Origin of the sequence: Caballeronia sp. INML3B, from assembly GCF_023631305.1 — a bacterium.
Lineage (GTDB): Bacteria > Pseudomonadota > Gammaproteobacteria > Burkholderiales > Burkholderiaceae > Caballeronia > Caballeronia turbans.
The window spans coordinates 1-57,671 of the sequence record NZ_JALQDI010000039.1; the positions used below are offsets into that span (position 1 = coordinate 1).

Sequence of the window (57,671 nt, forward strand, 5' to 3'; positions counted from 1 at the left end):
ACGTGTGCCCCAAGGGGCTCAATCCGACCAAGGCGATCGGCAAGATCAAGGAATTGATGGTGCGCCGCGCTGTCTGAGATGGGCTATGTGATGGTCGACAATCAAGACAACTCGCATCAGTCCGATCCCCTTCGCCGGGCGCGCCTTCGCTGGCGCGCACGGCGCGGCCTGCTGGAAAACGATCTGATCTTCGATCGCTTCTTCAGCCGATATGAGCATGACCTCAGTGACGCCGACGTGGCCGCATTGACCCGCCTGCTGGAGCTGAGCGACAACGAACTGATGGACTTGCTGCTGGCGCGCACGGAGCCTGAAGGCGACCTCGCGACGCCGGACGTAATCCGCCTGCTGGACATGCTGCGCACCGTGTGATTTCAGCAGGAATTCGCGGAGTTTTGCAAAATAGGCCTGTTGCAGTGCACACAGGCCGATCGAACAGTTTTGCCGCGCAGCTTCCGTCGTGCAAATTATCGAAAACCTGTATCCATACTTCGATTGAGGATGTGCTATGACCCCGTCAGATGTTAAAGCCACGCTATCGTTCAGCGACAACTCGCCGAGCGTCGAAATGCCGATCTACAAGGGCACGATGGGCCCGGACGTGATCGACATCCGCAAGCTGTACGGTCAGACCGGCAAGTTCACGTATGACCCGGGCTTCATGTCGACGGCGGCGTGCAATTCCGCGATCACGTACATCGACGGCGACAAGGGCGAGCTGCTGTACCGCGGCTACCCGATCGAGCAGCTGGCCGTGAATGCCGACTTTCTCGAGACCTGCTATCTGCTGCTGAAGGGCGAACTGCCGAACGTGGCGCAGAACAAGGAATTCGTGGACACGGTCACGCGTCACACGATGGTGCACGAGCAGATGCACTTCTTCTTCCGCGGCTTCCGTCGCGACGCGCACCCGATGGCGGTATTGACGGCGGCGGTGGGCGCGCTTTCGGCGTTCTATCACGACTCGCTGAACATCAACGATCCGCGCCACCGTGAAGTGTCGGCCATTCGCATGATCGCGAAGCTGCCGACGCTCGTTGCGATGGCATACAAGTTCAGCATCGGCCAGCCGTTTGTCTATCCGAAGAACGAACTGTCGTACAGCGCGAACTTCATGCACATGATGTTCTCGAACCCGTGCGAAGAGTACAAGGTCAACGACGTGCTCGTGCGCGCGCTCGACCGCATCCTGATCCTGCACGCGGACCACGAGCAGAACGCGTCGACCTCGACGGTGCGTCTCGCGGGTTCGTCGGGCGCCAACCCGTTCGCGTGCATCGCGGCCGGTATCGCGTGTCTGTGGGGCCCGGCGCATGGCGGCGCGAACGAAGCCGCACTGAACATGCTCGAAGAGATCGGCTCGGTCGACCACATCCCCGAGTTCATCAAGCAGGTGAAGGACAAGAATTCGGGCGTGAAGCTGATGGGCTTCGGTCACCGCGTGTACAAGAACTACGACCCGCGTGCGAAGCTGATGCGCGAAACGTGCCACGAAGTGCTGAACGAACTCGGCCTGCACGACGATCCGCTCTTCAAGCTCGCGATGGAACTGGAAAAGATCGCACTGGAAGATGAATACTTCGTGTCGCGCAAGCTGTACCCGAACGTCGACTTCTACTCGGGCATCGTGCAGCGCGCGCTGGGGATCCCGACGTCGATGTTCACGTGCATCTTCGCGATGGCGCGTACGGTCGGCTGGATCGCGCAGTGGAACGAAATGATCGCGGATCCGGAGCAGAAGATTGGCCGTCCGCGTCAGTTGTTCATCGGTCAGACGCCGCGTGAAGTGAAGCCGTTGGCGAAGCGGTAAGCCGAATCGGATTTGAGATTGATGTGAAGGCCCCGGCGGGTGACTGCCGGGGCTTTCTGCTTTTGAGCGGTTGATCTTAGTCTCGCAATGTAAGAGGCGCGTTCGATGCGCCTTGTCTGCGACGGCTTTCTTTCCCGACGAGACGACGTGCCTTTCGAAGTCATCGGCGCCACGATGACCGTCCGCAAATGGTCGTGCATTTCCGAGGCGAAACCACGACGCAAGTACCCAGACCGTCGCGTAGCCAAGCGCATACTGTGCGTACGGCACGATGCCGCGCTGGACAGCCGACCGAACGGCGTAGCCGGGTAGTTCCCATCCGGGTACTGGTACCACCACAATAACCCTATGTTTTTAATAAGTTTTTCCGGGTAGCGTAGTACCCGCGGCGTACCAGGAAGTGGCATAATCGCCGGACAAGCTGCCGGCCCTGCCGCCAGCAAAACTTTCCCCGCAGTCACATACGAAAGCGCTCACCATGGCACAGACTCTCTACGACAAACTGTGGAACACGCATGTGATCCACACGGAAGAGGACGGCACCTCGATCCTCTACATCGACCGTCACCTGCTGCATGAAGTGACGAGCCCGCAGGCCTTCGAGGGCCTGAAGCTGGCCGAGCGCCCGGTGTGGCGAATCAGCGCGAATCTGGCAGTGTCCGATCACAACGTCCCGACCACCGACCGCTCGCACGGCATCGCCGATCCCGTTTCGAAGCTCCAAGTCGATACGCTCGACGCGAACTGCGATAGCTTCGGCATCACGCAGTTCAAGATGAACGATCTGCGCCAGGGGATCGTGCACATCATCGGGCCGGAGCAGGGCGCGACGCTGCCCGGCATGACCATCGTCTGCGGCGACTCGCACACGTCCACGCACGGCGCGTTCGGCGCGCTCGCGCACGGCATCGGCACGTCGGAAGTGGAACACGTGCTCGCCACGCAAACGCTCTTGCAGAAGAAGAGCAAGAACATGCTCGTGAAGGTCGAAGGCACGTTGCCGCGCGGCTGCACGGCGAAGGACATCGTGCTCGCGATCATCGGCAAGATCGGCACGGCGGGCGGCACGGGTTACGCGATCGAGTTCGGCGGCTCGACCATCCGCGCCTTGTCGATGGAAGGCCGCATGACCGTCTGCAACATGGCGATCGAAGCGGGCGCGCGCGCCGGCATGGTCGCGGTCGACGATACGACCATCAATTACCTGAAGGACCGTCCGTACTCGCCGCAGGGCGTGGAATGGAATCAGGCGGTCGAATACTGGCGCCAGTTCAAGTCGGATCCGGACGCGCAGTTCGATCGCGTCGTCGAATTGAACGCGGCCGAGATCGTGCCGCAAGTGACGTGGGGCACGTCGCCCGAAATGGTCACGTCTATCGACGGCCGTGTGCCCGATCCCGAGAAGGAAAAGGACCCGGTCAAGCGCGACGCGATGGAGCGGGCGCTGACCTATATGGCGTTGCAGCCGAACACGCCGATCGAATCGATCAAGCCGGACAAGATTTTCATCGGCTCGTGCACGAACGCCCGTATCGAAGACCTGCGCGCGGCCGCTTATGTCGTGAAGTCGCTGGGCAAGCGCGTCGCGTCGAACATTCGTCTCGCGATGGTGGTGCCGGGCTCGGGTCTCGTGAAGGCGCAGGCCGAGCGCGAAGGCCTGGACAAGATTTTCACGAACGCCGGCTTCGAATGGCGCGAGCCGGGCTGCTCGATGTGTCTCGCAATGAACGCCGACAGGCTGGAGGCGGGCGAGCGCTGCGCATCGACGTCGAACCGCAACTTCGAGGGCCGTCAGGGCGCGGGCGGTCGCACGCACCTCGTGAGCCCCGCGATGGCCGCCGCCGCCGCGATCGAAGGCCACTTCGTCGACGTGCGCAAGCTTGCGTGATCAAACGGGATACAGAGAAAGATCATGGAAAAATTCATTGTGCATAGCGGCCTCGTTGCGCCGCTCGATCGCGAGAACGTGGACACGGACGCGATCATCCCGAAGCAGTTCCTGAAGTCGATCAAGCGGACCGGTTTCGGCCCGAACGCGTTCGACGAATGGCGTTATCTCGATGTCGGCGAGCCCGGCCAGGACAACAGCAAGCGTCCGCTCAATCCGGACTTCGTGCTGAATCAGCCGCGTTATCAGGGCGCATCGATTCTGCTCACGCGCAAGAACTTCGGCTGCGGGAGCTCGCGTGAGCACGCGCCGTGGGCGCTGGATCAATACGGCTTTCGCGCGATCATCGCGCCGAGCTTCGCGGACATCTTCTACAACAACTGCTTCAAGAACGGCCTGCTGCCGGTCGTGTTGACGGAGCAGCAAGTCGACAAGCTGTTCAACGAAACGTACGCGTTCGTCGGTTTCCAGTTGACGATCGATCTCGAAGCGCAAGTCGTGCGCACGGGCGACGGCACCGAGTACGCATTCGACGTGCCGGGCTTTCGCAAGTACTGCCTGCTGAACGGCTTCGACGATATCGGCCTCACGCTGCGTCATGCCGACAAGATTCGCCAATACGAGGCGGAACGCCTGGCGAAGCAGCCGTGGCTGAATAACCGGCTCGTCGGATAAATCGAATAACGATCACGGAAGGAAGAGACGATGAAGATTGCAGTATTGCCCGGCGACGGGATCGGTCCGGAAATCACCGCCGAAGCAGTCAAGGTGCTGAACGCGCTCGGCGAGAAGTTCGAGCTGGAAGAAGCGCCGGTCGGCGGCGCAGGTTATGAGGCGAAGGGCCATCCGCTGCCCGACTCGACGCTGGCGCTCGCGAAGGAAGCCGACGCGATCCTGTTCGGCGCGGTCGGCGACTGGAAATACGACAAGCTGGAGCGCGCGCTACGTCCCGAGCAGGCGATCCTCGGCCTGCGCAAGCATCTGCAACTCTTCGCGAACTTCCGTCCGGCGATCTGCTATGCGCAACTGACGGGCGCGTCGTCGCTCAAAGCCGAAATCGTGTCCGGCCTCGACATCCTGATCGTGCGCGAGCTCAATGGCGATATCTATTTCGGCGCGCCGCGCGGCTTGCGCGAAGCGCCGGACGGCCCGTTTGCCGGCGCAAAGGAAGGCTTCGACACGATGCGCTATTCCGAGCCCGAAGTGCGCCGCATCGCGCACGTCGCGTTTCAGGCGGCGCAGAAGCGCCAGAAGAAGCTGACGAGCGTCGACAAGGCCAACGTGCTGGAAACGTCGCAATTGTGGCGCGACACGATGATCGACGTCGCCAGGGAGTATCCGGACGTCGAGCTGTCGCACATGTACGTCGACAACGCCGCGATGCAGCTCGTGAAAGCGCCGAAGGCGTTCGATGTCGTCGTGACCGGCAACATGTTCGGCGACATCCTGTCCGACGAAGCCGCGATGCTCACGGGTTCCATCGGCATGTTGCCGTCGGCGTCGCTCGACAAGGACAACAAGGGCCTGTACGAGCCGTCGCACGGCTCCGCGCCGGATATTGCGGGCAAGGGCGTGGCCAACCCGCTCGCGACCATTCTGTCCGCCGCGATGATGCTGCGCTACTCGCTCGGCAAGACCGAGCAGGCGGACCGCATCGAAAGCGCGGTGAAGAAGGTGCTGGAGCAGGGCTATCGCACCGGCGATATCGCGACGGCGGACGGCCGGATCGTCGGCACGAAGGAAATGGGCGATGCAGTGCTGAAGGCGCTGTAATCGCCGGAAAGACGATCGGCGGTTGCAGGCAAAAGAGCGGCCGATCGTCTCTTTTTACCGATGTTCAAGCACGATCCGTACGATTTTAAGAGCCGCACCGCAAGCGCGTGACGAAAACATCGGGTTATCGTGTATATTCTTTGGTCATGGCGAAGAACACTCAATTCTCTCTGGATTCCATCGGACGCGGCTCATCTGTCGTCGCGACGGAACTCGCCATCGGCACGCGCATCGTGGCTATCAACGCCACGGCTAAAACGCGCATTACGAAAATCTCCATCAAATCGATCACGATTCGCTGATCGTCCCTCGTGTCCGAGCGTCTTCCCCGCGCGGCCACGCCGGGTAAAGATGCGGGGAAGCGTCCACAGTCAAAGGTTAGTCATGAACGTAGGTCTCGTTGGTTGGCGCGGTATGGTCGGCAGCGTCCTGATGCAACGCATGCAGCAGGAAGGCGATTTCGACCTGATCGAACCGGTGTTCTTCAGCACCAGCAATGCGGGCGGCAACGCGCCGTCGTTCGCCAAAAACGAGACGAAGCTCAAGGACGCGACGAGCATCGACGATCTGAAAAAGTGCGACGCCATCATCACGTGCCAGGGCGGCGACTACACCAACGAGGTGTATCCGAAGCTGCGCGCGGCGGGCTGGAAAGGCTACTGGATCGACGCGGCCTCGGCGCTGCGCATGAAGGACGACGCGGTCATCATCCTCGATCCGGTCAACCTGAACGTCATCAAGGATTCGCTCGTGAAGCGCGGCCGTGACTTCATCGGCGGCAATTGCACGGTCAGCCTGATGCTGATGGCGCTCGGCGGCCTGTTCCGCGAGAACCTCGTCGAGTGGACGACCGCAATGACATACCAGGCCGCCTCGGGCGCGGGCGCGCAGAACATGCGCGAGCTGCTCCAGCAGATGGGCGTGCTCTACGGTTCCGCGAAGGAAGATCTGGCCGATCCTTCATCCGCGATTCTCGACATCGACCGCCGCGTGCTCGCCGCGATGAACGGCGAGCGCATGCCCGTCGACAACTTCGGCGTGCCGCTCGCGGGCTCGCTGATTCCGTGGATCGACAAGGATCTCGGCAACGGCATGTCGAAGGAAGAGTGGAAGGGCGGCGCCGAAACCAACAAGATTCTCGGCAAGCCGGCAATGGGCACGCCGGGCTCGATCCCAGTCGATGGCCTTTGTGTGCGGATCGGCGCGATGCGCTGCCACTCGCAGGCGCTCACCATCAAGCTCACGAAGGACGTGCCGCTGGACGAAGTGCACGGCATCCTTGCTTCGGCGAACGACTGGGTGAAGGTGGTGCCGAACGAGCGCGAAGCATCGGTTCGCGATCTGTCGCCCGCGGTCGTCACGGGCACGCTGACGGTGCCCGTCGGCCGTCTGCGCAAGCTGGCGATGGGCGGCGAGTATCTGTCGGCATTTACTGTCGGCGATCAACTGTTGTGGGGCGCGGCCGAACCGCTGCGCCGCATGCTGCGCATTCTGCTCGACAAGTAAAGTAAACTACGCGCCTGGAAGCGCGTGCCAAACCCAAAAGCGTCGCGTTCTCGCGGCGCTTTTTGTTTTTGCGCAGTTTTTATTGCAAAGCCGGTTTTTCGTTGGTTTTGCGCCGTATGTTTCAATTTTTGCCGTACCCGGAGCCTCAATGATCCAACGACCACGCCGGTCTCTCCTTTTGTCATCGCGTGCGGCGTGCGCCGCGGCAACTTTCGCGGTATGCGCGATGTTTTGGGCGAATCCTGGCGATGCGCTCGCTCAGGCAAGCGACGCCGCCGCTCCCGCCGCAACGGGGCAGACATACGAGGTCAAGCCCGGACAATCGCTTAGCGACGTTGCTGGCCAACTCACCGGATCGAAGGATCGTGACGTTCGCGCGAAGGCGGCGCGTGCGCTGTTCGACGCCAATCCGAACGCGTTCTCAAATCACGATATCAACAAGCTGAAGCTCGGAGCGGTACTGAACGTGCCTGCCGATCTGAGCGGTGCGGTGGCTTCGAGCGTCGCGTCGGCGCCGGAAGCGCAGCAGAATCAGCCTGCAGAAGCCCCGGCGCCAGTGTCGGAGAGCGCGGGCGCGATAGCGTCGGATGCGGCGCCGGCATCGGCCGTCGAGCCGCAAGCGAGCGCAACGGCGGCGCAGGAATCGACCACGCCCGAGCCGGCATCGGCAAGCACCACGCCCGCAAGCGCACCCGCTGCGGCGGCGCCCGCGCCGGCCAGCGACAACCGCACCGGCAGCGGCGCGACCGCGGCGACCATCGGACTATCGCCGCTCGTCGTCGCCATCGTGATCGCCGTGGGTGCTTTCCTGCTATTCAGAATGCGACGCGGGAAGAAACGGCAGGCCGCTGCAAGTAACGAGGACGTCGATCGCGCGCCGAGGACGTTTGCAAGTCTGGAAGAAGCACAGGCCGACGCCGCCGCGCGCAATGAAGCGATGCGCCGAGCGCGCGAGGCATCGACGGCAGGATCGGCTGCCAGCGCTGCGGGGAAACCATCCGAGCCTGACCGGTCCGGACTGGCGGCCGCCGCCACGAGCGTCGAGCACGCCGAAGCGGCTCAGCCGCCCGCCGCCCCTTCCGAGGATCAACCTCCGCCGGCGACCGGGGCGAAGCCGGCCACCGAGTCCGCTGCAGCGCCCGGCCACGCGAACCGACCTGTACGCGAAGAGCCGTTCGCGCCGCTAGCGCCGGCGGCCCGTCATCCTGATTTCTTGCCGCCGATCGGCGCAGCGGAAACGCAAGAGCAGCCCGAACACCTCGCCCAGCACGAGCGTGAGAGCGCGGCGCGCGAAGCGGCGCGTCGTGAAGCCGAGAAATGGGAAATCGAGGAGCGCGAAGCCGCGGCGCGCCAGGCCGCCTTACAGGAAGCCGAAGAGCGTGAGATTCACGCGCGCGAAGCCGCCGCGCGGGAAGCGCTCGCACGCGATCTGGCCGACCGCGAGGCCGGGCAGCGCGAGGCCGAGTTGCGCCAGGTCACCGAGCGCGAAGATCAGGCGCGCGAGGCTGCGGCCCGCGAGATCATCGCGCGCGAGGCCGAACTGCGCGAACTGCAGGCGCGTGCGGCCGAAGAGCAAGCGGCCGAGCATCGCGCCGCAGAGCAGCGCGACATCGAGGAACAGGCGGCGCGCGAAGCGGAAAAATCGGGTATTGCGCCGGATGAAGAGCCGGCGGTTGCGCACCGTTTTCCGATGCCGAAGTTCCCGCAGGATGCGATTCACGCGCTTGGCTCGCTCGAAATGGAACTGCCGCCGCGCATGGAACTGTCGATCAAGCCGCCTGGCGCGAGGGAGCAGGAGCCGGCGACGTCGTCGCTGCCCGCCGATGCGCCGTCGCCCGAATCACGCCTCGGAGCGCTGCAGCCGCCCCCGACTGGCCCGCAGCCGATCGAGCAGGTGCCCTTCGTTCCGCAGCCGGTAGCACAGACGGACGCGGCGCGGCATACGCAAACGCAGCGGCAGTCCGCGGCCGCGCAGATCGAAGCGGGCACGGCTGGCGCGGCTTCGGTCGCCGGCCTCGGCGCGACGAGATTCGGGCCGCTCAGCCTGGACTTCGATCTCGGGCGCGCGTCGAGCGCCACCGAGCCGCTGCCCGCGCTGACGCCCGCGCAACTCGCGACGATCGCGCGCAACAAGCTCGAATTGGCGGCGGAATACATCGAGTTGGGCGATCTTTCGGGCGCGCGCACGCTGTTGCAGGAAGTGATCGAATCGAACGATCCCGCGACGCGCCAGCAGGCGGCCACGCTCCTCTCGACGCTCGCCCCGCATTCCTGAAGATGCGCATCGCTTTAGGCATTCAGTACGATGGCTCGGCGTTTTGCGGCTGGCAGTCTCAACCGCACGGCAAGACGGTGCAGAACGAACTGGAGCGCGCGCTCGCGGAATTCGCGCAGACGCCGCTTTCTACCGTCGTCGCCGGACGCACGGATACGGGTGTGCACGGTCTCGGCCAGGTCGTCCATTTCGACACCGAACTCGATCGCACCGAATTCTCGTGGGTCCGCGGCACGAACGCGTTTTTGCCCGATACCGTCGCCGTGCAATGGGCAAAGCCGATGCCCGATGACTTCCACGCCCGCTTCGCCGCGTTCGAGCGCACGTATTTTTACGTTCTCTATGTCAATCCGGTGCGCTCGCCGATGCTGGCGAAACGCGCGGGCTGGGTACACACGCCGCTGGACGTCGACGCGATGCGCGATTCGGTCGCCTGCCTGATTGGCGAGCACGATTTTTCGTCGTTCCGCGCGGCCGATTGTCAATCGAAGACGCCCGTGAAGCACCTCTATCAGATCGACGTGCGCGAGCAGGGTGATTTCATTCACTTTCGCTTTCGCGCCAACGCGTTCCTGCATCACATGGTGCGCAATCTGATGGGGTGCCTCGTCGCGATCGGACGCGGCCGTCATCCGGTTTCGTGGATGGCCGATGTCCTCGCCGCCCGCGACCGCCGTGCCGCCGCGCCGACCTTCATGCCGGACGGCCTGTATCTGGCCGAGGTCGGCTATCCTGAACACTTCGCGGTGCCGCCGCCGCATATCGCCAGCATGCCCTGGAGCGCCATGTGGGCAGAGCCGAAATGACCGAACGAGATTTGCATCGCACCCGCATCAAGCTATGCGGACTTTCGCGCGTAGAAGACGTGCAGCACGCCATCGCACTCGGCGCGGACGCCGTGGGCTTCGTGTTCTATCCGCCGAGCCCGCGCTCGGTGAGCGTCGCGCAGGCGGTCGAGCTGGCGCGGCACGTGCCGCCGCTCGTGTCATCCGTCGGGCTTTTCGTCAATGCGACGCCGGAATGGATTCGCGAAGTCACGTCCAATGTGCCGCTTTCGCTGCTGCAGTTTCATGGCGACGAAACCCCCCAGCAGTGCGAGGAACTTGCAGCAGTTGCGGGTTTATCCTATTGGCGCGCACTGCGAATTGGGCCTGATGCGTCCACAAGCCATTTGATAGAATCGTCTCTCAAGTTCAAAGCCGCAGGCGGCCTTCTTCTCGACGCTCTCGTCGAGGGCTTCGGCGGCGGTGGAAAGGTATTCGATTGGTCACTTATCCCAACAGATCTCGGGCATCGGGCCGTTTTGAGTGGTGGGTTGAACGCGCAAAACGTCAGTGACGCCATTCGGCGTGTGCGCCCGTACGCGGTCGATGTCTCGAGCGGCATCGAGGTGCCGGGCGCCAAGGGCGTGAAGGATCCCGCCCGAATGGCGGCATTCGTGCGCGCAGTGCGCGAAGCGGATGCCGGGTGATGTGGAACGTGAGCCGCGCTGTCGGCCACGTAACCGAGAGAGTGACGCAATGTACGATTTGCCAGACGAAAGAGGCCACTTCGGCCAATATGGAGGCGTGTTCGTCTCCGAAACGCTCATCCACGCGCTAGATGAACTGCGCGTCGCGTATGAAGCAGCACAGAAAGATCCCGAGTTTCTCGCCGAATACGAGTACGAGCTCAAGCATTACGTCGGCCGTCCGTCGCCGATTTATCACGCGAAGCGCTGGAGCGACATGCTCGGCGGAGCGCAGCTCTATCTGAAGCGCGAGGATCTGAATCATACCGGCGCGCACAAGGTGAATAACGTAATCGGCCAGGCGCTGCTCGCCCGCAAGATGGGCAAGCCGCGCGTGATCGCCGAGACTGGCGCGGGCCAGCACGGCGTGGCGACTGCGACCATCGCCGCGCGCTTCGGCATGGAGTGCGTGGTCTATATGGGCGCAGAGGACGTGCGCCGGCAGGCCGCGAACGTGTATCGCATGAAGCTGCTCGGCGCGACGGTCGTTCCTGTCGAATCCGGCTCGAAGACGCTCAAGGATGCGCTGAACGAAGCCATGCGCGACTGGGTGACGAACGTCGAGAACACCTTCTACATCATCGGCACTGTCGCGGGTCCGCACCCTTATCCGATGATGGTGCGCGACTTCCAGCGCGTGATCGGCGACGAATGCCGCGTGCAGATGCCCGAAATGACGGGCCGTCAGCCCGATGCGGTCATCGCGTGCGTTGGGGGCGGATCGAACGCGATGGGCATTTTTTATCCGTATATCGACGACAAAGGCGTCAAATTGATTGGCGTGGAAGCGGCGGGCGATGGCATCGATACGGGCCGCCACGCGGCGTCGCTCATGGGCGGCAGTCCCGGCGTGCTCCACGGCAACCGCACCTATCTGCTGCAGGATGAAAACGGCCAGATCATCGAGACGCATTCGGTCTCGGCGGGTCTCGATTATCCGGGCGTCGGCCCCGAGCACGCGTGGCTGAAGGACGCTGGACGCGCGGAGTATGTCGGCATCACGGACGACGAAGCGCTCAAAGCCTTCCACGACTGCTGCCGTATCGAGGGCATCATCCCGGCGCTCGAGTCGAGCCACGCGCTCGCTTACGGCGCGAAGCTCGCGAAAACGCTGCCGCGTGACAAGGTGCTGCTCGTCAATTTGTCGGGCCGGGGCGACAAGGACATGCATACGGTCGCCGAGCGATCGGGCATCCAGTTCTGAGCACCTGACCGATGCGCACCGTTATCGACGAGCCGTTGTCCGTCGGCGCCCTCCAGAGCGCCGGCAGCGACATCCGCAATCGCGATTTCCTGACCGATGCCGAACACATTCCCGATGCGTCGATCGATCTGATCGTCGCGGACCCGCCCTATGGTCTGGGCAAGGACTACGGGAACGATTCGGACATGCTGTCGGGCGACGCTTTTCTCGAGTGGACCTATCGCTGGCTGAGTCTGGCGATCCCGAAGCTCAAGCCGAGCGGCTCGCTTTACATCTTCTGCACCTGGCAATACTCGCCCGAACTGTTCGTGTTCCTGAAGCGCCGTCTCCTGATGATCAACGAGATCGTCTGGGACCGGCGCGTGCCGAGCATGGGCGGAACGACGCGTAAATTTACGTCAGTGCACGATAACATCGGCTATTTTGCGGTATCGAAGGACTATTACTTCGATCTCGATCCGGTGCGCATCCCCTACGACGCAGAGACGAAAAAGGCACGCTCGCGCAAGATTTTCGAAGGCAGCAAGTGGCTCGAGCTCGGCTATAACCCGAAGGATGTCTGGTCCATTTCCCGTCTGCATCGGCAGCACGCCGAGCGGGTGGATCATCCGACGCAAAAGCCGCTGGAGATCGTCGAGCGCATGGTGCTCGCGAGTTGTCCCCCCGGCGGCCGGGTGCTCGATCCGTTCATGGGCAGCGGCACGACGGCGGTCGCATGCGCGCGTCACGGCCGGCAGTTCACGGGCTACGAGATCAACGCCGAGTACTGCGCAATCGCGGAAGGCCGCATCGCCGAAGCGCGGGCCGCACGCCTCAAGCCCGAGGAGCCCGTGCGCGCGCGTCGCAAGACGCTCGCGACGACCGATACCGCTGCGCAAGCGGCCGAATAGCGCTTTTTTCGTCGCTAATCGCGTCAGACGTCGACCAGGCGTCTGACGTCAACGAATACGTTCAAGAGAATTCCCATGTCCCGTATCAAGAACACGTTTGCGGCGCTGGCCGCGCAGGGCAAGAAAGGGCTGATTCCGTTCATCACCGCGGGCGACCCGAATCCGGAGCAGACCGTGGAGTTCATGCACGCACTCGCCAAGGGCGGCGCGGACGTCATAGAACTGGGCGTACCGTTTTCCGATCCGATGGCCGACGGCCCCGTGATCCAGCGTTCGTCCGAGCGCTCGCTCGCTCGCGGCGTAACGCTCAAGAGCGTGCTGGCCGACGTCAAGCGCTTCCGTCAGACCGACGACAAAACGCCAGTCGTGCTGATGGGCTATGCGAATCCGATCGAGCGCATGGGCGCGGACGCTTTTGCGAAAGCCGCGCAGGAAGCGGGCGTCGACGGCGTGCTGGTGGTCGATTACCCGCCCGAGGAGGCCGAGAGCTTCGGCGCGTCCATGCGCGCGGCCGGCATCGATCCGATCTTCCTGCTCGCGCCGACCTCCACGGACGAACGGGTCGCGGCGGTCGGCAAGATCGCGAGCGGCTATGTTTACTACGTATCGCTGAAAGGCGTGACCGGCGCGGCAAATCTGGACGTTTCCAGCATCGCGAGTAAAATCCCGGCCATCAAGTCGCATGTGCCCCTGCCGGTTGGCGTCGGGTTCGGCATTCGCGACGCCCAAACCGCGCGTGCCGTCGCCGATGTCGCGGACGCCGTCGTCATCGGCAGCCGCCTCGTGCAATTGCTCGAAGAGGCGAAGCCGGACGCCGCGGCCGCGTCACTGACGAGCTTCATTGCCGAAGTTCGTCAGGCACTCGACGCCGCACAGTAAAATACGCGCCGCCGCGGGCCGTCCGATTCGGACGTGCGCCGCGCGGCGACCGATCAGTCAAGGAAAAACGATGAGCTGGCTCGACAAACTGCTGCCGCCGAAGATCAAGCAAACGGATCCCAAGAGCCGCAAAGGCATCCCCGAGGGCCTCTGGGTGAAGTGCCCGTCGTGCGAGGCGGTGCTGTATCGCAACGACGTCGAGGCGAACCTGCATGTCTGCCCGAAGTGCAGCCATCACATGCGCATTGGCGCGCGCGAGCGGCTCGACCGCCTGCTCGATCCGGAAGGCCGCTACGAAATCGGCCAGGAAGTCGTGCCGGTCGATGCGCTCAAGTTCAAGGACAGCCGTAAGTATCCGGATCGCATCAAGGAAGCGATGGAGGATACCGACGAAACCGACGCGATGGTCGTCATGGGCGGCGCGATCCACACGATTCCGTGCGTCGTCGCGTGCTTCGAGTTCTCGTTCATGGGCGGCTCGATGGGCTCGGTGGTCGGCGAGCGCTTTGTGCGCGGCGCGCGCAATGCGATCGAGCAGAACGTGCCGTTCATCTGCTTCACGGCGTCCGGCGGCGCGCGCATGCAGGAAAGCCTGCTTTCGCTGATGCAAATGGCCAAGACCACAGCGCTCCTGACCAGACTGTCGGATGCGAAGCTGCCGTTCATTTCCGTGCTGACCGACCCGACGATGGGCGGTGTCTCCGCGAGCTTCGCCTTTCTCGGCGATGTCGTGATCGGCGAGCCGAAGGCGCTGATCGGCTTCGCCGGCCCGCGCGTGATCGAGCAGACCGTGCGCGAAAAGCTGCCGGAAGGCTTCCAGCGCGCCGAATTCCTGCTGCAGAAGGGCGCCATCGACATGATCGTGGATCGCCGCAAGATGCGCGAAGAACTTGCCCAATTGATGGCGCTGATGACGCGGCAACCCGCCGATTCCGTCGCCTGAATCGCTGATATGCAGCGCTGCGCCGCGCGAGAGCCCTGAGGTTCCGCGCGGCGTTTTGCTTTTCCCCATCTCGAACATGAACACTTTCCCCACCCTCGACGCCTGGCTGGCTCATCTGGAAGCAGCGCATCCGGTCGGCATCGACATGGGCCTGACGCGTATCGGCAAGGTGAAGGACGCGCTCGGCCTGCATTTCGACTGCCCGGTCATCACCGTCGGCGGTACGAATGGCAAAGGCTCGACGTGCGCGATCATCGAAACGATCCTGCTGCGCGCGGGTTATCGCGTCGGCTGCCATACCTCGCCGCACCTGCTTTCGTTCAACGAGCGTGCGCGCATCGACGGCGCCGAGGCGAGCGACGCCGATCTGCTCCAACATTTCGAGGCGGTGGAAAAGGCGCGCGCGAGCCTGCCCGAACCGGTTTCGCTGACTTACTTCGAATTCACGACGCTCGCGATCCTGCATCTTTTCGCATCGCGCGGGCTCGATGCCGTGATTCTGGAAGTCGGGCTCGGCGGACGTCTGGACGCGGTGAATATCGTCGATACGGATTGCGCGGTGATCACGAGCATCGACATCGACCATACCGATTATCTCGGCGACACGCGCGAGAAGATCGGCTTCGAGAAGGCGGGCATTTTCCGGCCGGGCAAGCCCGCTGTGTGCGGCGACCCGTCGCCGCCGCAAAGCCTGATCGATCATGCGCAGGCGATCGGCGCGGATCTTTGGCTCGTCGGACGGGACTTCCGCTATGAAGCGCAGCCGGGCAACGAGCGCCAGCAATGGAGCTATATCGGCCGCGAGCAGCGGCGCCCGGCGCTGGCGTATCCCGCACTGCGCGGCGCGAATCAGCTGATCAACACGGCGGCGGCGCTGGCCGCGCTCGAATCGTTGCGTGATCGCTTGCCCGTTTCGGCTCAGGATATTCGCCTCGGACTCGCCAATGTCGAACTGCCGGGCCGCTTCCAGGTGCTGCCGGGAAAGCCGCAAATCATTCTCGATGTTGCGCACAATCCCCACGCTGCCGCCGTTTTGTCGCAAAATCTCGGCAACATGGGCTATTTTCCGTACACGTACGCGGTGTTCGGCGCGATGGGCGACAAGGACATCGAAGGCGTCGTGAAGCAGTTGACGAGCGAGATCGACCACTGGAACGTCACCGCGCTGCCCACGCCGCGCGCCGCGTCGGCGGAGCAACTGGAGCACGCATTGCGCGACGCCGGTGTCAACGACGGCCCGGACAGCAGCGTTTCTAGCTTCGAAACGCCAGCCGCAGCTTTTCAAGATGCGTTAAGGCGCGCGTCCGAAAATGATAGAATCGTCGTTTTTGGCAGTTTCTACACGGTAGCCGGCGTGATGGCCTACCGTCGAACGCAGCATAACTAGCGCCATCATCCAGACGGTCGGCCGTCAGCACCAAGCGATACATGGGACTCTTTTCGTTCGGCAAGAAAGACGACTCCGGTCGCGACGCATACTCCGATTCCTCGCGCGGCTCGCGTCACACCGTCCGTACCGAGCGCCGCACGCGCCGTTCGGAGCGCACCGACGCCGACGCGATGATGCTCGATCCCACCCTGCCCGAGAAACAGCGCGCGCGCCGCAGGCTTGTCGGCGCGATCGCGCTGGTGCTGGCCGCCGTCATCGTCCTGCCTATGGTGCTGGATTCGCGTCCGAAGCCCGTGACCGACGACATTTCCATCGATATTCCCAATCGCCCGTCGCCTGCCGCGAAACAATCACGCGACGCGACCGAGGCGGACACGCAAGCCGGCGTCGCGCATGATGCGCCGGCGGGCGCTTCGAGCAGCGTTTCCGCTGGCGCGACGCAGCCGCAGGCCGCTGCGGCCGCCGCTACGGCACAACCGAAGCCCGAAGCAACGGAACAGCCGAAGCCCGAAACGAAGGCGCAAGCCAGGACTGAAGCGAAGCCGTCGAAGCCTGCCGCCGCCGCAAGCCAGAACGCGAAGCAGCAGGCCACGGAACCGTCCGAGGAAGACAACGCAAACACCGCCGCGAACGCAGCCGCAGGCGCGGCGAATACGCCGTCGTCGCCGGCGGGCAGCCGTTTCGTGCTGCAAATCGGCCAGTTCGACGACGAAACCGCCGCGCAGAACTGGGTCAACAAATTGAAGTCTGCGGGTGTGCCCGCCTATCTCGAACATCGCAAGCAGTCGGATGGCGCGACCAAATCGCTGTTGCGCGCGGGTCCGTTCCCCGATCGCGCGTCGGCGCAGGCGGCCCTCGTAAAGGTGCGCCAGGCCGGCCTCGGCGGCGGCACTCGCTCATCGAATTAAGCAGATTTGATGTTCACCGCTTTCGACTACGGCGTGATGGCTGTGATTGGTCTGTCCGCGCTTCGCGGCATGTGGCGCGGCCTGTTGGCCGAGGCCTTCGGTCTGGTCGGCTGGATTGCCGCCATTCTGATCGCAGGGCGCTTCGTCGGGCTCGTCGTGCCGTATATTCCGTCGACATGGCCCGGCGGCGCGCTCACGCAATGGCTCGTGGCGTTTCTGCTGGTGGTTGCGGCGGTGCTGCTCATATCGAGCGTGCTATCGGCGCTTTTGACGCGCATCACGGAAGTGACCGGCCTGCGCGGTGTGGATCGCTCCCTGGGCTTGCTGTTCGGCCTCGTGAGAGGCGCTATATTGGTAGTGGTTCTGGTCGCACTGGCTGGCCTGACCGAACTGCCGGAAAAGGATTTTTGGCGCAATGCGCTGCTGCGGCCGATGGCCGAGCAGGGCGTGCGCGAATTGAAACCGCTGCTCCCCGATACGCTCGCCGCGTATGTGCACGTCGCTCGCGAACCGAGCGGCCTGGCGCCAGCCGCCGCACAATAGACGCAAGGCCCGCTACACGAGGAATGCGCGACGGCTCGATGACGCTTCGGCCCGGCCTCGATACGGCCAAATAATGAGAGAAGCGTCGATGAGATCCGGGCAACGCCTTGTCTACCCGTTTCGACTCTTTGAAGGACCATGCCATGTGCGGCATCGTAGGTGTAGTTTCCCAGACCCCCGTCAATCAGCTGATCTATGACAGCCTGCTCCTGCTCCAGCATCGCGGGCAGGATGCGGCGGGCATCGCCACGGCGAACGGCAACAACTTCCACATGCATAAGGCCAACGGCATGGTGCGCGACGTGTTCCGCACGCGCAACATGCGCAGCTTGCCGGGCAATGTCGGCATCGGCCAGGTGCGTTATCCGACCGCCGGTTCGGCATCGAGCGAGGAAGAAGCACAGCCGTTCTACGTGAACGCGCCGTTCGGCATCATCCTCGCGCATAACGGCAACCTCACGAACTGGATGCAGCTGAAGGACGAGATGTTCCGGATCGATCGCCGGCACATCAACACCGCGTCCGACACCGAAGTGCTTCTCAACGTGTTCGCGCACGAACTGCAACTGGCGAGTTCGGGGCTCCAGCTCGACGCCGCCGCACTGTGGAAGGCCGTCGCGGGCGTGCATCGTCGCGTGAAGGGGTCGTATGCAATCGTGTCGCTGATCGCGGGCTATGGGCTCGTGGCGTTCCGCGATCCGTTCGGCATCCGCCCGCTCGTGCTCGGCAAGCTGGAGACGGCGACGGGCGTCGAGTGGATGGTCGCGTCGGAGTCGGTGGCGATCGAAGGCATCGGCTTCGAGTTCGTGCGCGATGTCGAGCCGGGCGAAGCGATCTTCATCGACGCAGAAGGCAATCTGCACAACCATCAATGCGCCGAAAAGCCCGAACTCAACCCCTGCATCTTCGAGCTCGTGTATCTCGCGCGTCCGGACTCGTGCCTCGATGGCGTGCCGGTCTACAACGCGCGTCTGCGCATGGGCGATTATCTCGCCGAGAAGATCAAGCGCGTGCTGCCCGATGTGCCGATTGACGTCGTGATGCCGATTCCGGATTCGTCGCGCCCCGCCGCGATGCAGGTGGCCGCGAAGCTCGGCGTCGAGTATCGCGAGGGCTTCTTCAAGAACCGCTACGTGGGCCGCACCTTCATCATGCCGGGTCAGGCTGTGCGCAAGAAGTCGGTGCGCCAGAAGCTGAACGCGATGGGCATCGAGTTCAAGGGCAAGAACGTGCTGATCGTCGACGATTCCATCGTGCGCGGCACGACCTCGCATGAAATCGTGCAGATGGCGCGCGACGCCGGCGCGAACAAGGTGATCTTCGCGTCCGCTGCGCCGCCGGTGAAGTTCCCGAACGTGTACGGCATCGACATGCCGACGCGCGGCGAACTCGTCGCGCACGGCCGCAGCGATGAGGAAGTGGCGCGCATGATCGGCGCGGACTATCTCGTCTACCAGGACGTGGAAGACCTGAAGAGTGCGATCCGCGACATCAACCCGGCGCTGAAGGAATTCGAAGCATCGTGCTTCGACGGCAACTACATCACCGGCGATGTGACGACCGATTATCTCGATCGCATCGAAACCGCGCGCCTCGCGCCGCAGTCGCAATCGGACCGCGACGCGGCGAGCGAAGCGCAAGAGGGCGGCATGACGCGCTCACAGTTGCATCTGCAACTATCGGTCGAGTAAGTCTTCAGCGCTTCATGAGAGCCCGCTTCGTCTGCAAGGACCAAGCGGGCTTTTTGCGTTTGGAGCCTGAAAACAGGGGAGAAAAACATGGACGACAACCTCGGCTTCGACACGCTCGCCGTGCGCGCCGGTACCAGACTGTGCTCGATCACCGGCAATCTCGGCGACACGCGCACGACGATCACGCATCTCTCGACGACGACGCAGGGGCGCCTCACATCCGAGCTGCGCGAAGCCGCCGGCATACGCGAAGGCCTGATTCGTCTTGCGGTAGTCTCGAAGATCCTGCGGCTATACGCGCCGATCTGGCGCGCGGTCTGGGTTAGGCGTCGCGCGGCGACTTGAAGCCGCCATTGCGCCATTGCCCCGGCGAAATGCCGAAGCGTTTCGAGAACGCGTGCGTGAAGGCGCTTTGATCGGCGAAGCCGACATCGAGTGCGATATCGGTGAGCGTCGGGCGCGGGTCGGCGAGCAGCGTGAGCGCCGTGTCGAGCCGCAGCCGATGCAGATAGCGATGCGGCGTCTCGCCGAACGCCTCATTGAAGAGCTGATGAAAGCGGCGCATGCCGAAGCCGCAATGCACGGCGAGATCGGCGATGCGCAGCGGCTCGGATAGATGCAGACGCAACCATCGGTCGATGCGCGCGAAGTCGAGCCCGCGCATCATGTCGATGGAATCGTCGGTGTCGTGCATCAGCGCGCCGCATAGATGCGCGGCCGCCTGCCATGCGAAACGATCGGAGAAAGGCGTATCGCCGCTCGCACGACGGGCGACCTCGGCGACTGCCTGCGTGACGCGCGAGTCGATCGCGACCGCGCGCGCCCGCTCGAAGTATCGCTCGGGCACCGCGACAGACGTGGCCGGCAGATCGATCACGAGCTGGCGATTATCGCCGTCGGCCCAGTAGTCGTGGCGCGCGCCTGCCGGGATGATCCAGGCGCCGCTGCAATCGATGCGTGCGCCGTTGCCATCGACGGCCATCTCCATCGACCCGTCGAGACCGAGCACGATCTGATGAAAGTCGTGCACGTCCGACGCTTGCGCAGCCTCATAGCGGCGCAGCGACACGGCGGGACGATGAAGCGGCGCGCTCATGCCGTTGTCGCTCAGACGTCCAGCAATTCCACTTCGAACACGAGCGTGGCGTTCGGCGGGATCACGCCGCCTGCGCCGCGCGCGCCGTAGCCGAGTTGCGGCGGGATCGTGAGACGGCGCACGCCGCCGACCTTCATGCCCTGCACGCCTTCGTCCCAGCCCTTGATGACCATGCCGCCGCCCAGCACGAAGGCGAACGGGTCGTTGCGGTCCTTGCTCGAATCGAATTTCTGGCCGTCCGTGAGCCAGCCCGTGTAGTGCACGCTGACCGTCTTGCCTGCGACGGCTTCAGCGCCTTCGCCAACGGTGACGTCTTCGTATTTGAGACCGGAATCGGTCGTGACAATCGACATGGTTGCTCCCTGGTTGCCCGGCCATCGACGATGGATGGCCGGTGGTCGAAACCGACATTGTAGAACGTCGCCAGGAGCGGGGCGCGGCGCGCAGGCCTCAGAGATGGCGGCCACGCGGGCCGAAGCGCGAGCCGATGCGCGTGGCGATGTCCGGTCTCACGTGCCTGCCGATCGCGGTGCCGATCGACGCGCCATCCTGCGCCTCCTGCCTCGCGGCCGCGGCAGCCCTGTCGCCGTCGTGCTGCCTCGCGAGCTTGAGCGCGCGCACGCGCACGTACGCCATCGCGACCAGCGTCCAGGGCGCGAGATAGGCGAACTCGGGCACGGAGACCATCATCATCGTCCAGGTCGCCGCGCAGCACTGACGCAGCGCCATGCCACGGGGATCCCAGTCGAGCCTGAACGCCGGATAAAGCATCAGCGTGCTGATGAAGACCGTGCCGACGACACCCGTATTGACGAGCAGCGTCGAGAACAGATCGGTCGAGCGGATATAGCCGAAGCCGATGCCGAAGATCTGATTGAGCGGCGACGCATCGACCCACAGGCGCATCGACTGGAGGAACAGCAGCGAGCGGTCCGAGCCCGATTCGGTTTTCTGTTCGAGCTTGTCCGTGACCATCTGCTTGAAGAGATCCGCGATGTAATCCTGCAGCAGATAGGCGATCACGCACAGCACGAAGAGCCCGATCAGCGCCTTGACCGGATTGATGCCGAGCTTGCGCACGCGGATGATCGAATACACGGCATAGCCGATCAGCACCGTCGACGAGGTGGTCATCAAAAGCGACAGGCCGATGACCCATACGGGCCAGCGCACGCGCGAGGTCGCGTTGAAGTAGACCCAGAACGGGAAGATGGACATCGCGTACATCGACGGCTCGCCGGTGAGCGCTTTAAGGCGCTGGATCGGAATGCCTTTGATGTTGATCTGCTGGAACGAGCTGCCGTTCACCGTGCCGTCGGAGCGCACGATGCCCTTGCCGAACTGATCGCCGAATGCGCGGTTCGAGATGAAGTCGCCCGGCTGGCCGGTGGCGATGTAATAGGCCACTTCGAATATGCCGTACAGCGCGAACAGCGTGACGGCGGCGAGCAGCCACTGGTCCCACGTCGGCTTGTAGTAGTGGTACACGTAAGCCGCATAGAGCACGACCGCCGCCACATAGAGGGACTGCGTGAACATGCTCTTGCGCATGATGAACGTGAAGGGATCGGTGTCGTCGACGAGCACGATCTTGCTGAAGTCGGGATCGAACGGGGCCATCACGTCAGCGAGCTGCGACGTGCAGAGCATCAGCAGCCACACGACGACCGCCGCGCCCAGGAAATGCATCCAGCTCTTGCGCGCGCGCCCGCCGAAGAGCAGCACGAGCGGCACGGAGAGGAAGCACATCAGATAGCCGATCGTCGTGCCCTGAATCGAAGGCATGACGAGGAACGACGTCACCGGCATCGCGAAGGCCCAGATTCGGTAGTAGAGGTCGGTCAGCGCCGCTTTTTCTTTCATCATCGAAGGTTGGATGGGCCCGCTTCAAAGCGGACTGTCAGTCGTTATCAGGTCGGTGCCGAATAAGGCGTGAATCAAGGCAATCAATACGCTTGCCGGCTCGATCATCGCGGCCTATCCGCTCAGGCTCGGCGGCGAAACGTCGCCAGCATGGCGAGCAGGATCACGAGCATCGAACGCGACGGCATGCGTGGCGCCTCTGCGAGCGGTGCCTGCTCGACGACGAGGCGCGGCGCCGGAGCGGGCGCGGGCGCCGGTATGGGTACCGTTTTGCGCACTCGATGAAAGTCGCAATGCGGACACACGTTCAGGCCCACAGCCACCTGCCTGCGGCAGCGCGGGCATTGCACGAGCCGCTTCCCGAACGAAAAAGGTCCGCTCATATGCGTCTCTCTCATCGACCCCGTTGACGACGCGAGTGCATCGCCATCTTGCGATCCATCGTGGCCCGCGAAGACGTATGAACATTCCGTCTGATCGTCGCCACGCGTCGCCTGCAATGAGCGCGTTGCGCGCAATGCCGCGAGCGCTCGAAGTCGTTCCACGTCCGGTCGCGCGGACGATTCCCGCAGCGGATGGACGCATCACGCCCCACACCAGCAATACAACGTAAAGCGCCGCGTGACGGGCACGCGGCGCGATGCCTTCAATCGCTGCGCTTCATTATGCGCGCGCTGTCAGTGCGCCGACCTGAACGTGCTCGTATATGCCGCCGCATATCCATAACTGCGGCGATTGCTCGGGCGTCGCGGAATCGCGTTGAAGACCGAGCCGACGAGCCTGCCGCCCGAACGCTGCACCTTCTTCACGGTTTCCTCGATTTCTTCCTCGCTCTGAATGCCCGAACGCAGCACGAGCACCGTCGAACCTGCATCGCTCGCGACGATCGCCGCATCGGTGACGACGAGGAAGGGCGGCGTATCGAGGATCACGAGGTCGAACTGTTCGCTCATGCGCGCAAGCATGTTGCGAAAGCCCGGCATCATCAACAGCTCGGAAGGATTCTCCGGATAACCGCCGCACGACATGAACGACAGCCCCGGCACGCCGACATAGCGGATCGCGTCGCCGAGCGCCAGTTCGCCCTTGAGCACTTCCGAGAGGCCGCCCGGATTCGACTGCTTGAAGAACGAAGCGATATGGCCGCGCCGCATATCGCCGTCGATGAGGAGCACGCGCAGACCGATTTCCGCGAGCAGCACCGACAGATTCGCCGCGACGAAGCTCTTGCCCGCCGACGGAATCGGACCCGTCAGCATCACGATGTTGTTCGGCGCGTTGGCGAGGTCGCGGTACAACTCCGTGCGCACCGCGCGCAGCGCCTCGACAGCCGGATCGTGCGGGAAGCGCGTAGCAAGCACGCGGGCATCGCGATCCGTATCGGCCACGTGCGGCATCGCGAACGCATCGTGTTCCGGCAGATGAACATAAGGCAGAGCCTTCGGCGGACCGCCGTTCTGCGTCCCGGAGTAGGTGAGCGGCGCATGCTCGACCGGCGACACGGCGATCTCGTGATCCAGCATCGCCTGCTGCCGGCTGTACAACACTTCCCCCAATACCGGCACAGACAGACGGCGCTCGACGAACATCGGATCGGTCACGCCGATCATCGCGTGGCGGCGCAGGAAGATGAAGAACGTGCCCATGAAGAAGCCGAGGGCCGTGCCCGCCGCGATCACGAGCGGCTTGTTCGGCTTCACCGGCCGGTACGGACGCAGCGCGTTATCGACGATATGCGCACCGCCGCTCGTGCTCGCGCGGCGCACGGATAGTTCTTGCGCCTTGTTCACCATGCCCATGTAAATGGTCTCGGCCACGCGTGCGTCACGCGTGAGGGTCGCGTTCTGGCGCTCGGAAGCGGGCATGCTGTCGAAGCGCTGCTGAATCTGCTTGTTCGACGCCTCGAGTTCGGCGATCTGCTGATTGAGGTTGACCACCTGCGGGCTGTTAGGTTGAAAGCGCTGCAACGCCTGCGTGCGCTGTATCTTCAGGTTCGCCAGTTGTTGCAACGACACGATGCTGCCTTGCAGATACGCCTGCGCTTCGTTGAGCGGCTGCACCGACTGCGATTTCGAGCGGAACGAACTGAGGTTGCCTTCGGCGCGCCGCAGATCGGCTTCGAGGCGCGGCAATTCTCCGCGGATGAATTCGAGTGTCTTCGTGTCGTTCGCCTGGCGAGCCTGAACAGCGGCGGTCAGATATGCCTGGCCGAGCGCGTTCGCGACATCGGCGGTCAGAGCGGGATCGTCGGCGTTGAAGGTGATCTGCACGACGCCCGTGTCTTTCGCGGACTCGGCCACCTTCATCGACTTCTTCATGAGCGCGATGGCGTCGAGCGTATTGAGGCGCGTCACGTCGAAGTGCACGCCCGGATGGCCGAGCGCGCCGTTGACGAGAATCGACACGCCGTTTGCCGATGCCGGACGGCCAATCGTGCCGCGCAGGAGCATCGCGCCGTCGGGGTCGCGCAACTCGTACTGGTTGTTGTCGAGCAGAACTAAATCGAGCTTCTGGTCTTCGAGCGAGGGCGGCACGTCGAGGCGCCCGATCTGCAGCGACTCACCGCCCCAGCCGTATGCATCGAGGCCGAACCATGCGGGAGAAAGATGTCCCTTCTTCGCAAACAGATCCGCGATCTGACCGAGCACGGGGAACGTGCTGGGCTTGACCTTGATGTCGAAATGGAACTGCTTGACGACGGGTTCGAGCACCGAGCGGCTTTGCATCACGGAGATTTCCGCGGGCGCGAGCTGGTTGACCGTCGGCTGAGACTGCTGCATCTGCATCTGGTTCTGCGGCGCGATGCCGAGCGCGTTCGGATCGGGTGGATCCACGCGCACGACCACGTCCGAAGAATAGATGGGCCTGGCAAGAAACGCATACGCGGTCGCGAGCGCGGCCGTGATCCCGATGAACAGGAAGAGGATGCCAAGGTGATCGCGCAGGAGCTTGAGCATGTCGCTCGCGGTGAATTCACCGTCGTCCTTGCCGGGGCGCGAAGATCCGGAGTTCACATAGAGGGTGTTCAAAGGCGCCGTCCTCAGTTCGATAAGTTGACCGTTGTTTCCCGGGCTGAGAAAAAACAGAAAGCCCGCGCGGCATGTCCGCGATACGTCTTACGTGTTATTGATCCGGCGCGTGGCCGTCGGAACTTCCAGACTAAAGACGCGAGAGGCTCTGAAAAAAGCGGGCGAAGCGTATGTTGCTTCGAGTACGCATGACGAAGCACGTGGGCTCGTCGGAGTGCGACATCTGACAGAAGCACACTCCGTGCCTCGGCGTCGCGCCTCGAGATTCGGCGGATGAAATTCGCGAATCCCGTTACGAATCGCTTGCTGTCAAACGAAACGGTAAGTCCGGAAAATAAAGCGTCAAGCGTATCTTCGGGCTGCAAACTGCGCGCGTCTGTTAAGTAGCGAACGTTAAATGCGCAGTAATTGCCTGGACGCCTCCTGCGGGACCGCCATTTCGCGCGATAATCGCCGGTTTTGCTCATGCTTTGTCTGTAGCACCAAAAAGTTGCGCGTTCACGGCATCGGGTTGGCCTTGATGAAATCCCGCACGGTATTGAAGCGCGACTTGCGCGTTTTACCGTCGTCGTGAATCACACCGTAGTTGCCATCGCCGCCGTAACGCTGGTCGTCATACAGTTCGTACAAGGTCACGTTCTGTATGTTGTACGTCTTCGCAAGCGACACGAAGCCTTTCAATGCATCCTTGCCGATCAGATAGCCGGCCGGATCGGCATGGGTCGGCCGCACGCCGTACTCCGTGATCCATATGGGCTTGCCGTAGCTGTCGCGCAGCCGTTCGAGCACGTTGACCTTCTTGTCGCCCGCCGCCGTGATCGACCCCATGTTCGAGTACCAGTGCCACGCGGTGATGTCCCAATGTGGAATCGGATGACCGTGCGTGCCGTCGGGTTGCGTGCCTGCGTACAGCATGTCGGTAAAGCCGTAGTGCAGCCAGCTGAACGATGTCAGCAGGATCTTCGCGTCCGGATTCGTTTCACGAATGCCCTTGATCAAGCCGAGAATCGACCCGCGCGCCTTCATGAACATCGCATTGTCGTAGTCCTGCGGATGCTCGCCGCTGCGGTCCGAGCCGAGTATCGTCCAGTTGTCGTATTCGTTACCGACCTGATAGTACGTAACGAGACCCTTCAAGAGACGGCCCGCCGTCTTGCCGAGGGCATAGCCCCGCTCGAAGGTTTCCTGCTCGTTCGCGCGCTTTTCCGGCTCGAAGGGCGTAACGAGCGCGAGCACGCCGATGCATTGCTTCGCCGCCGCGCGTGCGAAATCCGCGACCCTGTGAGCACTTTCTTCGCTCGATACATCCTGCGCGTACATCGTGACGCCGAGATCGCGGAGCTGTGAAATCTGCAAGTCATAGTCGCTCATGCGATACACGCCGCGATGTTCCAGATGTCCCGCGATGCCGTAGAACACGCTTTTCGATCCGTTGCCGCAGGCGATTTTCGGTGCGGGGACACTCGCGGCGTGCTCCGTGGAGCTCGCCGAGCGACCGCTGTGATACGCGTCGGATGTGCCGCTGCGCGCGTAGATCAGCACGGATGCGCAGCAAAGCGCACCGAAGAGGGATACGGCAGCCAGCAGAGTTCGCATCGGTGTTCGACCCTCGGGAAGTGCGCACTGTCATTCGATCAGCACGTTGGAACGTTGCGACGGAGCCTGAGCGCCCATGTCGCCCTCGTGCAGCAAAACGCTTTGCGCCTGCGCGTCGAATGCTTCACGGGAAAAGCGACGCCTGAATTCCTGCGCCAGCGCGGCGAGCGGAAGATCGCGCGCCGCGAAGATGCGCTCGACGAATGCATCGTGGTCGTCGGCGGGGAAAAGCAGCGCATCGGGCAGATATGAATCGAGCCCCGACACGCGCGACACGATGATGGGCCGTTGCGCGAGCACCGCTTCGATCATGACGAGCGGCACGCCTTCGTAAGCGGACGGCAGCACGAGCGCATCGCTTGCGACGATCCACGGCAGCACGTCCTTCTGCGGCCCGACCATGCGCACGCACGAGGACAGCGCCGGGCTCGCGTCGATCATGGCTTGCAGGCGCCCCGCATCCGGTCCTTCTCCGACGATCAGCACGAGCGTACGTGCGAATGCATCGGCATGGCGTTCGATGGCCTGCATCAGGAAATCCTGACGTTTCTGCTGAAAGTTGAGCCGGCCGACATGCGCGATGATCGTCGTGCTGTCGTCGGGCAGGCCGAGCGCGGCGCGCGCGGCTTCTTTCGTGAGCGCCGAGCGGCTGAAGCGATCGTCGACATAGTTCTCGAGGATCATCGCGCGCGCATTGGGCGCGAGTTCCTTCAGCTTGCCGCGCAAATGATCGTTCAAAGTGACGTATTCGTTCGGCGTGCGATAGAGCGCGCGCTTGACGAGCCATTTGATCTTTCCGGGGCCGCCCGCGTTCACGGGCGCTTCGTCGACGAGCGGTAGATAGCTGACCGCCGTGGTGCGCGCTTGGCGCGCGGCGAAGAGTCCCGCAAGTCCGGAAGCGATCGTGCCTTGCGCGATGAGCAGCTTGTTCAGGCGCAGCGCACGCAATTTCGTCGCGGTTGCGCGGACCGTGCGCCACAGCGCGAAGACATTGCCACGTATCGATTCGGCCGTATGCGGAAGGCCGATGGTCTTCACTTTCGGATGCGTGTTCGCAAGATCGCTGACATAGCGATACAGCGGCTCGTTCGCGGTCGGCACGAGGATATGCAAAGTCTTGACATGAGTGCTCGCGACGAGCGCGAGCATGAATCGTTTGAGCATCTTTTCGTGGCCGCCGTTGATACCCGAGTCGCAATAAATTCCCAACCTCACCAGCTTTCCCCCTTCGCTCTCACGGCTTGTCGATGAACTGCATCAGCAGGCGGGCGCTTTCCGTCCAGCGAAAGCGCTCGGCGTGCGCGAGGCCGCGACGTTTGAGGTCTTCACTCAATTCCGGCGAAGCAAGCAACTCGCGCAGCTTGTTTGAAATATCTTCGACCGAGTACGGGTCGCAATAGATCGATGCGTCGCCGCACGTCTCCGGCAAGGCGGCCGCGCGCCCGACGAGCGTCGGGCAGCCGTTGCGCATCGCTTCCAGCGGGGGAATGCCGAAGCCTTCGTAGATAGAAGGATAGAGGAAGCAGGCGGCGCGCTGATAGAGCGCTCTCAGCTTTTCATCGCTGACATAGCCAGCCTGCTTGATGTTCGGCGCGCTCGAGAGATCGTGCGCCTTGCCGAAAATCGCGGCATTCTTCATACCCACGATCACGAGATCGATGGAAGGATCGTTCAGGCGCGTGAATGCTTCGACGAGACGCTTGAAGTTCTTCGTCGGATTCATGCTGCTCACGGCGAGCACGTAACGGCGCTTCGTGAGCTTCAGTTCTTCGATCACGGATGTATCCGGCGTGATGTGATCGAGATGATCGGCTGCGAGCGGCACCACCCCGATGCGCTCCGCAGGCACGCCGACATGATGCGCGAGCCTGTCGCGCGAGAACTTCGAATTGGTCAGCACGCAGCTCGACGTGCGCGCGAGAATCCAGAACATCACGTGATACCAGGTGCGGAACTTCCACGAAAAGTGCGCGGGCGTATCGAACACCGCGGCATCGTGCATGTAGATGATCTGGTTCGCGCGAAAGATGGAGCCCGAGTTCGAGAGATTCACGATACGCGAGCGCCCGGCGAAGAGCGGCAGCACGACCTGCTCCCAGAAAACGCCCTTGCCGAAGCCGAGTTTCACGGTCTCCACACCTTGCACGGGATCGAGCCCGCCTTGCGGTGGCACGGCGAGCGTCACATGCGAGCCTTGCGGTAATTTCACGAGCGCGGCGACGAGTTCACGCGCGACGCGCTGCACGCCGGTGGTCTTCTGACTCGTGAAGCGGCCGTTATAGACGAGTTTGTTGCTGGCGATGGATGTGTCCATATCAGGGCGTCAGAACTGTGAATCGGAGGTGGTTTCATAGGCGATCTCGTCGGCGTCGACAGGCGCACGTGCGTGCTTGACGGCGTCGAGCTCGTACATCGAGAGCCATTGACGGAAGATCGCGTCCATCGAAAAGCGCTTGCTGGCGGATGCTCTCGCCTCTGCGCCCATGCGAGCGCGCAGTGTCCGGTCGTCGCGTAACAGCGCGATGTATTTCGCCATCTCGTCGACGCTCGATGCGACGAAGCCCGTCACGCCATGCTGAACGACATCGCGGTTGCCGACTACATCGGTCACCACGGCGGGAATGCCCGCGACCTGCGCCTCGATGAGCGCGATAGGCATGCCTTCCCATCTCGATGTCTGCACATAGATATCGAGCCCGGACGTGAGCTCGAGCGCGCGATCGCGCGTCACCCAGCCGCTGCACGACACGGCGCCCTTTGGTGTGCCTGCCGGCAACTCGTCTTCATTGCCGCCGATCCACAGGAAGCGGGTGGAAGCGTCGTGCAGCTCCGTCGCGAGCTTCACGAACGCTTCATGATTCTTTTGAAACATCGCGCGGCCGCTCATGCCGACAAGAATCCCGTTGGCGCTCTTTTCGACGCGCGGCGGAATCTCCTGCACGTTCACGCCGTTCTCGATCACGCGCGCCCGCCGCGCATGCATCTTCGTCTCGATCTCGGAGAGCTCGCTGTCCGAACACGCGACAATGGTTCCGCCCAGTCGCGCGGCAATGCGCTCGAAGCTCAGATAAGCAAACTGCTTCAGGGGCGATACGTCGCGGCGAAGGAACGCAAGACCATGCGGCGAATAGAACACGCGTGCACGCGGCGCGGCAATGCGTGCAGCGGCGCGTCCCAGAACGCCTGCCTTCGACGAATGCAGATGGATTACGGATGGATCGCACTCCTTCAGCTTGCGAACGAGGTTCCATAAACTGCTCAGGTCTTTCTTCATGCTCACTTCGCGGAACATGCTGACGTAGGTTAGCTTTACCGCCGGATGAAAGAGCTTCGCGAAGTTATTCGGTGTTTCCTGCCGGATCGAATGAAAGATCGTTACGCCGACGCCGGCCGCGGCGGCGCGGTTCGAAAGCTGGGTCAGCATGGACAGCACGCCGCCGCCGAAGGCCTCGGTGATATGGACGATCTCTTTCATATTCAACTCTTCAATTGGCGCCTCGCCGAGCCCCGCGGCAATACGCAATGAGAAGGAATGGTCTAATCGTTATGGAAAAGTGACGCGACACACTCGGTTAGGGCGAACGCATCCAAGGCGGACGTACATGACCACCTCGAAGGAACATGAAAGGCCGGGATTTGCGTGTCGGCGTATTAATCGCGATGTAATACGCATGCGATAAATACACACGGGATCCGGCGTAGCACTCTGCGTTCCTGGCGTACAGGGATGCGAGGAACCCCATCGAGCTTGATGACAAGCCTCGATTTACCTGCCGCAAAATCCCGGACCAGTCAATCTGGCCGGATGGGCGCCCCGATGTCGGTCTTTGCGAAGATTGTTCTGCATCGCGCCAAAACGCAGATCAGCCGATAAAGCAGCCTCACTGCAGTGCGACGTAAAGCCGGTAGGTATAAAGCTTCGAGTTCTTACAGCCGGACATGTTGCTGGCCGGCTTGGGCACTTTCCTCGGTCCATGCCCGGGACGTATCAACGTCAGCGTGGCGGGACTGACGATACCCGCTCGTGAACATCATTTCGTTGCGGCAGCATTCTGCTGAGCAATCGCCGCTTCGCATATCTGTAGAAGGATTTGCAGATCCTTGAGCGGGACCGCGACCGATTGCATACGCAGGTTCTCGGCCTGATGCGCCAATTTTTGCACGTGCTCGACTGTCGTTTCTTCCGTTTCCATTCGGCAGGCTCGCTTATTTAAACACTGTTTGGACCAATAAGATATCGGCTCGAACTGATCGGGTCGGTTCGCTGACTCACATACTTAAATGCAACTTTTAGGGTAATACGCAATCGAACGCGTCTAATTCGCGCCCGGGGTGCAAAACAGCGCTTTATGAAAGCGGTTCGCTTGAAAGAATGCGTTACGAAATCGAATCACTTGTTACCGTTTATAACACGTCAATTTTCGGAGCGTGCGATGGTTGAATAAGAACTTGGCCGATCAGATTAATCATCACTGCGCATATCTGCATACGGTTCACGTGGTTCCCGAACCCGCCCCTTCGCTAATCGGGCGCTTGAGGAACGACACGCCTCCCAGATGCAGCGTGAAGGCCATCGCCGCCGCCGAGAGCGTCTCGACGATCAACACCGTGGCCGCTGCACCCTGTTCGCCGAAGAGCTTCGCCAACACGGCGAGCAGGCCGAAGTTCAACACGGCGCACGCCATCAGCACGCGGCTGAACTGCGACTTCATGCCGAGCGGAAGCATCGTCTGAACACCGAAGAGATCCGACAGGCCGGCCATCAACGGCACGAACGCCATCCAGCGCAACACCTCTACGGTAGGCAAGAACTTCGGTCCATACAAGAGCTTTACTGCGAGTGGCGCGCCAAAAAAGATGCAGACGGATATCAGCGACACGATCAGCCCTTGTACGACGAACATCTTGCGCAGGAAAGCGAAGGCATCCTCTCTCGCATGATGCATGAGAAAGCTCACTCGCGGATAAGCCGCGGTCTTGAGCGGCGAGAGCATGTTCAATGCCGCGCGGATGAGCTTGTCACCCGCGGCGAAGTAGCCGGCCGCGACATTGCCCGAGATGAAGGTGAGCAGCACGATGTTGCTCGATGCATAGATATCGACGATCGCGGTCGCAATGAACACGCTCCAGCCGTCCTTGAGACGAACGAGGATGGTGCTGAACGACACGCGCACGAAGTCGAGCTCCCGCCGAAAATACAGGTACGTGCAGATCGCGATGCCCGATAGCAAAGGCACGAGGGCATTGACGGCCATCGCCTTGTAGATATCGTCGTGCTCGCGTACGAAGAGATACATCGCGGGAATGCTGAGCGCACGTCCGATGAATACGAACAGGCTCAACATGCCGAGATCTTCGATGCCCTGAAAGTACCACGTAGGAATCAGCATGGCCCCGATGGCCATGCCATAACCGATGATCAGCAGCTCGCGATTTTCCTCCAGAAAAGGTATGAAGGACGTCAGCGCGATCACGACGACGAGTCCTGCCAATGCGAGTGCGGCCTGCGTGACGATGGTTTCCCAGAATATCTTCGAGCGCAGTTCGCGGCTTTCCCGATTGATCGAGACCTTCGGCGTGGCGGTCAGAGAGAAGCTGTAGTTCGTGAGGGAGATGAAGTACGCGACGAAGGCCAGGCCGAATGAAAGGCGTCCGTACTCGCCCGGACCGAGGACGCGTGCGAGCCAGGGCAGCGTCAGCAGCGGTGCAAGGTAGGTGGACACCTGCAACGTCATTAGAATCGTAAAGTTCTTTCGGAATGAAGCCATTGAACGGTTTTTTCCCCGGCTGGAGCGCAGCGTGTTTTATGACTATGACGCAAGGCTGTGAACCCTGCAGGCTCACCCGTTTCGAGTGAGCCTTTGCGTGACAGCGCCCGAAGCGGATAGTTTCGCCCGTGCGACCAGTCGTCAATGCGACGCGGGCCAAAGAGGTCTGCGCACCCACGCCTTGGCCTGGCTTCGGGGCGCTTGAAGTCGAACGGAATGCGCCGGTTCCGGACCGTCGATAACTTCCGGAGAAGGCGCAAGCGTATGAAAGAAGGTATTTAACAAGAGAAAAGTGCTTTCATCAGTGGGCTTGCACACGCAAGAATCCTTCCAGCGTGCGTTCGTTCGATTGAAATCTGTTCGAAGTGCTGGTAGGACAACATTGTGGTGCGTGCGTGCGCATGGACAGTGCATGGACGTCTCATGAACGCCCGACCGATGTCACCGCGTTCCCTTATGTCGCGCGTGATTCGACCGACGAGGCCGCACGCGACGCTTTTTCGGGCGGACGCGGTTCGAGGCCGAGCGCGCGCTTGACGATGCGCTTGGCCTGAAACCAGCGGCGATCGGCGACGATCTTTCCATGAAAGCGCAACGCCTTCGGTGCATCGGTGCGATTCGCAGCGAAGACACGATAGTGCGCGGCCGTGGCCTCGACCGTCCTGATCGCTTCGGCGAACGCATGCCCGTCTACGCGTGCGGCCTGAAAACATGCGTACGAGAAGACCTTATGGAATACCGCGAGCCAGAAGGCATCGAGCGGCCCGCCGTTGCAACGCTCCATCGTCTCTTCGGCACATGTGGCGAGCGACGTCACCGTGTACGGCGTCGCCCTGGCGGTAATGCTGCCCGCGCGACGGCGATAGAAGTAAAGATCGTCGGCGAGCCGGAAGAGCGATTTCGCGCGCGTATAGACGAGCGGAATTGCCGCGGCGTCTTCATAGACGCGGCCGGCCGGAAACTCGATGCCTTCCCAGAGCGCGCGCCTGTAGACGCGCGCTACCGGAAACACCTGAAACACGCGTGCAAAGTCGAGCAGCGCGTCGAGATCGCACGGACGTTGACCGACCGTCGCGGGATCGATCAGTTCGACCTTGTCGATCGTCTTGCCTTTCGAATCGATGATGCCCACGTTGAACTCGATGATGTCGGCCGCGTTCGCGTCGAGAAGCGGCATGATCTTCATGGTGAAACCGGCTGACCAGACATCGTCCGAATCGAGAAAGCCGATGTAAGGCGAAGTGGCTTCCGCGATCGCGCGGTTGCGCGCGGCGGATACGCCACGGTTTTCCTGATGGATCACGCGGATATTGCGGCCGCGCTCGGTGCGTTGCACCTCGAGAATGCGTTCGAGCGTGCTATCGGTCGAGCCGTCGTCGATCACAATGAGTTCGATCTCGTCGGAGCGTGGCTGCGAGAGCGCGGATTGCAGCGAGGCGACAATGAAATGTTCGACGTTGTAAGCAGGGATGATTACCGAAAGCAATGTTCTGGGATTGCTGCTGGGGACGCGTGTCATTGTGCTCGTGTCACCGGTCAGATTTCGAATTGAAGCCACCGTGGCCGAGGTCGGATCATGCGTGCCGGTTTTCAAATGCGGGTTCCTCCAGATTGCAGTGCATTAGAGAGCCATAGCCGGGACAGTTCAGTGAGCCAAATGAAAAGCACCGGATAGCCACGCGATATTCTTGCTGGCGCGGACGCCAAAATCGTTGTCAACAGAAAAATAAAATCGATCGCGCGCTTTCCTTTGAAATTGCTTATTGCCCGAACCTTGCGATTCGTGTTGAGGCGTCACGCCGATAAAGAACAATCGCCAGCGTCTTTAACGAAACTCCAGGAATCGAATTAATAGCAATGCGATATTTTCGTCGGCGAAGAAGCGCGAGCGAAGAGCGACCGGTACGACCGCGCACGCGGCTTGCTACCAGGCGCGCGGGAAGGCGCAGCGCGCTCCTGCCGTATGCGTCGTGGACGCTCACATATAATGGCTTGAGGTTTTCATCGCCGGCCGTATTCTTCAGGCCATACGTGCAGCGCAGCAGCAACGCATGCGGCTTTCGCGACATCAACCGCATCACCGATACACGCAAGGACCCATAACCGTGACAACGTCTTTTTCCAGTACGGTCGAGCCCGAAGGCGACAAGGCTTTCGATGCGGCCGTCGCAGGAAACGACGGCGTGCTGGTGCTCGACGCCGCCCAGCGATGCCTCTCCGCCGACGCCGTATTCACTCATCTCTTCGATCTCGATTCTTCCGCGCTGAGCGGCCGGTTGCTTTCCGACAGTCCGTTGCCGCCTCCGCTCACCGCCGCGCTCGCAGCCGCGGCCGATGCCGCGCTCGCGGGCAACGCGACGCGCCGCGCGCACGTGAGGTTCGGCGAGGACGACACGCCGTGCGCCTTTTCTATCATCGCGCTGCCGGGCGCGGATTGCGTGACGCTGATCGTGTCCTCGGAGGCGGGCGCGCCGGACGACGAGCATGGCGGCGCCGAGCGCATCGCGCATCTGCGTGCCGAGGCGACGCTCTTCATGCGCGATCACGTGCTCTCGGTCGTGTCGCATGATCTGCGCGGGCCGCTCAACGCGATCCATAGCTGGGGCTACGTGCTCGAGCGAAAGGTCGACCCCAACGATTCCGCCGCGCAGCGCGCGCTCGCTGGCATTCGCTCAGGCGTCGAGCAGCAGGTGAAGCTGATCGAGCAGTCGGTCGATACGACGCGCGCCGAAACCAAGGCGCTGCAGGTTGCGCTCGCGCCCGTCGCGCTGCGTCCGCTGCTCGAAAAAAGCGCGGCGCTCGCGCGTGCGAGCGTGGCGCGCGCTCGCGGCGTGACGATCGAAATCGACTCGCCCCTTGCAGAAGAACAACTGGAAGGCGATGCAGAGCGTCTGTTGCAAGCGCTCTGGCTCATGCTCGCATTCGCTGCCGAGGCGAGCCCGTCCGGTGCGACCGTGCGCGTGTCGAGCAACATCGAGGGCAGCATGTGGCGCACGGACGTGCGCTTTAGCGCGTCGGCACAGGCGCTCGGCGATCCGGCGTCGCCGCATGTGCTCGAAGCGTTCGCACGCCGGCAGGCACTGGAGCCGCGCGAGGGCGGGCGCATCGCGTGGGGGCTCGCGCTGTGCAAACGCGTGTCGGAGGCGCACGGCGGCGCGTTCGAGCACAGCGACATCGCGGATGGTGCCGAAGTTACGTTATCGGTACGCGTGCCCGTCGCGGGGATGTAAATTGACTTTCGATCAGCTGTCGCCCATATACTGACGCTTTCCACTTTCGAAGAGAGTTGCTTTGGCTCAGGTTGTCGCGCTGATCGGCGCATTGTTGCTCGTCGCGCTGAATGGTTTCTTCGTCGCGGCGGAGTTCGGGCTCGTCAAGTTGCGGCCCACGCGCGTGAAGGCGATTGCGCGCACCAACGGTCTTCCCGGCCGTCTGCTCGCGAAGGTGCACGGGCAGCTCGACGCTTATCTGTCCGCATGCCAGCTCGGCATCACGCTGGCATCGCTCGGACTCGGCTGGATCGGCGAGCCCGCGTTCGCGACGCTCCTGCATCCGATCTTCGCGCTGGTCGGCGTCGAATCGGAACAGCTCATCGAGACCATCTCGCTCTTTTTCGCGTTCACGGTCATTTCGTTCCTGCATATCGTCGTCGGCGAACTCGCGCCCAAGTCCTGGGCCATACGCCGCGCGGAGCAGGTGGGCCTGTGGCTCGCCACGCCGCTTTACGGCTTTTACTGGCTGATGTACCCGTTCATCTGGGTGCTTAACACGAGCGCAAACTTCGTGCTGCGGCTCTTCGGCATGTCGGGCGAACACGGTCACGATGCCCATTACTCCACCGACGAACTCAAGCTGATCCTGCGCGGACGGCGTCATGGCGGTGCGTCTTCGTACAACGAGGACGAGTGGAACACCATTGCGCATTCGCTCGATTTCAGCCGCATGACGGTGTCGGATCTGATGCGTCCGGCGCATGAACTCGTCGGGCTGCGCAATGACTTGCCGATGCGCGACAACCTCGCCGTGGTATCGCGGCATCGTTTTTCGCGCTATCCGCTTTTCGCCGATGCGTCGGGCGAGCGCGTGATCGGCATGATCCATCTGAAGGACCTGTTGCTTGCGGGCGATGGCGGGTCGCGCGGTTTCAACTTCAGCCTCTCGAAGGATGCTGCAGGAAAGATCGACAAACTTTCGCGGCATGTGCGGCCCGTGCAATATGTCGCGCCGAATCTGTCGGCGCTCGAACTGTTTCGACGGTTTCGCAAGGGCGCGCCGCATCTCGCGATCGTCGGGCGCAAGGGCGCGAAGCCCATCGGCTTCATTACCTTGGATAACTTGCTTGGCGCGCTCGTCGGGCAGATTCACGACGAGTTTCGTCAGGGCGATGCCGACTGGTCGCGTATGGACGACGGCACGTTGATGGGCAAGGGCAGCTTGCCGGTGGTTTCGCTGGAGCGGGCGCTCGGCATTGATATCGACGAAGGGCGGGCGGAGTCGGTTGGTGGACTCGTCATCAATGCGTTGGGCGATTTGCCTACTGAAGGGCAGAGGGTTTCTTTCGATCGGTTCGATATCGTTGTCAAGAAGATGAAGGGACCGAGGATTGTGTTGGTGCGGGTTTATCCGCGGGAAGAGGCGCTTGAAGAAGCGGAATGACTTTTTTGTGCTCCGGTTTTTCGCCGGATCCCGTTTTCGTGTTGGTTTATAAGCGTTGCCCCTGTGCGGGGCGGCAGTCACTTTCTTTGCTGCTGCAAAGAAAGTGACCAAAGAAAGCAGCCCGATACGCCCGCGGTCACGCGTAGTTTGGCCATGCTTGCCAGGTGATCGTGGGCTGCCTAAGAACCCTTAACAGAATGAACGCAGGGGCTGTTAACCTTCAATGAATGCTGTTTACCTTTTCATTGTTTCGACGACGAAAAGGATATGGCCAAGCTGATACTCGACGACCTTTCGGCACTCATCGAACCGTTGCTGCCTCCTCCGAAGCCACGGCGAGTTCGTTATCCGGGGCGCAAGCCACTCGACAATGGTGCGGTGCTTACGGGCATTCTCTTCGTCTTACAGACGGGTCTGGGTGGGACCTACCGCCTCGCGAGATGGGCTGCGGCAGCGGCATGAGGTGCCGGCGTCGTTTGCGTGACTGGCAGGCCGCCGGCGTCTAGGAGCGGTTGCATGAGGTGCTGCTTGCGCGATTGCGCGCAGCCGACCATAACCGAAATCGCTCGGCGCGATCAGCCTCATGGTAGCGGGCTAGGCAAGACACTTTCGCTGCCTTCGCATTCGATTCGAGCGCCTCGCTTTCATCCACGAGGCCTTCTTGAAAATCGCTTGCTGCATCATATGCTGCGACACCTGCAAAATTCATTCTGTTAACGCCTCTTAGGCGAAAGCGTGATCCTCGATGCGATGCGATCGCGCTATCGCACAGTTAAGCGGAACGGGCGCAATGTTCGCGAATGCCACGCCGGGGCGTCTTTATGAGCGATCGCCAAGTGGGAGAGAAGCACATTTACCACGGCATCGACCGCGCTGACCCGCGCGCGAACATTCGCGTCGAAGCGCTAACGGCGCAGCAGATCGAGTTGACGCTCGCGTACGCTTCGGGCGAGTTAGGCGACAGCGCCAAGCATTGAACCCGTAACAACATGCGAACCGAGTTCGCGCCATACGTCAACGCGCCTGCGGGACGACCCCGGCGTTTGAGCGGCTCACAGTGAGCGCGCGTATTAATGCCTGTCGGCAATATTCTGATGCTTATACTGACGAGCCTAAGTTAAGTTCACCTATGCGACAAATATAGGAAATTTTCCATGGAAACTTATGATCTACATGTTGCGGCGAAGTGGGACATAGATATAGCGACTACCTCGTCCGTCGCGACGGTTTGCATCGTCAGCGGCACGAAGCTCTTCAGATGGTAAGCATAGAAGCGCCCCTCATTCTTCGAGTGTGCTTGACGCATCTCGCCGGCCATCGTGTTGCTATCCCAGAGGAAGCAGGTCCGCGTTTTGTTCGGCCGCTCGGTGCCAGGTCCGTCCAGCGCTACCTTACCGATTCGTCGGCCCAGCGCGTCGTAACGATATGCCCACTTTTCGTTGCGCGTGCACACCCGCACCGATCCAGATGGCAGCGTGACGCGCTATCACTACGATACGGAGGAACAACTTGTCGGCGTGAGCAATCCGCTCGGGCAGCAGTGGCAGCTTAAGAGCGATGCGAATGGCCGGCTGATCGAGGAAGTGGACTACTGGGGTCAGGCGCGACGCTACGCTTACGACCCCGCCGGACATTTGACGCGCTCCATCGATCCGTTAGGGCAAGCGCTTGCGATTCAGTGCGATGCCTTGGGGCGGGTCGTCAAGCGCAGCGCGCAGACGGGCGAGGAAGAGTGTTACGCCTATAACCGCAAGGGCCAACTGACCACAGCGAGCAACGCGCACGGCACGGTTGAGCGCACCTACGACACCGATGGCCGACTGACGCGTGAGACGCAGCAGCAGGCGTCATTCTCGGGAGCAATCGAGTACGCGTATGACGAGGCCGGGCGATTGGCGACGCAGCGGCGCCGCATGGATTCGGACGTCGAGGGCAAGAAAAGCGCATTCGAACAGACGCTAACGTATGGCTACGACGTGCTGGGCCATGCGAAGACGCTAAAGATCGACGAGCAAGAGCCGATTCGCTTTACGCGTGACATGGCGGGACGGCTCAGTCGTGTGGGCTTCTCGGCGGAACTCGATCACGCTCTTGAGTACGACCGCGCCGGGCGACTCAGCCGTCACACGACGATGCACGGCACACAGACTGTCGATCAGGTCGCTTACCGTTACGACGTGCTAGGCAATCTCACCGAGCGCGACGACTCGCGGCTTGGCGCAGACCGCTATCGCTACGATCCGTTAGGGCGCATCGTGGCGCATACAGACCCTGCGCAGACGTTGCGGCACTTCGTATATGACAGGCAAGGCGATCGTTTCCACCACCAGCACGCGAACGAGCGCGGGCGGCAGGTGCAGCATGACAATGGCGCACGTTGGTGGCTCGATGCGGCGGGACAGCTTACCGAGCGCCACGATACCCAAACCGGCGTGCAGCGCTTCACATGGGATGCGTTCGGTCGGCTCGCGGAGTTCGAGAACAGCCGCCCTTGACCGAAATAGGTATAGCTCGTGAGTTGACCGGCTTCGTCGGTATAGCGGATCAGATTGTCTTGCGCGTCATACTCGCAAAGCACGTCCCGCGAACCGGGCAAATGACACGCGCTCAAACGATTCTTGGCGTCCCAGCGATAAGTCGTGGCGTCTTCACCGGGCGCTTCTCGGCGCAGCAGATTGCCGCGCGCATCGTGCGCGAGGCGGATGCTTCGGCCCACGTCTGCGCCTTCGTGATCGCCAGCGCTTGCGAGCGCAGTGTTTCGAGTTGCGCGGGTGTGCCGTTGGTGATCGTGTCGTTCAGTGCGACAAACAACCGTCGAAAGTCAGCGTCGGGACCGCGTTCGTCGGATTCGGCAACCAGCTCGCGTGGCAACGCCTCCATGTGGTAGCGGCCGTGCAGCACTTTCGCCTGATGTGGGCGTTGCTTCGTGAGCCATGGCAGCGGGTTGGCGTCGGTCCCGGTCAGCACGAGCCGCAGGCGCTCGGTTTGCCATGCGTTGCGTTCGAGCCCGCCAAGCAGTTCGTCTAGCCAGCGTTCGAAATCGGCGGGTTTGCGGATAGGCTCGGGTTCGAGAACCAGCACCAGTTGGGGAAACACTTCGGGGTGATGGCGCATCAGGCTGCCGGTCAGCCGCAGAAGGTACGGCGTCGCCGCTTCGTTGCGATCTCGCGAGGGTGGCGTCCAGTCCGCCGTGATGCCGTTCGCCATCGAGCCTTCCTTGCCGCTCTCGTACCAGGCGACGATCTCATCGGCCACGGCGCCAGCGTATTGGTTCGCATCCTCGAAGCTCGATTGCGGGCGCAATACGGCGCTGGACAGCTTGTCTTGCCGTTGAATGTAAGCCGCGAGCATGCGCTGGTCGGCTTCGCTGGTATGCCAATAAAGCAATTGAGCTTGCTTGTCTTTTGCAAAACTTAGCCAGTCATCGTGAACGGCCATGAAGCGGCGTTCGACCGGATTGGTGGGATGCCAATTATTCATTTCTTCGTTTTAAGAAAGACCTTCCGCCGAGGCGGTCGACGCGATGTGTCATTCAGGTAGGGAGGTGTCCTATCGTTCGAGCGCAGCGGGCAAGCCGAGTGAGGGGCTCGGAGCCCGCGCGCTGCTAGAACGGTCGAATCGTGAGGCTCCGATTCGACCGGCGAAACGTATGCGAGATTCTTTTCAGGATGGAGACGGGGAAACCTTTAGGCCAGAAACACGGACGATAAGCAGCGAAAAATTGGATATCTCGTAAAATCAATTCGCTGCTCTTTCGATTGAATAGGCGCGCGCTCACGAAGGGATATTTCGACGGCCTGCTAAAGCCCGACAAGTACACAATCTCTCTCTTGATCTTGGAAGATTAGAACTCGTGTACAAGGGCACGATATCTTCGATCGTTCCATTCGCGAATGGGGGCGGCGTATCAGCGAATCCGGTTCGCATCGTTATTCGACCGACTCTGCCCGATCGGCAGATGGGGGCTGCCGCATATGCTTGGATGAGAGACCATGCGACCGGTGCGAGCGAATCTTGTTTGTAATGCACTCGTGCGAGGCGTACGCGAACGCGGCTTGTTTTTGCGAATGTTTGTCCGACACCGCTGGGCAGGTTTGAGGCGCGTTGCGCCCGCGCCGTTTTCCCGATGGCCTGGTCGATACGCTACGCAGCGTAAGCAGTCGCGCACGCGCGAATGAACGTCCGCGTGCTGCGGGAAGCGCAAAGCGTTGTCGTGGACGGCGAGGCGGTTCCCGGTGGGGAAGAGTGTTCGATTAGCGCGACGCTACAGGTTTTCTTTTCAGCAGCAAAAAAGTGACTGCCGCCCGCCCCGGGGCAGCGCTGATAAACCGACGCGAATACAGGATTCCGGAAGGGGAAGGAACGCTCCTCCTTAAGGCGTCGGTACACCTTCCTCAACCAGCAAAGCCACCGGCATAACCCCAAGCGCATCGCGCAAAAACAACCTCTCGCCTTCGGCCTTGGGCGCATTCGGGCTCAGCCAGTCGAACAACGCGCGAGAATGAAGCGCCTCGGGCAGCACGATGAAGGAATCGCCCCATCGCTCCGGCTCGACGAGCGGCACATCACGCCCAACGCCCAACAATGGCGCGGCAAGCCGCGTCGCAATCACGATCGCAAACGCGCTCCCTGCATGCCGCGCATAGGCGATCACGCGATCCGCATGTTCGCCTTGCACGTGAAGCGGCACATACTCGCCTTGAGCGAACAAAGACTCGCAATGCTTGCGCAAAGCCAAAGCCCGCCGCGCGAGCGCCAGTTTCACGCGCCCATCGCGCCAGTTCGCCAGTTGCTCCGAAGGCGGTCCTTTCTCTTCGACTTCAGCGAGCCACTGCCGGCGCAATTCATAGTCCGCCGGCCGCCGATTGTCGGGATCCACGAGACTGAAGTCCCACAGCTCCGTGCCCTGATAAAGATCCGGCACGCCAGGCGACGTCAATCGCAACAGCGTCTGCTGAAAACTGTTGATCGCACCCAGCGGCCCGATGCGCGCGACGAACGCCGACAACTCCTGCAGGAAGCCGTTGCGCCGCTGCGGCGCAACGATATCGAACAAGAAGTCCTTGCACGCGTTCTCATACGCTTCGTCGGGCGCGAACCAGCTCGTGCGCAACTTCGCCTCGCGCAGCGCTTTCAACTGCCAGCCCGCCACACGCTCGGCGAGCGCATGAACGCCCGCTTCGTCGTCGGGCGCGAGCGTCGGCGGCCAGCAGCCGATCAGCGTCTGATACAGCATCGCCTCAGCGGCCGGTCCCGGCGCCCAGTCATGCACATCGCCGGTTTCGCCATGTCCGCCGCTCGGTCCGCGACGCAGCGGCGTGTTCAATGTGGACCACTGCCTGAGCGTCGCGGCCCATTCATCGGGGATCTCGCTCAAGGCCGCGATGCGTGCGCGCACGTCCTCGCCGCGCTTGTGATCGTGCGTCGCCGTGCAAAGCATCGCGTGCGGAAAGGCGTCGAAGCGTTCGCGATTGCACGCATGAAATTGATCGACGGACAATGCAAATTCGCCCGGATCCGCGCCGACTTCATTGCGCGAAATGAGGCGTCCATAGCGATAACACGCCGTATCCTCGACGGCCTTCGCCGCCACCGGCGAAGTCAGTTGCGAGAACAGCGTCTGCGCCGCGCGCCGCTGCGCACCGCTCGACGGCGGCGGAGTCTGGCCCGCCGGCGCCTGATTGCGATCGCGTTCGCGATTGCGCTCCACGGCGCGATCACGGCCGCGCTCGGGACGCTCGGTGCGTTCATTGCGCTCGGCCTGCGGCGGCGCTTCGTCGGGCAGCTTGCCGCCGAGCCATTGCGCGACCTGATCGAGCACGACATGATCGGCGCGCGCAAGCACGGCGCGCGCGGCTTCGAGCGCCTGGGAGAAGAAGCGTTCGTCCTCGGGACTGCGCACGCCGCTCACCGGATAGACGCGATACACCGGAAACTGCACGACCAGCTCCGCGACCGCGCGCCTGATCGACGTGAAGGTGAAATCGCGCGTGGTGTGCGCATCCCGCGCGATGCGATGCAGCGCACGCGTCACGCGATCCAGTTCGGCCGACAGATTCTCCGCGAGTATCTTGCGGCGCGCGGCGAGCGCTTCGTCGGCGAAGCGCTCGCTCTTGCCGGTGATCTCGGCCCACAGCGCGGCGAGCGGCTCCGCGCCCGCGGGATCGTGCAGCAGCGCGCCCACGTCGTTCATGAAGTCATAACCGGTCGTGCCGTCGACCTGCCAGTCCCGGCGCAAGGGCTCACCGCGCGCGAGTATCTTTTCGACGACGAAATACGTGCGCCCATTACCGTGCCGCAACGCCTCGGGCCGCTCCTCCGACAACTCTTCCAGCCGCGCACGCAGACGCTGGCAGTATTCACGCGGCTCGGCGAGTCCATCGACGTGATCGACTCTCACGCCATCGATCAGACCTTCGGTAAAGAGTCTGAAGACGAGCGCATGCGACGCCTCGAACACCTCGGGCCGCTCGACGCGCACGCCGCCTAACGTGCTCACGTCGAAGAAGCGCCGCCAGTTCACTTCGTCGGCGGCGGTGCGCCACCACGCGAGCCGGTAATGCTGCCGCTCGAGCAGCCGGTGCAGCCGGTCGCGGCCCGCGGACGTATCGGGCGCGTGCGCGGCGAGGATCGCCTCGATCGCGGCCTGGCCGCCCTCGGTCTGCGCGATCGTGACGAGCGCGGTGCGCGCATCGGCGGCGCGCGGCTGATCGGCGGGCTGCGTCGTCAGGCCGGCGAAGCGTTGCGCGAGCTCCGGCGCTTCCTGAAACACGGCGGGATAATCGACCGGGCAAACCGGGAACACGTTCGAGTAATACTCGATGACGAAGCGCCCCTCGTCCGCGCGATACGCGAGCCGGATGTTGCCGCTCTGCAGTTCATCGCCATAGGCGCCGCCCAGAAACGGCGCGAGCACCTTGCCGCGCAATGCGGGATCGGGCGAATGCCAGTCGACGTCGAAGAAGCGCGCATGCGCGGCATGCCGGCCCCATTCGAGAATGTCCTGCCACCACGCGTTTTCCGATCCGCCCACGCCCATGTGATTCGGGACGATATCGACGATGAGTCCCATCTCGTGCGCGCGCAGCTTCTCGACGAAGCGCCGCAGACCCTCTTCGCCGCCCAGTTCGGGATTGACCTGCGTGTAGTCCACGACGTCATAGCCGTGCGTGGAGCCGGCGGTCGCCGTCGTGATCGGCGACACATAGGCGTGACTCACGCCAAGCCGCGCGAAGTAGTCCACTTGCGCGGCGGCATCGTCGAAAGTGAAGCCCTTGTGAAGCTGAAGCCTGAGCGTGGAACGCGGTACGGTCATGGTGTTTCGGGTTTCGATGTGTGTTCGTTCGGTTGCACGGAGCGCTTGCGCGCGGCATCGACGGCGAGCAGGCGGTCCGCAAAGGCATCGTCGAGAAACAGTTCGTCGACGGGCAGAACGAGCCGCCTTCGCCAGTTTGGATGTTCGTCGATCGAGCCCGGCAGGTTCGGCTGCTCCGCGAGCGCAAGCAGGTCTTCGAGCGGATACGTGACGAGCGGCGCGGGCGTCGCGGCGACGAAGGCGAGCGCTTCATCCACGGGCGCATTGTCGATGTCGGGCGCATCCACGTCGCCGGGCGCGATGCCCGCATCCTGGAACGCGCGCCACAATTGCTCGCGATCCGCGCCGCGCTCCTCGAGCGCCGCCTCGACGGCGTCGCGGCCATCGGCGCGCGCCGTCGTCTGGCCGATCTTCGAGCGCCACACGATATCCTCGCCGCGCCACCATCCGGTGACGGTCGGCAGATCGTGCGTCGTCGTCGTCGCGGTGACGCCGCTGTCCCATTCGCGCGGCGGCTTGAAGCCCGGCCCATTCACTTCGCGTTCGAACCACAGCACGCGAATGCCCAGCAAGCCGTGCTCCTGCAAGCGCTCGGTGAAGCCCGGCGGCACCGTGCCGAGATCCTCGCCGACCACGATCGCGCGATGCCGCCACGATTCCAGCGCGATGAGCCGCAGTAGATCCTCCAGCGGATAGCGCAAATATGCGCCGTCCTTCGCGCTTTCGCCGTCGGGCACGAGCCAGAGCCTGCGCAAGCCGAGAATGTGATCGATGCGGATGCCGCCCGCGCGCGCAAACGCGCAGCGCAGCATGTCGATGAACGCCGCGAAGCCCTGCGTGCGCATCGCGCGCGGCGAGAACGTCGTCAGGCCCCACGATTGCCCCGCCTGGTTGAAGAGATCGGGCGGCGCGCCGACGGACACGCCCGTCAGCATCTCGTCGCGATACGACCAGGCATGACTGCCCGCGCTGTCGCATCCGACGGCGAGATCCGCGACGAGTCCCACGGCCATGCCCGCATCGCGTGCGGCGTGCTGCGCGTGCATGAGTCCCTTCGCGGCGAGCCACTGGGCAAAAAGATGGAACTCGACTTCGCGCCGATTGGCGTTCGCGAACGCCGTCACCTCGGCGCTGCGCGGATCGCGCAATGCTTCGGGCCAGTTGCGCCAGTGGCCTTCGCCGTTCTCCGCGATCTGCACGGCCTGCAGCGCTTCGAAGCGCGCGTGATCTTCGAGCGGGCGGCCGCCTTTCTCGACGAACGCGGCGAAGTCCTTCGCGAAGAGCGAGTCGCGGTCTTCGGAGAACGTATCGAAGAGCGCGCGCAGAATCGCGAGACGCGCTTTCGATGCGCGCGGCCAGTCGATGAGCGCAAGGCCTTCGAGTTCGGCGAGTTCCCCGGCGAGGCCGGTCTTCTCGATCGCCGCGCGCGCCGCCGGCGCGCCGAGGACGGCGGCCGGATCGACGTGGGCGACGTTCAGAAAGAGTCGCGACGACGGCGAATAAGGGCTGAACTTGTTCGGCTCGGCGCTGAACATCGCGTGCATGGGGCTGATCGCGACGGCATGTCCGCCGCGCTTCGCGGTTTGCGTCGCAAGCGACGCCAGGGCCGTGAAATCGCCGATGCCGCCATCGCCGTTGCGCCGCAGGCCGTACACCTGCGCGGCGACACCCCAGAGCGGCGGCGCCGTGTCCGCCGCCGCCGTGTCTTCGCCGAGCGCGCGCCACGCATCGTCGATCGTGTAGCAGCGCGCCGGCGCGACCGCGAGCGTCGTGCGATGGTCGTTGATGACGAGCGTGTGATAGCCCGGCTCCGCGATCGGCGAGAGCAGCGCGATCTCGCCCTTGGGCGACGTGAAGCGCCCGTCGATCACCGCGCCGCTTTCCAGTTCGATGCGATAGCGCGCGCCCGACTTCGCCGCCGACACCGGCAGCGCGATGCCGCGATCCACTTCGGCGGTGATGAGCGGCGGCAGCTTGCGGCCGCTCATTTCGGCATCGACGGCGGCCATGCTCTGCCTGATCTGCGTGGCGTTGCCGCACGGCAGGCCGAGCTTTTCGAGCAGGATGCGCAGCGTCGTCTCCGGCACGCGCTGCGTGTTCTTGTGCGCGTCCTGCCATTCGATCTCGAAGCCCGCGCGTTCCGCGAGCGCCTCGATGCTGCTCACGGGACGCGCGGCGCGGGCGCTGTTCGTCTTGCTTGCGGCGGCGCTCACGAGCGTTTTCCTTCGGCCGATGCCGGTTCGAAGCGGCGCGCATCGTGCGCGATCGCGTATTCGTTCACCTCGCCGGTGAGCCAGGCGAGGAAGGTGCGGGCGCCGAGCTCGCCGTCACGCGCGCGATCCTGCGCGCGCGCCGGCGTCTCGAAGACGAGCTTGCCCGGTGGACATTCCTTCAGCGCGATGGCGCTCTCGCCGAGATTGAGCGCGACGCTCAGCGTCTCGCCGTCGCCGAGCTTCCAGCGCGCGACGAGCGCCTTGTCGCCGAGCACGTCCGCGCCGAGCGATTTCGCGCCCTTCAGACGCGGCGTCACGAGCTTCGCGCGCACCGTGAGCGCCGAGCGGTAGAAGTGCAGCCATTCGAGCCGGTCCTCTTCGTCCTGCTTGTCCGACAGCTTAGGCGAGGACGCCTCGAAGGTCTTCGCGTCGTTCGGATCGGGAATCTGCGCGCGGCGCTTTTCGTCGCTGAACACGGAGAATTTCGCGAATTCCTTGCGGCGGCCTTCACGCACCGCATCGGCGAGTTCGTCGTGATAGTCCGTGAAGAACAGGAACGGCTGCTTCGACCCGTATTGCTCTTCCATGAAGAGCAGCGGAATCTGCGGCGACAGCAGCAGGAGGCCGGTCGCGGCGAAGAGCGATTCGTCGTCGGTGAGTGAACGCAGGCGATCGCCCATCGCGCGGTTGCCGACCTGATCGTGGTTCTGCAGGAACATCACGAAGCGCGTCGGCGGCAGATGCGCGCTCTTTTCGCCGCGCGGCTTGCCGTCGTGTATCGGCGACGGGTCGCCCTGATACACGAAGCCTTCCTTCAGAACGCGCGCGAGCTTCTCGATCGGCTTGTCGCAATACGCGCCGTAGTAACTCTCGTCTTCGCCGGTCAGAAGCACGTGCAACGTGTTGTGCGCATCGTCGTTCCATTGCGCGTCGAAATGCGATTCGAGCAGATTCGCCGTGTTGTGCTCGTTCTCCAGCACGAGATGCACATGACGGCCCGCCTCGACCGAACTGCGCACGCGATGCGCGAGCTCGCGCAGCCATTCGTCGTCGTTGATCGCATGCACCGCGTCGAGCCGCAGGCCATCGAAACGGTATTCGTTGAGCCAATACAGGGCATTGTCGAAGAAAAAGTCGCGCACTTGCGGGCGCTCGAAGTCGATCGCCGGGCCCCAAGGCGTGTCCACGCCTTCGCGGAAAAAGGTCTTCGCGTATGCGTTCAGATAGTTGCCGTCCGGGCCGAAGTGGTTGTAGACCACGTCGAGGAAGACCATCAGGCCGAGGCCGTGCGCCGTATCGATGAGCTTCTTCAGGTCTTCGGGACGGCCATACGCCGAATCGGGCGCGTAGGGCAGCACGCCGTCGTAGCCCCAGTTGCGCGTACCGGAGAAATCGTTGAGCGGCATCAGTTCGATGGCCGTCACGCCCAGTTGCGCGAGTTCGGGCAGACGTGCGGTGACGCCCGCGAAGCCGCCCATCGCGCCGACATGCAGTTCGTAAAGCACGGTTTCTTCCCACGGCCTGCCGTGCCAGTTCGTGTGCGTCCAGCGATACGCGCGCGGATCGACGACTTCGCTCGGGCCGTGCACGTCCTGCGGCTGAAAACGCGAAGCGGGGTCGGGCACCGCGAGATCGTCGTCGAGCCGATAGCGATACAACGTGCCCGCGCCGCCATCGGCCTCGGCTTCGAACCAGCCGTCGCCGGTCGGCTGCATGTCGACACGTTCGGGCGTGCCGCCCGCACGCTGGATTTCGACTTGCACTGCATCGCGCGATGGCGCCCAGAAACGGAAACGCGTGCGCGGATTCTCGCGTGCGGCGCCCGTCAGATGAGCGCCGAAAGGAAGGCAATACGCATGTTGATGCTTGTGCGGATCGATCGGACGTTCGGACATGATTTCCTGCCTGTATGTGCTGCTGTTTCGACGATGTTCCGCGATGGGTGAACGGGTTGCGCGCGTCAGTGCGGAGAGTCGATTTCCGGCTCGCGATGCGACGGCAACGTGCCGGGATCGGGCGGCAGCGCCGTCAGAAGACGCGGCCCCTGATGCGCGCCTGCCATCCACACCGCCTGCCAGTCCGCCTCGCCGGTGGGCTCGGCCAGCATCACCACGACACTGTGCGAGGCCACCTCGATTTCGCTTCCGACGAGCGGCCGCGTGACGGAGTCGGGCTCCGCGCTATCGAGGAGCACGTTCCATTCCAAGTGCGGCGCGGGCGGCGTGAACACGAGCGATTGCGACGATGCGTTGAACATGATGAGCAGCACGTCGATTTCGCCATCGACGCCCGGCCCGGCGCGCCGCAGCGTGAGCGCGCGGCCCTCCGGGTCCTGCCATGCTTCGATCGAAAGCGCGGTGCCGCGTTCATCGAACCAGCTTACATCGTAGAGACCCGGCAGCACTTCGCGGTCGCCGTAAAGAAAGCGGGTTTCGCGCAGAACCGGGTAGTTTTTGCGCAGTGCAATAACTCTTGCGACAAACTCCGTCATCTCGACGCCTTTCGGGCTTGCCGCCGCGTCCCAGTCGAGCCAGGAAATCTCGTTGTCCTGGCAATAGGCGTTGTTGTTGCCGTGCTGCGTGCGGCCGAATTCGTCGCCGGCGAGGAGCATCGGCGTGCCGAGCGAGAGCAGTGTCGTCGCGATCATCGAGCGGGCGAGACGCGCGCGCACGCCGAGGATCGCGGGGTCGTCGGTCGGGCCTTCGACGCCCCAGTTCGCGCTGCAGTTTTCGTTGTGGCCGTCGTTGTTGCCTTCCTGATTCGCTTCGTTGTGCTTGTGCGAATAGGCGGTGACATCGGCGAGCGTGAAACCGTCATGTGACGCGACGAAGTTCACCGATGCCCACGGCTTCCTGAAGCGGCGATTGAAGAGCTCCGCGGAACCGGTGAGGCGCGCGGCGAGATCGGGGCGCATGCCTGAATCGCCGCGCCAGAAACGTCGCACGCCATCGCGATACTTGTCGTTCCATTCAGCGAAGCCGGGCGGATGATTGCCCACCTGATAGCCGTCCGGCCCGATGTCCCACGGCTCGGAAATGAGCTTGCGCGTGGAGAGGACCGGGTCCTGACGGACCGCATCGAAGAAGCCCGAGCCCGGATCGAAGCCATGCCCCTCGCGGCCGAGCGTGACGCCGAGATCGAAGCGGAAGCCGTCGATGTTGAACGCGGTGCACCAGTAGCGCAGCGAATCCATCACCATCTGCAGCACGCGCGGGTGCGACAGGTTCAGCGTATTGCCGCAGCCGGTGTCGTTGATGTAGTGGCGTTCGTCGCCGGGAATCAGGCGGTAATAGCTCGCGTTGTCGAGGCCGCGCCACGAGACCGTGGGTCCGAGTTCGTTGCCTTCGCACGTGTGGTTGTAGACGACGTCGAGAAATACTTCGATGCCCGCCGCGTGCAACCGGCGCACGGCGATGCGCATTTCGTTCAGACGATGTGTCGAGAGATAGGAAGGCTCCGGCGCAAAGAACGCGGCGGTGTTGTAACCCCAGTAGTTCCTGAGGCCGCGCTCGACGAGGAAGCGGTCGTTCAGAAACGCATGCACCGGCAGGAACTCGACGGCGGTGATGCCGAGCTTCTGCAAGTGCTCGATGAACCACGGCGACGACAGCGCCGCGAAGGTGCCGCGCTCGTGCTGGCGGATGTCGTTGCGCAACATCGATGCACCGCGCACGTGCGTCTCATACACGATGGTTTCGCCCCAGGGCGTGTCGGGGCGCACGTCGCGCGACCAGTCGAAGGCGTCGTCGGTGACGATGCACTTGGGCATCGCGGGCGCGGAATCGCGGCGATCGACTGACATGTCGAGCCGGTTCGAATGCACGCGATAGCCGAAGAGCGCGTCCGACCAGCGCCAGGGACCGACGAGTTTTTTTGCGTAGGGATCGAGCAGAAGCTTGTGCGGATTGAAGCGATGCCCCTGCTGCGGCTGATACGGGCCGTGCGCGCGGAAACCATAGACCGTGCCCGGATGCGCGCCGGGCAGATAACCGTGCCAGATTTCATCGGTGCACTCGGGCAGGTCGAAGCGCATCAGTTCCTTGCGGCCGGTGCTGTCGAAGAGACATACCTCGATGCGATGTGCATTCGATGAAAACACCGCGAAGTTCACGCCCAGACCGTCCCAGTTGGCTCCGAGCGGGTAGGGGGCGCCCGGGAGTAACTTTTCGGGGAGTGCATTTGCCATGTGGCGCGTCCTTTTTTGCCTTCTTTCGCCGGTTCGGCGGGTTGGGGTATCAGTTTATGCCTTTGTTTTGATGGGGTTTGGGGTTGTTGGGAGTTTGATTTGTGTCTGTTCGGTAGTGTTTTGCTACTGGGCCAGCTACACCGGTGGGCATGGCTTTTCAGCGTGCGCTTGCCAATTGCCCCGCAAACGGGCAACGCAATCAGACCGGACGCGCAACCCGAAGTCCGGCGCCGGCCACCCAAACGCAGCCCGTCAATCCGCCCGCAAAACGATCGTCGCCAACGGAGGCAGCGTCAGCGCCGCCGACTGCTCCCTCCCATGACTCGGATAGTCATCCGTATGAATGACCCCTCCATTCCCCGTATTCGACCCGCCATAAATCGAAGCATCGGAGTTGAAGACCTCGCTCCATCGCCCACGCCGCGGCAACCCGATTCGATAAGCCAGCCGCGGCACCGGCGTCATATTGCACACGACGACCAGATCGCGCCCCTCGGCATCCGTGCGCCGATACGCATACACGCTGTTCGCATTGTCATCGCCGACGATCCACTCGAAGCCGCGCGCATCGCTGTCCAGCTTGTGCAACGCAGGCTCGCTCGTATAAAGATGATTCAGATCACGCACGAGTTTCTGCAAGCCGCCATGCAGTGAATCGTCGAGCAGATGCCAGTGCGGCGATTCATCGTGATTGAACTCCGCGAATTGCCCGAATTCGCCGCCCATGAACAAGAGCTTCTTGCCCGGATGCGTCCACATGAAGCCGAAATACGCGCGCAGATTGGCGAATTTCTGCCAGCGGTCGCCCGGCATCTTGTTGATGAGCGATCCCTTGCCGTGCACCACTTCATCGTGCGACAAGGGCAGCACGAACCGCTCGGAATACGCATACACCATCCCGAAGGTATAGAGATGATGGTGATATTGCCGATAAACCGGATCTTCCTGCATGTAATGCAGCGTGTCGTGCATCCAGCCCATGTTCCACTTGAAATCGAAACCGAGGCCGCCGCTCTCGACACTCGCCGTCACACCCGGCCATGCGGTCGATTCCTCCGCCACCGTGATCGCGCCCGGAATCTGCCGCACTTCATGATTCAACCGCTTCAGGAACGCGATCGATTCGAGATTCTCGCGCCCGCCATAGATGTTCGGCACCCACTCGCCCGCCTTGCGCGAATAGTCGCGATAGAGCATCGACGCGACCGCATCGACGCGCAGGCCGTCGATGTGATAGCGCTTCAGCCACGCAAGCCCCGATGCGATCAGGAACGCGCTCACCTCGTTGCGGCCGAGGTTGTAGATCATCGTGTTCCAGTCCTGGTGGTAGCCCTCGCGCGGGTCCGCATGTTCGTAGAGCGGCGTACCGTCGAACTGCACGAGACCGTGCGCGTCGTTCGGAAAGTGCGCCGGCACCCAGTCGATGATCACGCCGAGCCCCGCCTCGTGCGCACGGTTCACGAACTCCGCGAACTGTTCCGGCGTGCCGAAGCGCGCGGACGGCGCGAACTGCCCGAGCGGCTGATAACCCCACGAACCGCCGAACGGATGCTCCGCGATCGGCATGAATTCGAGGTGCGTGAAGCCCATGCCCTTCGCATACGGAATCAGGCGCTCGGCAAGCTCGTGCCAGTTCATGCCGCGATTGGCTTCCTCGGGCACGCGCAGCCACGATTCGGCGTGCGCCTCGTAAATGGTGATCGGCGATTGCGGCGTCTGCTTGCCGCCGCGCGTGGCCATCCAGTCGGCATCGGTCCAGGCGTAATGATCGATCGCATCCGCATCCGCGACGACGGATGCCGTCGAAGGCGGCTTCTCGCTCTGCATCGCACAGGGATCGGCCTTCAGCGGCAACGTGTGGCCGTCGCGCGTGACGATCTCGTACTTGTAGCGCGTGCCCGCGCCGATGCCCGGAATGAACAGTTCCCACACGCCCGCGTCGTGACGCAGGCGCATGGGGTGACGTCGGCCGTCCCATGTGTTGAAGTCGCCGACCACGGACACACGCCGCGCATTCGGCGCCCACACGGCGAAGCGCACGCCCGCGACGTTGCCGTGCGTGACCGGCCGGGAGCCCAGGCACTCGAGCACCGCATATGGATCCGCGTGCGAGAGGCGCGCGAGCCATTCATCGGACAACACGGGGCCGAACGAGTACGTGTCGTGCGTTTCTTGCGGCGTGCCATGCCAGTCGACTTGCAGGCGATACGCCGTCGGCCTCTCGACGAAGCCCGCGTAAAGCCCTGCATCGTGGATGCGCGCGAGCGAGCCGATGTGCTCGCCGCTGCCCGAATCCGTCACGCTCACCGACGATGCGCCCGGCAGGAACACGCGCACGACATGCCCGCGATCGGTTTCATGCAGGCCGAGCATCGAGAACGGGTCGGGATGCCGGGCCTCGACGAGCGCGTCGATGTCGAGCGGATTCAGGCCGTGCGCGGGATTCCTGGAATCCGCCGGATCGCTACGATTGTTCATGGTGGGTTCCATCCGGATTGTCCTTGGTTGCTCCGAAGACGGGGCGCGTGCCCGGAGCGGGCGGCTCGCCCGTATCGCCCAGCAAGCGGCTCGCGAGCGACGCGAGACCCCGCAACGGAAGGCCGATCCAGGTCGGCCGGTTCGCTGCTTCGTAGCGGATTTCGTAAGCGGCCTTTTCGATCAGAAAGAGATCGAGCAACGCTTCGAAAACGTCTTCGGCCGCGATCGTTTCGGGCGACGATGCGATCGCCGCCGTGTACTCACGCAAGAAGCTCTCCTCGGCGAAGGCGCGCAGCCGTTCGAAGAGAGCGCGCTTGCGATCCGCCGTCTGGGCGGGCGCGTTCTCGGTCGTGGATTGCGCGGCCGCGCTCGCATACGACAGCGAACGCAGCAGCCCCGCGACGTCGCGCAGCGGGCTCGTCTTTCTGCGGCGCTCCTCGAGCGGGCGCGCGGGCTCGCCTTCGAAATCGATCAGATACGCATCGCCCTGCGCCATCAGCACCTGGCCCAGGTGGAAGTCGCCGTGGATGCGGATGCACAGCGCATCGGCGCCGGGCGCGACGAGTTTCTTCACGGCATCGACGAGCAGGGCGCGGCGATCGAGCAGGCTCTGCGCAAGGAAGCGGTCGTGCTCATTGAACTCGCCGACCTTTTGCGCAAGGATGTCGAGCGCCGATTCGAGCAGCTTCAGCGTGCCGTCGATCCAGCCGTTCACGTCCTCGGGCGTCGCGCGCTGCGGCGTGAAGGCTTCGTCCTCGGTCGGCGACGCGAGCGCGACATGCAATTCGCCCAGCCGCTTGCCGATGATGCCCGCGATGCTGCCGTAGCCCGAGAAGCCTTCCGCCTGCGCATCGCGCTCCGGCGTATGGTCCTCCGGTTCCACCGCGACCGCGAGTTCATCGACGGTGCGGCGCAGATAATCGAGCGCGTAGTTCCACGCATCGCCCTGATTGTCGATGAAGCCTTGCAGGATGATGAGCGTATGCGGCACGCCTTGCGGATCGACGCGCACGACTTCGCCATACAGCGGGCCGGTGTTCGCATAGCCGAGCTTCGTCAGATAGCGGCTCATTTCCGCTTCGGGATGAATGCCGCCGACGACACGCCGCACGAGCTTCAACACGACCTTGTCGCCGATCACGAGCGAGCTGTTGCTCTGCTCGGCCGCGAGCCAGCGGATCTCGGGCAGATCGGCGGGATAGTAGTTGAGCTCGTTGAGGCGCTCGGTGGGAATGAAGCGGATCTCGCTCTTTTGCACCGTCGGCACGACCGCGCGTTCCTTCAGTTTGCGCATCACGCCGTAGGTGAACTGCGGCACCGCGAACGCATCGGTCAGATGCCCGATGTTGCGGTTGCGGCGCACGCGCGCCAGCGCGAGCTGCATGTAGAGCGGCGAAGTCGTCTCGGTGCCCCACGCGATGGAAAGCGGCAGCACGTAGCGCTCGCAATGATCGCCGACATCGGCTTCGATCTCGGTGAAGGCAAAGCCCGCGCCTTCGATCGTCGTCAGCGCGGCGAGGCGCACGCCATGCAGCTTCTGATCCTTCGACGCGAACCAGCGGCGCTTGCTCAGGTAATTCGGCAGCACTTCCGATTCGAGCAGACGCACGTTCTCGGGCGTTGGTCCCGTCTGTCCCGCGCGAATCACCATCGTCACGAATTCGGGCAATTGCTCCGAGGGCGCCTGCGCCCACGCCGGCCGCATGTTGCCCGGGCACAACTGGAACCACAGAAAGCCGTACGGCGGGAAGGTCAGCAGATACGTGAGCTTGCCGATGGCCGGAAACGGCGAATCGGCGGTCATTTCCAGCGGCACCGATCCATCGAACTCCGACAGGTCGAGTTCCACCGCTTGCGGCGCGCGCGAAAGGTTCGCGACGCACAGAACCGGCGGCTCGCCTTCGAGCTCGCGCAGATACGCGAGGATCTTGCGATTCGCGGGCCGCAGGAAGCGGATCGTGCCGCGTCCGAACGCATGCTTCGAGCGACGCACAGCGAGCATCTTGCGCGTCCAGTTCAGCAGGGAATGAGGGTCGCGGCTTTGCGATTCGACGTTCACCGCGTCGTAGCCGTAGAGCGAACCCATCACCGGCGGCAACACGAGTTGCTCGGGATCGGCGCGCGAAAACCCGCCGTTTCGATCGGACGACCATTGCATCGGCGTGCGCACGCCGTCGCGGTCGCCCAAGTGGATGTTGTCGCCCATGCCGAGCTCGTCGCCGTAATAGATGACGGGCGTGCCGGGCATCGACAGCAGCAGCGAGTTGATGAGTTCGATGCGGCGGCGATCGCGCTCCATGAGCGGCGCGAGACGCCGGCGAATGCCGAGGTTCAGGCGCGCGCGGCGATCGCTCGCATACGTGTTCCACAGATAGTCCCGCTCGGAGTCAGTGACCATTTCGAGCGTGAGTTCATCGTGGTTGCGCAGGAAGATCGCCCATTGATTCGTCGTGCCGAGATCGGGCGTCTGCCGCATGATGTCGGTGATCGGAAAGCGGTCCTCGCTCGCGATGGACATGTAGATGCGCGGCATCAGCGGGAAGTGGAACGCCATATGGCATTCGTCTTCATCGCCGAAATATTCCTTCACGTCTTCCGGCCACTGGTTCGCTTCCGCGAGCAGCATGCGGTTCGGATACTCGGCGTCGATGGTCGCGCGAATCTTCTTCAGGATCGCGTGCGTCTCGGGCAGGTTCTCGTTGTTCGTACCTTCACGCTCGACGAGATAGGGCACCGCATCCAGCCGCAGCCCGTCGATGCCCATGTCGAGCCAGAAGCGCATCACGGACAGCACTTCCTTGATGACCGCGGGATTGTCGAAGTTCAGGTCGGGCTGGTGCGCATAGAAGCGATGCCAGTAGTACTGTCCCGCGACCGGATCGTGCGTCCAGTTCGACGGCTCCGTGTCGATGAAGATGATGCGCGTCTCTTCGTACTTCTTGTCCGTATCGGACCAAACGTAGTAGTTGCGATGATTCGAGCCCGGCTTCGCATGCCGCGCGCGCTGAAACCACGGATGCTGATCCGACGTGTGATTGATGACGAGCTCGGTGATCACGCGTATGCCGCGCGCATGCGCTTCCTGGATGAAGCGCTTGACGTCCGCGAGCGTGCCGTAGTCCGGATGCACGTTGCGGTAATCGGCGATGTCGTAGCCGTCGTCGCGGCGCGGCGATGGATAGAACGGTAGCAGCCAGATCGCATCGACGCCCAGTTCCGCGATGTAGTCGAGCTTCGCGAGCAGGCCGGGGAAATCGCCGATGCCGTCGTTGTTCGCATCGAAGAAAGACTTGATGTGAACCTGATAGATGATCGCGTCCTTGTACCAGAGCGGATCGTCGCTGAGAATCGAGGCTTTCTTGTTGCGCTTCACCCTTGTATCCACGGTTTCGCTCCAATGTCCTTATGGGCTGAATGCATCGCTATTCGCCCTTGTAATGGGTGTGCTCTCGTTCGCTACTGAGGATTCATCCTTCTGCATCCGGCTGCGGCTTCGGCAAGCCCCACGTCGGCGCAATGCGCCAGATCGCGAACGGCAGCGAATGCGGATTGAGACGAACGTGCTGACGCCGTCCGCGCCATTCGAATCGCTCGCCCGTCACCTGATCCTCGACCGTGAGTGCATCGCCCTCGCGCACGCCCCAGCGCTCGAGCGTCTGCCATGGCAACTCGATGTCCGCGCCCTGTTCATTGAACGGATCGAGATTGATCGCGACGAGCACGACGTTGTCCCGCGACGAATTCGCCTTCTCGAAGAACAGAATGTGATCGTTATGCGCGGGCAGGAAGTTCACGCCAAGATGCGTCTGCAGAGCGGGATTCGCGCGGCGAATGCGATTGAGCGCGGTGATCTCGGTCACGATGTTGCCGGGACGATTCCAGTCCCACGCCTTGATTTCGTACTTCTCGGAGTTGAGGTACTCCTCGCTGTTCGGCAGCGCGGCGGACTCGCAAAGCTCGAAGCCGCTGTACACGCCCCACAAGCCCGATAACGTCGCCGCCAGCGCCGCGCGAATCACGAAGCCCGGACGCCCCGAGCTTTGCAGAAAGCGCGGATTGATGTCCGGCGTATTCACGAAGAAGTTCGGGCGGAAGAATTCCTTCGCGTCGGTTTGCGTGAGATCGTGCATGTAGTCGATGAAATCGCGCTTGCTCTCGCGCCACGTGAAGTACGTGTACGACTGCGAGAAGCCGAGCTTGGCAAGACGATTCATCACGCGCGGCCGCGTGAACGCTTCGGCCAGGAAGATCACGTCGGGAT

The 57,671-nt window shown here is 62.8% G+C and carries 42 protein-coding genes and 4 pseudogenes (1 of these 46 running past the window's edge); 25 read left to right on the top strand and 21 right to left on the bottom strand.

Annotation, left to right across the window (positions count from 1 at the left end):
* The 3 genes and pseudogenes from sdhB to gltA all read left to right on the top strand — a co-directional run.
* Positions 1-77 (top strand): annotated as a pseudogene (sdhB, locus tag NCS58_RS14405) (succinate dehydrogenase iron-sulfur subunit); the annotation flags it as partial.
* A gap of 1 nt (position 78) precedes the next feature.
* On the top strand, positions 79-372 hold the full coding sequence (locus NCS58_RS14410) for a succinate dehydrogenase assembly factor 2 (RefSeq protein WP_061121605.1): 294 nt from the start codon (positions 79-81) through the stop codon (positions 370-372).
* A 136-nt stretch (positions 373-508) separates the two neighbouring features.
* Positions 509-1,810, top strand: a complete 1,302-nt coding sequence (gene gltA / locus NCS58_RS14415) for a citrate synthase (RefSeq protein WP_061121604.1) — start codon at positions 509-511, stop codon at positions 1,808-1,810.
* Between the two features lie 149 nt (positions 1,811-1,959).
* Here the strand turns inward: gltA and NCS58_RS34360 are convergent.
* Positions 1,960-2,033: pseudogene (locus NCS58_RS34360) on the bottom strand (type II toxin-antitoxin system PemK/MazF family toxin); the annotation flags it as partial.
* Between the two features lie 255 nt (positions 2,034-2,288).
* Here NCS58_RS34360 and leuC point away from each other — a divergent pair.
* The 17 genes and pseudogenes from leuC to NCS58_RS14500 form a co-directional block, all read left to right on the top strand.
* Positions 2,289-3,698, top strand: a complete 1,410-nt coding sequence (gene leuC / locus NCS58_RS14420; RefSeq protein ID WP_061121603.1) for a 3-isopropylmalate dehydratase large subunit — start codon at positions 2,289-2,291, stop codon at positions 3,696-3,698.
* A 24-nt stretch (positions 3,699-3,722) separates the two neighbouring features.
* The gene (gene leuD, locus NCS58_RS14425; RefSeq protein ID WP_061121602.1) at positions 3,723-4,373 is read left to right on the top strand and encodes a 3-isopropylmalate dehydratase small subunit; all 651 of its coding nucleotides are present in this window, start codon (positions 3,723-3,725) and stop codon (positions 4,371-4,373) included.
* 30 nt (positions 4,374-4,403) lie between these two features.
* On the top strand, positions 4,404-5,471 hold the full coding sequence (gene leuB / locus NCS58_RS14430; RefSeq protein WP_250477270.1) for a 3-isopropylmalate dehydrogenase: 1,068 nt from the start codon (positions 4,404-4,406) through the stop codon (positions 5,469-5,471).
* Between the two features lie 107 nt (positions 5,472-5,578).
* Positions 5,579-5,773, top strand: a complete 195-nt coding sequence (locus tag NCS58_RS14435) for a hypothetical protein (RefSeq protein WP_250538609.1) — start codon at positions 5,579-5,581, stop codon at positions 5,771-5,773.
* A gap of 82 nt (positions 5,774-5,855) precedes the next feature.
* Entirely contained in the window at positions 5,856-6,977 is a 1,122-nt protein-coding gene (gene asd, locus NCS58_RS14440) for an aspartate-semialdehyde dehydrogenase (RefSeq protein ID WP_061121600.1), read from the top strand.
* A gap of 226 nt (positions 6,978-7,203) precedes the next feature.
* Positions 7,204-9,252 (top strand): FimV/HubP family polar landmark protein, encoded by a 2,049-nt coding sequence (locus NCS58_RS14445; protein ID WP_250538610.1) that lies wholly within the window; start codon positions 7,204-7,206, stop codon positions 9,250-9,252.
* A 2-nt stretch (positions 9,253-9,254) separates the two neighbouring features.
* Positions 9,255-10,058, top strand: a complete 804-nt coding sequence (gene truA / locus NCS58_RS14450) for a tRNA pseudouridine(38-40) synthase TruA (RefSeq protein WP_061121598.1) — start codon at positions 9,255-9,257, stop codon at positions 10,056-10,058.
* Positions 10,055-10,723, top strand: a complete 669-nt coding sequence (locus NCS58_RS14455) for a phosphoribosylanthranilate isomerase (RefSeq protein ID WP_061121608.1) — start codon at positions 10,055-10,057, stop codon at positions 10,721-10,723. Before truA ends, NCS58_RS14455 begins: the two co-directional genes overlap by 4 nt.
* A 49-nt stretch (positions 10,724-10,772) precedes the next feature.
* Positions 10,773-11,966 (top strand): tryptophan synthase subunit beta, encoded by a 1,194-nt coding sequence (gene trpB, locus NCS58_RS14460; protein ID WP_061121597.1) that lies wholly within the window; start codon positions 10,773-10,775, stop codon positions 11,964-11,966.
* A gap of 11 nt (positions 11,967-11,977) precedes the next feature.
* Positions 11,978-12,856: a site-specific DNA-methyltransferase gene (locus tag NCS58_RS14465; protein WP_061121596.1), complete on the top strand. Its 879-nt coding sequence runs from the start codon at positions 11,978-11,980 to the stop codon at positions 12,854-12,856.
* A 75-nt stretch (positions 12,857-12,931) separates the two neighbouring features.
* Entirely contained in the window at positions 12,932-13,735 is an 804-nt protein-coding gene (trpA, locus tag NCS58_RS14470; protein WP_061121595.1) for a tryptophan synthase subunit alpha, read from the top strand.
* 70 nt (positions 13,736-13,805) lie between these two features.
* Entirely contained in the window at positions 13,806-14,678 is an 873-nt protein-coding gene (gene accD, locus NCS58_RS14475) for an acetyl-CoA carboxylase, carboxyltransferase subunit beta (RefSeq protein WP_035511203.1), read from the top strand.
* A gap of 76 nt (positions 14,679-14,754) precedes the next feature.
* A complete protein-coding gene (folC, locus tag NCS58_RS14480) occupies positions 14,755-16,065 on the top strand; it encodes a bifunctional tetrahydrofolate synthase/dihydrofolate synthase (protein ID WP_061121594.1) in 1,311 nt (436 codons plus the stop codon).
* A gap of 41 nt (positions 16,066-16,106) precedes the next feature.
* The gene (locus tag NCS58_RS14485) at positions 16,107-16,976 is read left to right on the top strand and encodes an SPOR domain-containing protein (protein ID WP_061121593.1); all 870 of its coding nucleotides are present in this window, start codon (positions 16,107-16,109) and stop codon (positions 16,974-16,976) included.
* Positions 16,977-16,985: 9 nt separating this feature from the next.
* Entirely contained in the window at positions 16,986-17,519 is a 534-nt protein-coding gene (locus NCS58_RS14490) for a CvpA family protein (protein WP_250477272.1), read from the top strand.
* A gap of 143 nt (positions 17,520-17,662) precedes the next feature.
* Positions 17,663-19,210, top strand: a complete 1,548-nt coding sequence (purF, locus tag NCS58_RS14495) for an amidophosphoribosyltransferase (protein ID WP_061121591.1) — start codon at positions 17,663-17,665, stop codon at positions 19,208-19,210.
* A gap of 129 nt (positions 19,211-19,339) precedes the next feature.
* A pseudogene (locus tag NCS58_RS14500) lies at positions 19,340-19,536 on the top strand (PLP-dependent transferase); the annotation flags it as partial.
* Here the strand turns inward: NCS58_RS14500 and NCS58_RS14505 are convergent.
* The 12 genes from NCS58_RS14505 to NCS58_RS14560 all read right to left on the bottom strand — a co-directional run bounded on the left by NCS58_RS14505 (position 19,533) and on the right by NCS58_RS14560 (position 34,081).
* Positions 19,533-20,306: an AraC family transcriptional regulator gene (locus NCS58_RS14505; protein WP_061121589.1), complete on the bottom strand. Its 774-nt coding sequence runs from the start codon at positions 20,304-20,306 to the stop codon at positions 19,533-19,535. The pseudogene NCS58_RS14500 and the gene NCS58_RS14505 overlap by 4 nt on opposite strands.
* Positions 20,307-20,317: 11 nt before the next feature.
* Positions 20,318-20,659, bottom strand: coding sequence for an FKBP-type peptidyl-prolyl cis-trans isomerase (locus NCS58_RS14510; RefSeq protein WP_035502329.1), 342 nt, complete (start codon positions 20,657-20,659; stop codon positions 20,318-20,320).
* Between the two features lie 97 nt (positions 20,660-20,756).
* Positions 20,757-22,172, bottom strand: a complete 1,416-nt coding sequence (locus NCS58_RS14515; protein ID WP_061121588.1) for a hypothetical protein — start codon at positions 22,170-22,172, stop codon at positions 20,757-20,759.
* Between the two features lie 119 nt (positions 22,173-22,291).
* Positions 22,292-22,552 (bottom strand): hypothetical protein, encoded by a 261-nt coding sequence (locus tag NCS58_RS14520; RefSeq protein ID WP_143756445.1) that lies wholly within the window; start codon positions 22,550-22,552, stop codon positions 22,292-22,294.
* A 294-nt stretch (positions 22,553-22,846) separates the two neighbouring features.
* The gene (locus tag NCS58_RS14525) at positions 22,847-25,198 is read right to left on the bottom strand and encodes a polysaccharide biosynthesis tyrosine autokinase (RefSeq protein ID WP_086961612.1); all 2,352 of its coding nucleotides are present in this window, start codon (positions 25,196-25,198) and stop codon (positions 22,847-22,849) included.
* 498 nt (positions 25,199-25,696) lie between these two features.
* Positions 25,697-26,794, bottom strand: a complete 1,098-nt coding sequence (locus NCS58_RS14530) for a glycosyl hydrolase (protein ID WP_061121586.1) — start codon at positions 26,792-26,794, stop codon at positions 25,697-25,699.
* Positions 26,795-26,824: 30 nt separating this feature from the next.
* A complete protein-coding gene (locus NCS58_RS14535; RefSeq protein ID WP_250477273.1) occupies positions 26,825-27,958 on the bottom strand; it encodes a glycosyltransferase in 1,134 nt (377 codons plus the stop codon).
* Between the two features lie 70 nt (positions 27,959-28,028).
* The gene (locus tag NCS58_RS14540) at positions 28,029-29,108 is read right to left on the bottom strand and encodes a glycosyltransferase family 1 protein (RefSeq protein ID WP_061121584.1); all 1,080 of its coding nucleotides are present in this window, start codon (positions 29,106-29,108) and stop codon (positions 28,029-28,031) included.
* Positions 29,109-29,117: 9 nt separating this feature from the next.
* Positions 29,118-30,275, bottom strand: a complete 1,158-nt coding sequence (locus tag NCS58_RS14545; RefSeq protein WP_086961616.1) for a glycosyltransferase — start codon at positions 30,273-30,275, stop codon at positions 29,118-29,120.
* Positions 30,276-30,825: 550 nt separating this feature from the next.
* The gene (locus NCS58_RS14550) at positions 30,826-30,987 is read right to left on the bottom strand and encodes a hypothetical protein (RefSeq protein ID WP_250477274.1); all 162 of its coding nucleotides are present in this window, start codon (positions 30,985-30,987) and stop codon (positions 30,826-30,828) included.
* A 300-nt stretch (positions 30,988-31,287) separates the two neighbouring features.
* Entirely contained in the window at positions 31,288-32,562 is a 1,275-nt protein-coding gene (locus NCS58_RS14555; RefSeq protein ID WP_061121582.1) for a flippase, read from the bottom strand.
* A 454-nt stretch (positions 32,563-33,016) separates the two neighbouring features.
* Positions 33,017-34,081, bottom strand: coding sequence for a glycosyltransferase family 2 protein (locus NCS58_RS14560; RefSeq protein ID WP_061121581.1), 1,065 nt, complete (start codon positions 34,079-34,081; stop codon positions 33,017-33,019).
* A 586-nt stretch (positions 34,082-34,667) separates the two neighbouring features.
* Here NCS58_RS14560 and NCS58_RS14565 point away from each other — a divergent pair.
* The 5 genes and pseudogenes from NCS58_RS14565 (at position 34,668) to NCS58_RS14585 (ending at position 39,713) form a co-directional block, all read left to right on the top strand.
* Positions 34,668-35,792: a sensor histidine kinase KdpD gene (locus NCS58_RS14565; RefSeq protein ID WP_311394670.1), complete on the top strand. Its 1,125-nt coding sequence runs from the start codon at positions 34,668-34,670 to the stop codon at positions 35,790-35,792.
* 61 nt (positions 35,793-35,853) lie between these two features.
* Entirely contained in the window at positions 35,854-37,218 is a 1,365-nt protein-coding gene (locus NCS58_RS14570) for a hemolysin family protein (protein WP_061121580.1), read from the top strand.
* Between the two features lie 267 nt (positions 37,219-37,485).
* A pseudogene (locus tag NCS58_RS14575) lies at positions 37,486-37,721 on the top strand (transposase); the annotation flags it as partial.
* A 318-nt stretch (positions 37,722-38,039) separates the two neighbouring features.
* Complete coding sequence (locus tag NCS58_RS14580; RefSeq protein ID WP_250477275.1) at positions 38,040-38,195, top strand: hypothetical protein; 156 nt, start codon at positions 38,040-38,042, stop codon at positions 38,193-38,195.
* Positions 38,196-38,657: 462 nt separating this feature from the next.
* Positions 38,658-39,713 (top strand): hypothetical protein, encoded by a 1,056-nt coding sequence (locus NCS58_RS14585; protein ID WP_284502274.1) that lies wholly within the window; start codon positions 38,658-38,660, stop codon positions 39,711-39,713.
* A 112-nt stretch (positions 39,714-39,825) separates the two neighbouring features.
* Here NCS58_RS14585 and NCS58_RS14590 read toward each other — a convergent pair whose 3' ends face one another.
* From NCS58_RS14590 to NCS58_RS14625, 8 genes are all read right to left on the bottom strand, one after another.
* Positions 39,826-40,698: a hypothetical protein gene (locus NCS58_RS14590; RefSeq protein ID WP_250477278.1), complete on the bottom strand. Its 873-nt coding sequence runs from the start codon at positions 40,696-40,698 to the stop codon at positions 39,826-39,828.
* A gap of 892 nt (positions 40,699-41,590) precedes the next feature.
* On the bottom strand, positions 41,591-44,533 hold the full coding sequence (treY, locus tag NCS58_RS14595) for a malto-oligosyltrehalose synthase (protein ID WP_250477279.1): 2,943 nt from the start codon (positions 44,531-44,533) through the stop codon (positions 41,591-41,593).
* Positions 44,530-46,746, bottom strand: a complete 2,217-nt coding sequence (malQ, locus tag NCS58_RS14600; RefSeq protein ID WP_061118339.1) for a 4-alpha-glucanotransferase — start codon at positions 46,744-46,746, stop codon at positions 44,530-44,532. The genes treY and malQ overlap by 4 nt, the downstream gene beginning before the upstream one ends.
* Positions 46,743-48,641 (bottom strand): malto-oligosyltrehalose trehalohydrolase, encoded by a 1,899-nt coding sequence (gene treZ, locus NCS58_RS14605; protein WP_250477280.1) that lies wholly within the window; start codon positions 48,639-48,641, stop codon positions 46,743-46,745. Before treZ ends, malQ begins: the two co-directional genes overlap by 4 nt.
* Positions 48,642-48,706: 65 nt before the next feature.
* Positions 48,707-50,932, bottom strand: a complete 2,226-nt coding sequence (gene glgX / locus NCS58_RS14610) for a glycogen debranching protein GlgX (protein WP_061118337.1) — start codon at positions 50,930-50,932, stop codon at positions 48,707-48,709.
* A gap of 252 nt (positions 50,933-51,184) precedes the next feature.
* The gene (glgB, locus tag NCS58_RS14615; protein ID WP_061118336.1) at positions 51,185-53,410 is read right to left on the bottom strand and encodes a 1,4-alpha-glucan branching protein GlgB; all 2,226 of its coding nucleotides are present in this window, start codon (positions 53,408-53,410) and stop codon (positions 51,185-51,187) included.
* Positions 53,397-56,795 carry a maltose alpha-D-glucosyltransferase gene (gene treS, locus NCS58_RS14620; RefSeq protein WP_409219287.1) on the bottom strand — a complete coding sequence of 1,133 codons (3,399 nt, stop codon included), beginning with the start codon at positions 56,793-56,795 and terminating at the stop codon, positions 53,397-53,399. The genes glgB and treS overlap by 14 nt, the downstream gene beginning before the upstream one ends.
* 82 nt (positions 56,796-56,877) lie before the next feature.
* Positions 56,878-57,671: the 3' end of a maltotransferase domain-containing protein gene (locus tag NCS58_RS14625; RefSeq protein WP_086961058.1), read on the bottom strand. 2,611 nt of this gene lie beyond the right edge of the window; only the last 794 of its 3,405 coding nucleotides appear in the window; the start codon falls outside the window, past its right edge; the stop codon is at positions 56,878-56,880.

What these genes read in the sequence shown, in the direction of transcription:
- NCS58_RS14410 (WP_061121605.1), top strand. Translation starts at nt 79, where the DNA reads ATGGGCTATGTGATGGTCGACAATCAAGACAACTCGCATCAGTCCGAT.
- gltA (WP_061121604.1), top strand. Translation starts at nt 509, where the DNA reads ATGACCCCGTCAGATGTTAAAGCCACGCTATCGTTCAGCGACAACTCG.
- leuC (WP_061121603.1), top strand. Translation starts at nt 2,289, where the DNA reads ATGGCACAGACTCTCTACGACAAACTGTGGAACACGCATGTGATCCAC.
- leuD (WP_061121602.1), top strand. Translation starts at nt 3,723, where the DNA reads ATGGAAAAATTCATTGTGCATAGCGGCCTCGTTGCGCCGCTCGATCGC.
- leuB (WP_250477270.1), top strand. Translation starts at nt 4,404, where the DNA reads ATGAAGATTGCAGTATTGCCCGGCGACGGGATCGGTCCGGAAATCACC.
- asd (WP_061121600.1), top strand. Translation starts at nt 5,856, where the DNA reads ATGAACGTAGGTCTCGTTGGTTGGCGCGGTATGGTCGGCAGCGTCCTG.
- NCS58_RS14445 (WP_250538610.1), top strand. Translation starts at nt 7,204, where the DNA reads ATGTTTTGGGCGAATCCTGGCGATGCGCTCGCTCAGGCAAGCGACGCC.
- truA (WP_061121598.1), top strand. Translation starts at nt 9,255, where the DNA reads ATGCGCATCGCTTTAGGCATTCAGTACGATGGCTCGGCGTTTTGCGGC.
- NCS58_RS14455 (WP_061121608.1), top strand. Translation starts at nt 10,055, where the DNA reads ATGACCGAACGAGATTTGCATCGCACCCGCATCAAGCTATGCGGACTT.
- trpB (WP_061121597.1), top strand. Translation starts at nt 10,773, where the DNA reads ATGTACGATTTGCCAGACGAAAGAGGCCACTTCGGCCAATATGGAGGC.
- NCS58_RS14465 (WP_061121596.1), top strand. Translation starts at nt 11,978, where the DNA reads ATGCGCACCGTTATCGACGAGCCGTTGTCCGTCGGCGCCCTCCAGAGC.
- trpA (WP_061121595.1), top strand. Translation starts at nt 12,932, where the DNA reads ATGTCCCGTATCAAGAACACGTTTGCGGCGCTGGCCGCGCAGGGCAAG.
- accD (WP_035511203.1), top strand. Translation starts at nt 13,806, where the DNA reads ATGAGCTGGCTCGACAAACTGCTGCCGCCGAAGATCAAGCAAACGGAT.
- folC (WP_061121594.1), top strand. Translation starts at nt 14,755, where the DNA reads ATGAACACTTTCCCCACCCTCGACGCCTGGCTGGCTCATCTGGAAGCA.
- NCS58_RS14485 (WP_061121593.1), top strand. Translation starts at nt 16,107, where the DNA reads ATGGGACTCTTTTCGTTCGGCAAGAAAGACGACTCCGGTCGCGACGCA.
- NCS58_RS14490 (WP_250477272.1), top strand. Translation starts at nt 16,986, where the DNA reads ATGTTCACCGCTTTCGACTACGGCGTGATGGCTGTGATTGGTCTGTCC.
- purF (WP_061121591.1), top strand. Translation starts at nt 17,663, where the DNA reads ATGTGCGGCATCGTAGGTGTAGTTTCCCAGACCCCCGTCAATCAGCTG.
- NCS58_RS14505 (WP_061121589.1), bottom strand. Translation starts at nt 20,306, where the DNA reads ATGAGCGCGCCGCTTCATCGTCCCGCCGTGTCGCTGCGCCGCTATGAG.
- NCS58_RS14510 (WP_035502329.1), bottom strand. Translation starts at nt 20,659, where the DNA reads ATGTCGATTGTCACGACCGATTCCGGTCTCAAATACGAAGACGTCACC.
- NCS58_RS14515 (WP_061121588.1), bottom strand. Translation starts at nt 22,172, where the DNA reads ATGATGAAAGAAAAAGCGGCGCTGACCGACCTCTACTACCGAATCTGG.
- NCS58_RS14520 (WP_143756445.1), bottom strand. Translation starts at nt 22,552, where the DNA reads ATGAGCGGACCTTTTTCGTTCGGGAAGCGGCTCGTGCAATGCCCGCGC.
- NCS58_RS14530 (WP_061121586.1), bottom strand. Translation starts at nt 26,794, where the DNA reads ATGCGAACTCTGCTGGCTGCCGTATCCCTCTTCGGTGCGCTTTGCTGC.
- NCS58_RS14535 (WP_250477273.1), bottom strand. Translation starts at nt 27,958, where the DNA reads ATGCTCAAACGATTCATGCTCGCGCTCGTCGCGAGCACTCATGTCAAG.
- NCS58_RS14540 (WP_061121584.1), bottom strand. Translation starts at nt 29,108, where the DNA reads ATGGACACATCCATCGCCAGCAACAAACTCGTCTATAACGGCCGCTTC.
- NCS58_RS14550 (WP_250477274.1), bottom strand. Translation starts at nt 30,987, where the DNA reads ATGGAAACGGAAGAAACGACAGTCGAGCACGTGCAAAAATTGGCGCAT.
- NCS58_RS14555 (WP_061121582.1), bottom strand. Translation starts at nt 32,562, where the DNA reads ATGGCTTCATTCCGAAAGAACTTTACGATTCTAATGACGTTGCAGGTG.
- NCS58_RS14560 (WP_061121581.1), bottom strand. Translation starts at nt 34,081, where the DNA reads ATGACACGCGTCCCCAGCAGCAATCCCAGAACATTGCTTTCGGTAATC.
- NCS58_RS14580 (WP_250477275.1), top strand. Translation starts at nt 38,040, where the DNA reads ATGAGCGATCGCCAAGTGGGAGAGAAGCACATTTACCACGGCATCGAC.
- NCS58_RS14590 (WP_250477278.1), bottom strand. Translation starts at nt 40,698, where the DNA reads ATGAATAATTGGCATCCCACCAATCCGGTCGAACGCCGCTTCATGGCC.
- treY (WP_250477279.1), bottom strand. Translation starts at nt 44,533, where the DNA reads ATGACCGTACCGCGTTCCACGCTCAGGCTTCAGCTTCACAAGGGCTTC.
- treZ (WP_250477280.1), bottom strand. Translation starts at nt 48,641, where the DNA reads ATGTCCGAACGTCCGATCGATCCGCACAAGCATCAACATGCGTATTGC.
- glgX (WP_061118337.1), bottom strand. Translation starts at nt 50,932, where the DNA reads ATGGCAAATGCACTCCCCGAAAAGTTACTCCCGGGCGCCCCCTACCCG.
- glgB (WP_061118336.1), bottom strand. Translation starts at nt 53,410, where the DNA reads ATGAACAATCGTAGCGATCCGGCGGATTCCAGGAATCCCGCGCACGGC.